We start from the raw sequence: 51,988 nt of genomic DNA, 5'->3' as shown, positions 1-51,988 counted from the left end.
CTCGAAGCTGCGACGCGGAACCTCCGGTCCGCGTAGGCGCCGCGCACGGCGCCGGCCCGCGTTTGCGTCTTTCGAACCGGGGTCGTGCGACCGGGAGGATGCCACTGGACGCCGGTTCGCGAGCAAGCTCGCTCCTACAGGTGTATTCGCGCTGCGGTAGCAGGATTCATGTAGGAGCGAGCTTGCTCGCGATCCGCGGCCTGCCGCCCGTCGATCTCAGTGATTTCCCTGCCAACCACGGAACGCCAGCACGGCCAGAGTGATGGCGGTCAGCGGCAGGACGAACAGGGTCATGGCGGCATTGAACGGAGACAGCGCCGCGTGGCCGGTCGCGGTCAGTACCAGCCAGCCCGTCCACGCGAAGTAAAAGGCGAGGAACAGTCCGCCCTCCCAGCGAGCGATCCTGGCGCCGGTGAAGAATATCGGCAGGCAGGCGACGGCCACCGCGATCATGATCGGCAGATCGAACCACAACGCGTTGGCGGCCACCGCCAGTCCCTCGGCCGAGATTACGCTGCTGAGGCCGAGCACGCCGAGGATATTGAACAGGTTGCTGCCGACCACGTTCCCAACGGCGATATCCCGCTCCCCGCGCAGGCTCGCCATGATCGAGGTGACCACCTCGGGCAGCGAGGTCCCGGCGGCGATGACCGTCAACCCGATCACCAGCTCGGTGACGCCCAGCCAGCGCGCAAACGTCACGGCGCCGTCGACGAACCACCGCGACCCGAACACGAGCAGAACCAGTCCGACCGCAATCAGGGCCAGGTTCAGGCCGTGACGTGCCAGACCGGAGCCTCCCGCCGGCGGGCTCGACGGCTGCGGGCCGGCCGCGTCCCGGGAGGCCGCCGCCTCGTCGCGTCCGAGCCGCGCGAGCAGGACGATCCAGACGACCAGTCCGACCAGCAGGATCAAGCCATCGAACCGGCCGATGGCGCCATCGAGCGCCATCAGTAGCGCGGCGCAGGAGACCCCGATCATCAGCGGCACGTCGAACCGGATCAACTGGCTCGATACGGCCAGCGGCACGATCAGCGCCGACAGACCGAGGATGAACAGCACATTGAAAATGTTGCTGCCGACCACGTTGCCGACGGCGATATCCGCCTGACCGCCCAGGGCCGACTTCACGCTGACCGCGAGTTCCGGCGAGCTGGTACCGAACGCGACCACGGTCAGGCCGATTATGAGCGACGGGATGCCGAACGCCGCCGCCAGGCTCGAAGCGCCGCGTACAAGCAGATCGCCACCGACAATCAGCAGCACAAGCCCGGCGATGAGCATCAGGATCGTCATGCGTGGCAGGCTAGCATCTCAGACGGGCACGCGGATCATGTGCCCTCGGCCGCCAGGGCCTCGAGATCGTCCAGTTCTTCTTCCGTAAAACCGGCGTGCAGCCGGCCCTCGCGATCAAAAGGCCCCTTGATACGGCCGCTCATGTATTCCCGGATCAGGCTGTTGAACGTGGCACGCGGCTCCTGATTGGCCCAGCCGCACGCGGCATGGAACCAGCGGTTGCCGATATGCACATGTTCGATCTCATCGTGATAGATCACGTCGAGCGCGGCGACGGCATCTTCGGCGCCCACGCCCCGCAGGCTCTTCATCAGGCCCGGCGTCACATCGATGCCCCGCGCTTCCAGCACCCGTGGCACCAGTGCCATGCGCACGAGCAGATCGTGATCCGTTTTCACCGCGGTTTCCCAAAGGCCGTTATGGGCGGGGAAATCGCCATAATCGTAACCGCGGTCATTGAGCAGACCACGCAGCATCCCGAAATGACGCGCCTCGTCGGCCCCGACGCGCGCCCAATCGACGTAGAAATCGCGTTCCATGTCCGGAAACCGGTACACGGCATCGACGGCGAGATTGATGGCGTTGAATTCGATGTGCGCCAGCGCGTGCAGCAACGCGGCCCGCCCGGGTTCGCTGCCGAGGCCGCGACGCGGCAATTCACGGGGGGAGACCAGTGCCGGGCGCTCCGGTCTGCCGGGGATCTCGAATCGCCGCGGCGTATCCGGGTGTTGGAGGGGAACGCGATCGTTACGGACATCGTCATACAGCGCCGCCGCCGCGTCGCATTTGGCGGCCGGGTCGCGCTCCAGCACCACCGCCTCGGCACGTGCCTGGACCACGGTATCGCTCATGTGCTCCCTCCCCCGTACATCGAACGGTACAGTTCCCGGCTCTTCAGGGGCCGGCTGCCGAGGTGCGGCGCCAGGCTCGCGCGTAGAATCCGTCGCGCCGAACGCAGTACATCGGCATCGTCGAATTCACGGTGCGCGATCGCAAGCAGGTGCGCACCCGATACCCGCAGCGCCTCCGATCCGGCCGGTCCATAGGCCGGTGCCGGCCCATGCTCGACGAGGAAATCGTAGTCGATATCGGGCTGGACCGGTTCCCCCGTACCCACATCGCAATCCAGCGGCGGCGCGAAGCCGAGCGCATCCAGCAGTTCGATCTCGAAACGCCGCAGGGCCGGTTCCGCCGGCCCGTTATCGGCGAGCGCCGTAATCACCGCGTCATAGGCCTCGAAGACCTCGGGATTGACGTCGTCCCGGCCGAGCAGGCGCATGACCAGTTCGCTGCAGTAGAAACCGGCCAGCAGCGCACGCCCGGCGGGCGGCGCGCGCCAGCGTTCGGCATCCACCGTGGTCAGCGTCCGCAGTTCCCCGCGGCCGGTCCAGGCCATCAGCAGCGGCTGGAATGGTTCCAGCAGCGGCCGGGTGCGGTTACCGCGGCTGCGCACGCCGCGCGCGACCAGGCCGATGCGCCCGGCATCGGCGGTCAGGGCCTCCACGAGCATGCTGGTGTTGCGCCAGGGCCGGGTCTGCAGAACGTAGCCGCGGCCAAGCTCGCCGCGTGCGGGGGTCATTCCGTCTCGTAGCCGAACTGGCGCAGTGCGCGGGCGTCGTCGGACCAGTCGGCGCGGACCTTGACCCACAGCTCGAGGTGGATCCCGGTACCGAACAGCCGCTGCATCGCCTGGCGGGCGCTGGACCCTACCGCCTTGAGGCTCTCGCCACTGCGGCCGATCACGATGGCCTTCTGGCCTTCGCGCTCCACCCAGATGATCGCGTCGATGCCGGTGCGCCCATCCTCCATCGCCTCGAAGCGGTCGATCGATACCGTCAGCGCGTAGGGCACTTCCTGGCCCATGCGGCGCGTCAGCTGCTCGCGGATGAGTTCAGCCGCCAGGAAACGTTCGTCCCGATCGGTCAGGTCGTCCGCTTCGAACTGGTGCTCGCCCTCGGGAATCCGTTCACGCAGTTCGCTCCACAGGCCCTCGACATTGTCGCCGGTCCATGCGGACAACGGCACGACCGCCTCCATGTCGAGCTGTCCGGAAAAGGATTCGAGGAATGGAAGCAGGGTTTTCTTGTCCTTGATCCGGTCGACCTGGTTGACCACCCCGATCACCGGGACACCGGCCTCTCGCAACCGGTCGCGCACCAGCGCGTCGTCATCATCCCAGCGCCCGGCACCGACGACGAACAGCGCGACATCGACCCCCGTGATGGCGGCGGTCGCGGCGCGGTTGAGACTGCGATTGAGTTGCCGGCGCGCATTGCCGTGCAGGCCCGGCGTGTCGACGAAGGCGATCTGCAGATCGCCCTCTGTCACGATGCCGAGGATCCGGTGGCGGGTCGTCTGCGGGCGTGACGCGGTGATACACAGCCGTTCGCCGATCAGGCGATTGACCAGCGTGGATTTGCCCACGTTGGGACGGCCGACGACGGCGACAACACCGAAACGGGTCTGACTCACGTGTTCCTCCCGAACCATTGGATCTCTCAGTGGTGCTGCGCGAGCGCTTCGAGACAAGTCAGTGCCGCCTGCTGCTCGGCCTTGCGGCGGCTGCGGGCCGTCGCCTGCCGTTCACAGTCCAGCGCCTCGATACGACAGCGGACCGTGAACTGCTGCGCATGGTCCGCGCCGGTCACCTCGATGACCTCGTAGGCCGGCGGTGAATAGCGACGACTCTGAAGATACTCCTGCAGGCGCGTCTTGGGGTCTTTCAGTTCGTCGGCGTTCGGGAGATCCGTCAGGCGGCTCGCAAACAGGGCCAGCACGCGTGCGCGCACGGTCTCGAAATCGCTGTCCAGGAACATCGCCCCGACCAGCGCCTCGAAGGCATCGGCCAGGATCGATGCGCGCCGGTGACCACCGCTCTTGCGCTCGCCCTCACCCATCACGAGGGCTTCGCCGAGACCCATCTCGCGGGCGATTCCGGCCAGGGTTTCACCGCGCACCAGCGCCGCCCGCAGGCGACTGAGTTCGCCCTCCGGCGATGCCGGCCGCAAGCGGTAGAGTTCGATCGCGATGATGCTGTTCAGCAACGCATCACCGAGGAATTCGAGCCGCTCATTGTTCGCGGCCCCGGCACTGCGGTGCGTCAACGCCTCACGCAACAGGTCCGGCTCGGAAAAGTCGTGCCCGAGCGCCTGCGCGATTCGTTCCATCGGTTCCATCGCGTCAGCGGGAAATCTTGCGGTCGAAATTCACCACGAGTTCGACATTCGCCAGCAGCGGCCGGCGTTCCTCATAGTTGACATGGATCTCCAGACCGCCGTCCCGCCGGCGGATATCCATGACCTCCCGCGGCTCCAGCGAGCGCAGGTTGTTCAGACCGAAGCGCACGCGCACCTTCTCCCAGATCTCGGCCATGTCATCATCACTGCGGGTATCTTCCTGCACCGACTCTGCGACTGAAATAACGCTCCAGTAGTTCAGATACACCGGGGTCAGGCGAACCGCGACCAGCAATACGAAGCCGACGACGATCAGTACGCCCAGCATGGCCCACATCGTCATCCCGCGTTGGCGTTGCGCGATCATCGCAATCTCCCCAGAGACTATAAAAGTATTCATGCGCCTGCTGCGCAAGCGCCACGGCGGCCGCTTTGACCGATCCTTCTCGTCACATAAGACCCACTATGCTTCTCGAATGATCGGCCAAATCGGCTCGCCGTGCCACTCGCTCGCGACGACGCAGAATACTTTCACAGTCTCTCACTCGATACCATTGCCGATCCGTGACCAGTCTACCCCACCGCCGTTCCAATCCCAGTGCATCCAGATGAATTCGGCCTCACCGACGAGGTTGGCCTCAGGGACATAACCCCACGAGCGGCTGTCGTTGCTGTGATCGCGGTTGTCGCCGAGCACGAAGTACTGTCCTTCGGGAACGATGAACTCACCCTCGGGGCTGCGACCATCCGGATCGAGCAGAACCGAATGCACCGTGCCATCGATCCGCTCGTGGAATTCGAGCAGCTCGGCGCCGCGGTTCTGGCCCGCCGGGAGATATTCACCCACCTTTTCCATGGGCACCGGATCGCCGTTGATGAAGAGGCGCCGATTGTAATACGCGATCTGATCGCCCGGCAGACCGACGATCCGCTTGATGTAATTGATCGACGGCTTGCGCGGATAGCGGAACACGGCCACGTCGCCGCGATCCGGCGAGCCGGTATCGATGATCTCGGTATGCGTGACCGGAAGCCGGACGCCGTACGACAGCTTGTTCACCACGATGAAATCGCCGACCTCGAGGGTCGGCAGCATCGATGGCGAGGGGATACGGAACGGTTCCGCGAGGAACGACCGCAGCACCAGCACGATGAGGAGGACCGGGAAGAACGAGCGCGCGTATTCGACCAGCGCTGGATCCGGAATCGCATCCGCGCGGGCACCATGGGTCTTTTCCATGGATCGCGCGCGCCGGGCACCGGCGAACACCACGGCATCGATGGCCCAGATCAGGCCCGATACGGCGGTCGCCAGTACAAGGATGACTTCGAAATCCAGCCCCATATTGACACTCTCCGGTCAGCGCACTTGCGGCCCGTCGGGACCGCGCCGGCGGCAGCGGGCGTATTATTGGTTTTTCTCGACCTGCAACACGGCGAGGAAGGCGTCCTGGGGTATCTCGACCTTGCCCACCTGCTTCATCCGCTTCTTGCCTTCTTTCTGTTTCTCGAGCAGCTTGCGCTTGCGGCTGACGTCGCCGCCGTAGCACTTCGCCGTGACGTTCTTGCGCATCGCCTTGACCGTGGAACGCGCGATGATGTGGTTGCCGATCGCCGCCTGAATGGCGACCTCGAACATCTGGCGCGGGATGATCTCGCGCATACGATCCACGAGTTCACGGCCGCGCTGCTGGCTCTTGGCCCGATGCACGATCAGCGACAGCGCATCGACGCGGTCCCCATTGATCAGGATGTCCAGGCGTACGAGATCTGAGGTCTCGAATCGCTTGAATTCGTAATCGAACGAGGCATAGCCGCGGCTGACCGACTTCAGGCGATCGAAGAAATCGAGCACGATCTCGGCAAGCGGCAACTCGTAGACCATCGAGACCTGGTTGCCGATATAGGCCATATTCTTCTGGACGCCGCGTTTCTCCACGCAGAGCTTGATGACCTCCCCGATGAACTCCTGCGGCATGAGCAGGTTGGCCTCGACCACGGGTTCACGGATCTCGGCGATCGAGGTGACAGCAGGGAGTTCGGACGGGTTATGGACGTTGAGGATCTCGTTGTCCGTCGTGAGCACCTCGAACACCACGGTCGGTGCGGTGGTGATCAGATCGAGACCGTATTCCCGTTCCAGCCGCTCCTGGACGATCTCCATGTGGAGCATGCCAAGGAAACCGACCCGGAAACCAAAGCCCAGGGCCTGCGATACCTCTGGTTCGTAATGCAGCGACGAATCATTCAGGCGCAGCTTGCCGAGCGCGTCACGGAACGCCTCGTAGTCATCGGAACTGATCGGGAACAGACCGGTGTACACGTTGGGCCGGATTTCGCGGAAACCGGGCAGCATTTCCGGGGCCGGATTCGATGCGGAGGTGATCGTATCGCCGACCTTGGTCGCGTCGATGTCCTTGATGCCGGCGATCAGGAACCCGACTTCGCCGACCTCGAGCGCATCGCGCGACTCGCGCCGCGGCGTGAACACGCCGACCGAATCGACATGGTAAGCCCGCCCGGTCGACATCATCTGGATCTTCTCGCCCGATTTCAGGCGCCCCTGAAAAACCCGCACCAGCGAGACGACGCCGACGTACTGGTCGAACCACGAATCGACGATCAGTGCCTGGGTGGGCGCGTCCGGATCGCCCTGCGGTGGCGGCACCTGCTGAACCAGGCGCTCCAGCAGATCGATCACGCCCACACCGGTCTTGGCCGATACACGGACCGCATCGAGCGCCTCCAGGCCGATCACGTCCTCGATCTCCTGGGCCACGCGGTCGGCGTCCGCGGCCGGCAGATCGACCTTGTTCAGGACGGGGATCACCTCGAGGTCGAGTCCGATTGCCGTGTAGCAATTGGCGACGCTCTGCGCCTCCACGCCCTGCGAAGCGTCCACGACCAGCAACGCGCCTTCACAGGCCTGCAGGGAGCGGGCGACCTCGTAGGAGAAATCGACGTGCCCGGGCGTATCGATGAAGTTGAGCAGGTACTCCTGACCATCGCGCGCTGTGTACTTCAGCGATACGGCCTGGGCCTTGATCGTGATACCGCGCTCGCGCTCGAGGTCCATCGAATCCAGCATCTGCTCCGAGCGTTCGCGCTCGGTGAGCAGGCTGCAGTTCTCGATGAACCGATCGGCCAGCGTCGACTTGCCATGGTCGATATGGGCGATGATGGAGAAGTTGCGGATCTGCTGCATCAGGTATCCGGGGCCGTGGCGAGCGCGCGTTCAAGCGCATCCGCGTCAAGGTGGTAACGGGCGATTTCGGTGCCGTCGAGTTCCAGCACCGGGATTGCGGTGTTATAGCGGCGGGCGAGCTCCGGATCGCGGTCGATATCGACCGTGTCGATATCGAAACCGAACCGCCCGGCGATCGGACGGGCCCCTGCCAGCAGCTCATCGCAGAGACCGCAGCGGGCGCGCGTGTACAGAACCAGACGCCCCGCCATTATTCGGCCTCGGGCACCTCGATGGCTATAAACTGCGGCCCGCTGTCGCGCTCGACCAGCAGCGCCACGCTCCGTCCCCCGGGCAATTCGGCCACTCGCCGGGCGAAGTCCTCGACGCCCTCGATGGGCCGGGAGTTCATCATCACGATCACGTCACCCTGGCGGAGCCCGCTGCCGGCCGCGGGCGTGGACAACAATTCGACCACCTCGACGCCCCCTGGTCCAAGGTCGCGCTGTTCGCGCAACGCGTCGCTCACGGGCGCGACCCGCATGCCAAGCCGCTCGCCGGCATCTTCCCGCGGCGCGCTCTGCGGATCCTCGTCACCATCCGTGTCCGGCGCACCGTACCCGGCCAGTTCGGATTCACCCGGCAGGCGACCTATGGTCACGCGCAGCGTCATGCGCTGCCCATCGCGGACGATGTCGAGTTCGGCCTTCGAGCCGATCGGGGTCTGCCCCACCATCGGCGGCAATGCACTCGACCGGGGTACCTCATCGCCATTGAATCCGACGATCACGTCGCCGACCCGCAGGCCCGCCTTTGCCGCCGGTGAATCCGGCAGCACCCGCGCCACGAGCGCGCCACGCGCGCGCTCCATGCCGAAGGATTGCGCGAGGTCCCGCGTCACCTCCTGGATCACGACGCCGAGCCAGCCGCGCGCGACCTTGCCCGTTTCCCGCAGCTGGTCGGCGACGTCGACCGCGACGTCAATCGGGATCGCGAACGACAGCCCCATGAAACCGCCGGTGCGACTGAATATCTGGGCGTTGACTCCGACCACCTCGCCATCGAGGTTGAACAGCGGGCCACCGGAGTTGCCGGGGTTGATGGCCACATCGGTCTGGATGAACGGGACGTAGTTGTCGTTCGGGAGACTGCGCCCTTTCGCACTGACGATGCCCGCGGTGACCGAGTGATCAAACCCGAACGGCGACCCGATCGCAAGGACCCACTCACCGACCTCCAGATCGTCCGGATCGCCGACCGTCACCGCCGGCAGCCCCTCGGCGTCGATCTTCAACAGGGCCACATCGCTGCGCCGGTCGGTGCCGATCAGCTCGGCCTCGAACTGGCGCCGGTCGTGCAGGCGCACCATGATCTCGTCGGCCTCGGCAACCACATGACCGTTGGTGAGGACGTACCCGTCGCTCGAAATAATGAAACCCGATCCCAGCGAGGCGGTATCCCGGCTGCGCGGTTGCGCGCGTTCGCCGAAGAACTTCCGGAACAGATCGCCAAACGGGGAGTCCTCGAGTTCGGGCATGTCGAACCCGGGCGGCAGGCCACCGCGCTGCGGTTCGATCTCCCGGCTGGTACTGATGTTCACCACCGAGCGATATTGCTCTTCCACCAGGTCCGTGAAGTCCGGCAGTTCGGCCACCGCCGTTGCCGGGACGGCCAGGAGACAAATGGCCAGGGCGAGTGCGCGGGCATAAACGGTCTGCAGCATGACGGTGTGTGGCCTCCCGGCGGGATCAACCCTGGAATCGGCGTATTCGGACGGCAGGATCGGCGTGATGTACTGGTCCCCGGAAACGGATCGTCCCGTCCATTCCCGCCGCACGGAACCGGGCTCCTGCGATTCCCGATCCCTCAGGGGACGTCCCCGGCGCGACTGCAATAGACCGCCGGTCGGCCAGCCAACCGACAGCCTCCGATCATAGCACACGCACCGCTGGCCCCGAAGGCGGCCATACCGGCGCGTCGCCGGTGCTCATCGGCGGCGCACGCCGCGCGCGATCCGCTTGACGGTCGCGGCCGGCACTTCGCCCACGACCGTCACCTGGTGGCCTTCGACCTCGCGTCCGAATGCATGCACCGCCCCCATGCGCGACAGGCCGCGCAGCGGCATGGCATCCGTGCCCGCCGGCTCGACGAAGATCGACACCGACGCAAGACCGTCGGTGTAAACCGAGTGCTGGACGGCCTCGCCGTGCGGCGGCATGGCCTGGTTGTGGTGGGAGACCAGACGGAATCCAGGCGGCAGATCGGTCACTTTCCAGTCCGGATTCTCCAGCCGCGTGGAATCCGCCGCCGGATCGCCGTGACGGCTATACGCCTCGCCCTCCAGCGAGGGCTGGAAGCGCTCGCGCCCGACCGTGTCGAGCGGTTCGATGTGCGTGAACATGATGCGTTCGTACACCATGTCCTCGCGGCCGATCAGGTCCGAGCGCAACAGCAGCGCGGTCTCCGTGTCGATCCACATGCGGTAGCCGTAACGATAGCGGTCCTCGCCCCGGATTCGCAGGATCCGCGACTCGCGCCCGGCGATGCGCGCCGTTTCACCAAGCTCGGCCTGGTAATTCGGAGGCAGCGCGCGCAGATCGCGTGGCGGTTTCGGCGCCAGCAGATCGCCCGGGCGCTGATCCACGAGCATTCGGCGTTCGGCCGGCCAGACACAGGTGACTTTCTCGCCCTCGCGGATGATCTCGAACGGTTCCCCATTGAGCACGCGCAGACGCTCATACTCCCGACCGTCGATATAGCCGTGGACGATCGCCATCGATTCCAGGCGGTCGCCATGCTCGTAGACCAGCGTGCCCTCATAGGCCTGCTCGCGCATGGCTGCCGCCATGCGCATCAGCAAGGCGCCCGCTTCATCCGCCGCCCGGGCGGGTGCGGCCCCGGTGAGCAGCATCGTCAGCAGTACCGCCGCAAGCGGCGACCAGCGCAGGCCGGGATCAGCGCTCCGCATTGAAACCGACCAGGCGGCTGCTGGGCATCACGTTGGGCATATCCCCGGCATCGGCAAACCGGTTATGGCTGTTGAGATAGAGGGCGAGGCGTTGCCGGACGCGGTCCTGTTCGGCCGGTGCCAGGCCATCCCCGAAGGTCCCGCTCACGAGCGGCGCCGCGTCCCCGCTGGCCACACCGATCGCGTCGCGCTCGCCGCCGGCAACGACCGGCGCCGGTTCCTCGAATACGCCATCACGCCATACGAGCAGCCCGCCCGCGGCGATCGTCGCAATGACCGCCGCGGCCGCGACCGCGGCGCCCGCGCGGCCCCACAGCGCGCGGCGGATGCCGCCCAGCTGGCCGGGCGACGCGATCGCAGGCTCGGCACTGACCGCGGCCGATACGCGTTGGCTGAAATCGGCGCCGATCAGCCCCGGGTCCGCCCCCTCGAAGCTCGCACGGCTTGCGTGGTAGCGCGCCCAGCGCGCCTGCAGTTCCGGATCCTCGATCAGGCGTCCGACCATCCGGTTCCGCGGCAGGGCCGCGAGCTCTCCGTCGACCAGCGCCGAAAGCGCTTCCTCACCCGTCATCGATTCGGTTTTACTCGTCATCGCTTTTTCCCGTCTCATCGAGCAGCGGCCGGATTGCGGTATCGATCGCTTCGCGCGCACGGAATATCCGTGACCGCACGGTGCCGATCGGACAATCCATTACGGCGGCGATCTCCTCGTAAGACAGTCCCTCCATTTCACGCAGGGTAACCGCCTCGCGCAGCTCCGGCGGCAGTGATTCGATCGTGCTGTACACCGTGCGTTCGATCTCACCGGTCATCAGTGTCCGCTCGGGGGTATCGGCATCCCGCAACAGCGCCCCGTCGTCGTACTGTTCCGCATCGGCCGCGTCGACCCCCTGATCCGGAACCCGGCGCCCCGCCGACACGAGGTGGTTCTTGGCCGTATTGATCGCAATCCGGTACAGCCAGGTATAAAACGCGCTCTCGCCGCGGAAATTCGCCAGTCCGCGATAGGCTTTGATGAATGCCTCCTGGGCCACGTCTTCCACCTCGGAGGTGTCCTGCACGTAGCGCGCAATCAAGTGGGCGATCCGATGCTGGTATTTCTGCACGAGCAGATCGAACGCGGCGCGCTCGCCCCGCTGGACCCGCCGTACCAGTTCGAGATCGACCGCGCGTTCGCTCATCAGGCGCGAGCCCGGACGACCGACACGCATGGCCCACTGAGGTAGACAGTCATGGCAGGCAAAGGTTTCCGGACGATCGGAGATGACCGGGGACTGCGACACCCGGCACGTGTCGTGCCAAAATACACAGCCCCTATCGGACGGACAAGCGATGGCCGACGCCCTCGAGACCGACGTACTCGTCCTCGGCAGCGGTGCCGCGGGACTCACATTCGCCCTGCATGCCGCGGAGCATGCACGCGTAACGGTGCTGGCGAAGGGTCCACTGCCGGAAGGCAATACCTGGTACGCCCAGGGCGGCATCTCCGCTGTACTGGACGGCAGCGACAGCTTCGACTCCCACATCGACGATACGCTCGATGCGGGGGCGGGCCTCTGTGACGCCGACACCGTCCGATTCACCGTCGAGCACGGCCCGGAGTGCATCGACTGGCTGGAATCGCTCGGTGTCGCCTTCACGCGCGAGCCCGCCGGCGGCGATGCGCCCTACCACCTCACGCGCGAAGGCGGCCATGCGCATCGGCGCGTCATCCATGCCGCTGATGCCACCGGGCGCGCGGTCGAGACGGTGTTGATCGAACGCGCACAGGCGCACCCCAATATCGAACTGCTGCCGAACCGCAACGCCGTTGACCTCATCACCGCGCGCGGCGTTGATGGTCAGCGCCGCTGTGTGGGGGCCTACGTGCTCGAGACCCGCGACGGGCGGGTCGAGACGATCCGCGCCCGCGCGGTCGTCCTCGCGACCGGCGGCGCCAGCAAGGTGTATCTGTACACCAGCAACCCGGATGGCGCGACCGGCGACGGCATCGCCATGGCGTGGCGCGCCGGCTGCCGGATCGGAAACATGGAATTCATGCAGTTCCATCCGACCTGCCTGTACCACCCGCGCGCCAAGTCCGCCCTGATCTCGGAGGCCGTTCGTGGCGAGGGCGGCAAGCTGCTGCTACCCGACGGCTCGCGTTTCATGGACCGCTTCGATGCGCGCGCCGAACTGGCACCGCGCGATATCGTCGCGCGCGCGATCGACCATGAGATGAAACGCCTGGGCGCGGACTGCCTGTACCTGGACATCTCGCATCGCGGTGGCGAATTCATCCACGAACATTTCCCGAACATCCAGGCCAAATGCCTGGAGTTCGGCGTCGACATGACGCGTGATCCGATTCCCGTGGTCCCCGCCGCCCACTACACCTGCGGCGGCGTCATGACCGACCGCGCCGGCCACACCGATCTCGAGGGTCTGTACGCGATCGGCGAGACCGCGTGTACCGGCCTCCATGGCGCCAACCGCATGGCCAGCAACTCACTGCTCGAGTGCCTGGTCTTTGCCCGCGCCGCGGCGCGGGACATCGCCGGACGGCTTGACGAGTTCGGTACCACCGACATCATCCCGCCGTGGGATGAAAGCCGAGTGACCAACTCGGACGAGGAAGTGGTCGTTTCGCACAACTGGGACGAGCTGCGGCGGTTCATGTGGGACTACGTCGGCATCGTCCGCAGCGACAAACGTCTGGAGCGTGCGCGCCACCGCATCGACCTGCTGCTCGGCGAGATCGCCGAGTATTACGGCAATTTCCGGGTCACCAACGACCTGCTGGAACTGCGCAACCTCGCGCTGGTGGCCGACCTGATCATCCGCAGCGCCGCCGCGCGGCGCGAGAGCCGCGGCCTGCATTTCACGATCGATTATCCGGAGCGCTCGCCGGTCGCGGCGCAGACCGTGCTCACGCCGCCCGCCCGGAGCGTCGACCCCGTCTCCAGCGCCGGGAGTGCCTGAACCATGTCCAAGACTGATGATCTGCCCCTTCTTCTGGACCCGGCCACGCTGGTCGAGCGGCTAGACGATCCCACGGTCCGCGTAATCGACCTGAGTCCCGGCGAGGTCTTCGGCGAGCACCACGTCCCGGGAGCCGTCCACCTGCCGTATGGCGAGCTCGTGAGCTCCCGCCCGCCGGTGGGCGGACTGCTGCCCGATGACGCCACCCTGCTGCGCGTGCTCCGCGCGGCCGGGATCGGCCCCGGTGTGCGCGTCGTGGCGATGGACGCCGAGGGCGGCGGCGCCGCCGGGCGCCTGATGTGGACACTCGACGCCCTGGGGCACGAACGCACGGCCATCCTCGATGGCGGTCTTCGCGCCTGGGTTCACGAGGGATACCCGCTGGAAACCGGTCCGGGCGCCAACCCGGAAACCGGTACGCTGGCGGGCACCGGCGACCGCGCCAATGTGCGGGTCGCCGAGGACATCATGCAGCGCCTTGGCGATGACGACTTCGTCTGCCTCGATGCCCGCTCGCCCGGCGAGTACGACGGCAGCACGCTGCGCGCGGCCCGGGGCGGTCACATCCCGGGCGCCGCGCATTACGAGTGGACCCGGGCAATGGATCCGGCCCGCGATCTGCGCCTGCGGCCGCTCGACGACGTGCGTGCAGAGCTGGAGGCGATCGGGGTCACCCCCGATCGCGAGGTGGTGGCGTACTGCCACACCCACCATCGTTCCGCTTTCAGCTACGCCCTCCTCCGGATCCTCGGTTACCCCCGTGCGTGCGGCTATCCCGGCTCGTGGTCCGACTGGGGCAACCGGGACGACACACCCGTGGAATCCTGAACACCAACCACGACACCGGGACTAGAGCGCGCATAAATCTGCATTCACCGGTTCTCTCTTCAGCTTTCCGCTTTCCATTGCGTTAAGACTGCCTCAGCCGCAGAATTCTGCTACTTGCATCTCCTGGCTGCCCTGCCAGGCGCGGTCGATCAGAGGCCCGACCGCGGGCGCTGCGCGCCCGTGGCTGTCGGGGTTCGACGGAGTGGTGTAGTGGGTGAATTCGCGCGCGCATTCGTGGAGGCAGGCAACCTGCTGATCGCGCTTGACCCCGACATCCTCGGGATCGTCGCGCTGTCGCTGCGCGTCAGTGTGACGGCAGTCATTATCGGCACGCTGATCGCGCTCCCGCTGGGTGCCACGCTGGCGCTTGCGCGCTTCCGCGGACGCGGTATCCCGATCACCATCCTCAATGCCTTCATGGGCCTGCCCCCGGTCGTCGTCGGCCTTGCGGTGTACCTGCTCCTCTCCCGCGCGGGTCCGCTCGGCCAGTTCGGGCTGCTGTTCACGCCGGGCGCAATGGTCATCGCCCAGGCGATCCTAGTCCTGCCCCTGATCGCCGCCCTGACCCGTCAGACGATCGAGGACCTCGCAGCCGAATACCGCGAGGATCTCGCCGCACTCGGCGCCAACCGCCTGAGGATGCTCCCGACGCTGTTGTGGGAAGGCCGCTTCAGCCTGACCACCGGCGTGCTCGCCGGGTTTGGCCGCGCCATCGCCGAGGTGGGCGCCGTATTCATCGTCGGCGGCAACATCGACGGCGTCACGCGGGTCATGACCACCGCGATCACGCTTGAGACCAGCAAGGGCAATCTCGGCATGGCCCTGGGGCTCGGCATCATCCTCATCGCCCTGACGATCGGCATCAACGGCATCGCCATGACGGTCTCGCGCTTCGGCCGGATGCGGTACGGCGTATGAAGGCCCGCGACGAAGCACTCTTCCCCGCAGAGCTCGACAACATCGGCTTCTCGGCCGGTGGCCGGCAACTGCTGAGCGGCATCACGACCCGGATCGGCCGCGTCCCGATCACCGTTCTGCTCGGCCCGAACGGCGCGGGCAAGACGCTGCTGCTGAGGATCTGTCGCGGTCTCCTGACACCCACGCGGGGCAGCGTGCGCTGGGGCGCGGCGGATATCGGACAACTCGGCGTCCGCGTCGGCTATGTCCCGCAGCATCCGGTCATGCTGCGGCGCTCCGTCGAGGCCAATGTCGGCTATGCACTCAGGATCGCCGGCGTCCCACGCACACGTCGCGCCGAAGCAATACGGAGCGCCCTGACGGACGTTCGCCTCGAGGGCCTGGCGCACGCGAGCGCCCGCCGCCTATCCGGCGGCGAACGCCAGCGGCTCGCCATCGCCCGCGCCTGGTCCCAGCGCCCGGCCGCCCTCTTGCTGGACGAACCGGCGGCGCACCTCGACCCGGCCTCGACGACCTCGATCGAAGAATCGATCGAGGCCGTGCGGGACGCGGGCACGCGCATCATCCTCTGCACCCACGACCTCCATCAGGCCCGACGGCTCGCGGACGAAGTCGTGTTCATGCATAACGGGCGGATCGTTGAACAGGCATCCGGAGCCGTGTTCTTCGATCAGCCGCAGAGCGATGAGGCGGCTCGGTTCGTGGCGGGGGAACTGTTGGTCTGAGGCACGGGGGTGATTGGCCATTCGGCGTCGGCGACCGGCATAGGCGTGCCGTTCTGCGATTCGGTGTGATGTTTGTCTCATTGGATACGTGGTTCGGGTTTCGCCGGCTTTCGCCGGCGAGTTCCTTTCTTTTGCACGAAAAGAAAGGAACCAAAGAAAGCGTGCCCCGGCGACGCCGCCCCGCCGTCGTTTTTCGGGGCGATCAGTCGCCTCGACGTCCGTGACCGTGTCGCGGTCGGCCGCCGTTGATGGGATCCGAAGGAAAACGCCGGCGGGGTCCCCTGCGCGCGGGCGTGGGCGACGGGGTGCGGGCGACAGGCCATCCATGGCCTGACGCCCGCATGGCCGCATCCATGCGGCCACCCGGCGCTGGGGCGCCGGGCTTTTCCGCCGCCCACGCCCGTGCTCGGCGGCGTCGATGGGGAGGAGACGTCAAAACCCTCGCGGGCCGGACCTTCCTGCACGGGATTCGGCGCTGCGGGTTTCCATCCCGTCTGGCGCGCCGAGCATCGCAGGGGCCGCCGGATCAGGCCCGTCAGGGGACCGGGCAGGAAGCCCGGTCCGCGCAGTCGGCACACGGACGTGCCGTCTGCGCGCCCCGGCGGCCCCGAGAAGCACAGGGGACCCCGCTGGGGTCTGCCCGGATCCCGGAGACGCATCGCCAGGACGCAGGGCACTCCAGACCTGGACCACCGGCCATGATCCCCGGCAGACCGCAGCGGGGCGCGCCAGCCAGGGCGTGCTTTCTTTGGCTTCTTTCTTTTCACGCAAAAGAAAGATGCTCGCCGGCGACAGCCGGCGAAACCCAACCACGTATCCAATCAGAAAAAAACACACTCCGGGAACGAGGAGAGCAAAAGGAACCGCATCCAGCGCTGACACCTCGTCATGTCGGACTAAAAGTCCGACCTACGGCGCGTTGTAATGCACCGCCCCGGTCCCGCTCAGATCGTAACCACCAAGCGTCGCCGCCCGATCGGCGAAACGGCGTGTCCGGGTGATGGCAAGCAGCTTCTGGAATGGCGGCTCGAAGTAATCCCGACGCCCGATCAGCAGATCGAAGCGTTCGTCGGCCAGCGGCAGGAATTCCAGCCCGGCCTCGCGCGCGGCCGCCTCGATCCCGAGCCCGGCGTCGGCATGACCCGCATGGACTTCGCGGGCGACGTCGTTCTCGTTGATCGCCGGTTCGTCGACGATTGCCAGATCGGCACGGGCGATAGCCGCCTCTTCCAGCAGGCGATCGAGCCGCAACCGGCTGCCCGCGCCGGGCTGACGATCGATCAGGCGCGCACCCGTCGATACGAGATCACCGAGGCCCTTGATGCCCAGCGGATTCCCCGGTGCGACCATCAACCCCTGGGTTCGGTGCGCCCATTCGATCAGGACCGGTTCGCGGCCGGTGCCGGCCTCGCGCACGGCGCCGACATTGTCCTCCGCCCCTTCGGGATCCGGTATATGCAAGCCGGCCACGACCGCCTCGTCACGGGCGAAGCGGCTGAGCCCGTCGAGACTGCCGCCGAAGAGCAGCGCGAGACCGCAGCCGGAAGCCTGAACCGCCCACTCGAGCAGCGGGTCGTGGCTGCCGGCGACCACCTGGGCCGGTGTCGGGCGCATCTCGCGGGCACCACCCTCGCCGTGCTCCAACAGCCAGCGATCGATCAAAGCCCGCGGGAACAGCCACTTGCCGGTCACGCGGGTGCAGGGGATCGCGCCGGTCCGTACCAGTTCGTATACCTTGCGTTCCTTGAGCCGCAGGTACTCGGCCACCTCGCGCGTCGTCATCAGCTGCTGCATGGCCGCCTCCGTCGGGCCCCGCATCGGATCGCGATCAGATGCGGAACGCGTGTTCCCGGTAATAACGCAGTTCGGCGATCGAATCGCGGATATCATCCAGCGCCAAGTGGTTCCCCTCCTTGCTGATGCCTTCCAGCAGCGCCGGCGACCAGCGACTGACCAGTTCCTTGACGGAACTGACGTCCAGATTGCGGTAATGGAAGAAGGACTCCAGATCGGGCATCAGGCGGGCGAGAAAACGCCGATCCTGACAGATGCTGTTACCACACATCGGCGATTCACCCGGCGCCACCCACTCGCGGAGGAAATCGAGCGTGCGGCCTTCGGCGGCCGCGTAGCCGATCGTGGATTCCAGTACCCGCCGGGTGAGTCCGGACTGGCCATGCTGGCGCGTGTTCCACTCGTCCATGGATTCCATCACGCGTTCCGGCTGGCTGATCGCGAGCACCGGTCCTTCCACGAGTATTTCCAGTTCACTGTCGGTCACGATGGTCGCGATCTCGATGATGGCGTCTCGACGGGTATCGAGTCCGGTCATTTCGAGATCGATCCAGATCAGACGCTGCGTGGCGTCGGTCATTCTGTTTCCCGGTATTGGAGGGGGTTGCTATTCTAGCAACACGCACCCGCCTGCACGCGAACTCATGCACGCATTGACCGCACTTTTTGTTGTGGCCCTGGTGGCCTCGACCGGCCTCCGGATATGGCTGGCGCGGCGCCAGATCGCTTCGGTGCGTCGCCACCGCGATCAGGTACCCGAGGCATTCGCCGACACCATCAGACCCGAGGCCCACCGGCATGCCGCCGATTATTCGGTCGCGCGCACACGGCTCGGGGTCGTTGATACCGCCACGGAGGCGATCGTTTTGCTGGGCTGGACGCTTGGCGGGGGTCTCGCGGCGGTCGATCAGGCATGGCGGGCGCTTGAACTGCCGCCACTGGTGACCGGCATCGGCGTACTGGCGACCGTCGTGATCGTCGGCGCCGTGATCGACCTCCCACTGCGCGTGTGGCGCACTTTCGGGATCGAGGCCCGCTTCGGCTTCAACCGAACGACCCCCGGACTCTTCATCGCGGACCAGCTCCGCGCCGGCGGCCTCCTGTTGGCCCTGGGCACGCCCCTGGCCGCCGTCATACTGTGGCTGATGCAGGCCGCCGGCAGCGGCTGGTGGATTCATGCGTGGGCCGTATGGCTCGGCTTCAATCTGTTGATGGTGTGGGCGTGGCCCGCTTTCATCGCGCCCCTGTTCAATCGCTTCACGCCGCTCGAAGACACCGGCCTGCGCACGCGCATCGAAGCGCTGCTTACGCGCTGCGGGTTTGCCAGCAACGGCGTCTACGTGATCGATGGCTCCCGCCGCTCGGGCCACGGCAACGCGTACTTCAGTGGCCTGGGTCGCAACAAGCGCATCGTGTTCTTCGACACGCTCCTCGAGCAGCTCGATGCCGATGAGGTCGAGGCCGTGCTGGCGCACGAGCTCGGTCATTTCCGGCATCACCACATCGCGAAGAACATCGCCCTGATGGCCCTCGCCAGTCTCGGCGGTCTGGCACTGCTCGCGTGGCTTATGGAACAGCAGTGGTTCTACACCGCGCTCGGCGTCCCCACGCCTTCGATTCATGCGGCGCTGGCCCTGTTCATGCTGGTGCTGCCGGTATTCACCTTCTTCCTGCAGCCGTTGTTCGCCTGGCTTTCGCGCCGGCACGAATTCGAGGCCGACGCGTTCGCGGCCGCACAATGCCGGGCCGACCACCTGGTCTCGGCACTGATCAACCTGTACCGCGAGAACGCGAACACCCTGACACCCGATCCCCTGTGGTCGGCATTCCACGATTCGCACCCGCCGGCGGCCGAACGGATCGCGCACCTGCGCCGCCAAAGGCCGCGTCCGGTTTGAGGCGACGCGCGCGGGCACCGTACAATCATCCCTGTTCCATGGCGGTGATACCGCCTACACCGGACCACTGCGAGGCATTACCATGAGCGAAGAGCGGCTGACCGAACGCAAATGCCAGGCCTGCGAGGGCGGGGTCGCCCCGCTGGAACGCGACGCGGCGGAGAAGCTCCTGGCCCGGGTCCACGAGGACTGGTCCATTTCCGACGACGGACGCGTGATCACGCGCACGTTCAAATTCCGGAACTACTACCACACGATCGCCTTCGTGAACGCCCTGGCCTGGATCGCCAATCGCGAGGACCACCACCCCGATCTCGAGGTGGGTTATAACCGCTGCGTGGTGAAGTTCTCGACCCATTCCATCGGCGGATTGTCGGACAACGACTTCATCTGCGCGGCCAAGGCCGACGCGCTGCTCGACTGAAGGCGCGGGGTCCCAGAGCCCGAACGAGCGTGTATACTGGCGGCTTTGGGCCGTGCGGGCCGGCCCATCGGGCCGGCCCGAAAAACGAACGGACCCATCATCGGCAAACGGTGGTACGAGTCGCCCCGCGGGCAATCGACGCACCCAGACGCGGAGAATTGGAGCGATGACAAAAAGAAGCGCGAGCGCGCTCGCGGCAACGCTGGCCGGGCTGCTGGTCACCGGTGCCGCCCACGCCGAAGGTGACCCGGAGAAGGGTCGATATGCGGCACAGACCTGCCTCGGTTGCCACGGCATCCCCGATCAGGCCAACGTGTATCCGACCTACAAGGTACCCAAGATCGGCGGGCAGCATGCCGAGTACATCGTCTCCGCCCTCGAAGCGTACCGTTCGGGTGCCCGTCCGCACCCGACGATGCAAGCCCAGGCCCGTGCCCTGAGCGAGCAGGAAATCCAGGATATCGCGGCGTATTTCGCGTCGATCGATCAGCCCCGCTAAATCGATACGCCTTCGAGGACTCCGTCATGCAGCGAATTTCCATACTCGTCGCCACCGCCGCACTGATGATGCTGAGCGCATTGAACGCAGCCCATGCGGCAGGTGATCCCGCGGCCGGCAAGGAGAAGTCGCAGACCTGCGCCGCCTGTCACGGCGAAAAGGGCAACTCGCAGAACGCGATGTACCCGAAGCTGGCCGGCCAGCATCCGAGCTACCTCTATCAGACGCTCAAGGAATACAAGTCGGGCAAACGCGAGAACGCGATCATGAGTGGCCAGGTCTCCGGCCTGTCCGACGAGGACATGCGCGACCTCGCGGCCTACTACGGCAGCCTTGAGGGCGACCTTTATACACTGCCGCTGAACGACGGCGGTCAGTAGTCAGGCGGCGAGGCGCGGCCGATGCCCCCGGTCGGCCGCACACCCGGCGGACCAAACTCTCCCATGGGCACGATCGCCGCGCTGGTCATCGGCGCGGCTGCTCTGTATGGCATCATTTGCCTGCTGCTGTTCACCTTTCAGCAGCGCCTGGTCTTCTTCCCCACGCATGGCGATTATCCGGCCACACCCGGGTTCATCGACCTGTCATGGCGCGATGTCAGTCTCACTACCGATGACGGTGTGCGTATCGCCGGATGGTTTGTCGAGGGGCCCGACGAGGACGCGCCAGTCGTGTTGTTTTTCCATGGCAACGCCGGTGACATGTCCCACCGCCTCGCCACCCTGAGTGCGCTGCATGAACTCGGCGCAGCGACCCTGATGATCGATTACCGCGGTTATGGCCGCAGCGACGGCAGTCCGGACGAGGACGGCTTATACCGCGACGCGCGCGCGGCCTGGCAGTGGCTCACCGGGGAGGCCGGGTACGCGGCCGAACGGATCGTCATCTTCGGCCGTTCTCTCGGCGGACCCGTCGCCGCATGGCTGGCCGCACGGCACGAGCCCGCCGGGCTAGTGCTCGAATCGGCCTTCACGTCCGTGCCCGACCTCGCGGCCCATCACTACCCGTGGCTGCCGGCCCGCTGGCTGGCGCGCTACGATTTCGATACAGAGGCGGCACTCGCCCGAGTGGAATGCCCCGTGCTGATCGCGCACTCGCCCGATGATGAGATCGTCCCGTTTGACCATGCCGATGTGCTGGCGGCCGTGCGCCCAGGGGCGACGCAACGCGTGCGCTTGAGCGGTTCGCATAACGACCCCTCGCTGGAACTGGACGCTGGCTGGCGACAGACCCTCGGCGACTTCATCCACCGCCATACGGTAGCCGCCGCCCACCGATGAGTACCACGACCCGGCAACCGCATCCGCTGCGCGAACTGGCCGGCGCCTGCGGCGACCTCGGCACGTTTCTGCCCCTGACGATCGGCGCGATCATGGTTGGGGGACTGCCTGCCGGCAGCGTGCTGGCGGGTTTCGGGATCGCCTATCTGCTCACCGCCGGTTTTTATCGGGCACCGATTCCGGTGCAACCCATGAAGGTCGCCGGCGCCGTTCTCGTGACAACCGCGCCGGCGGTCGAGGCCGTTATAGGCGGCGGCCTCGTACTCGCGATCGTGTTCCTCCTCCTCGGGTCCGGCGACCTGATCGCGCGTCTCGCCCGGCTTGTTCCGGCACCGGTGATCGCCGCCCTGCAGGCGGGCCTCGGTCTGAGCCTCGGCTGGAAGGCACTGGGTATGCTGGCCGCCACGCCGCTGGTCGGCTTCCTGCTCGCGGCCCTCGCCGCCGTGCTGCTCCTGTGGCGGCCGCAATGGCCGGTCGCATTGATCGTCCTCGGCGCCAGCCTGGCGGCCGTGCCGTGGATCGGCGGGGCGGTCCCGGCGGCGGCGATCCCGGCGGCGGGCCTGATTCCACCGCACCTGCCCGGTATCGACGCTCTCATCACGGGCGTCGTGCTGATCGCGCTGCCCCAGTTCCCGCTCACGCTGACCAACGCCATCATGGTCACCGAGCGGGTCGGCCGGGAATACTATCCCGACGCGCACCGCGTGCGGATGCGCCGGCTGTCCCTCACCACCGGATTGATGAATCTGGTCACCGCCCCGTTCGGCGCCCTGCCGATGTGTCACGGGGCTGGCGGCGTGGCCGCGCACTACCGCTTCGGCGCCCGCACCTGGCGTGCCCCTGCCGGCCTCGGCGTCGCTCTGCTCGGCCTCGGCCTGTTCGCCGCGGCCGATACCACCCGCCTGCTGGCGCAGATCCCCGATGCCGCGCTGGGTACCCTGCTGCTGATCCCCGCGATCGATCTCGTGCGGATCGTGCGGCCTGCGCAGTACGCCCCGACCGATCAGGCGTTCATCGTCGTCCTTGGCGCCATCGCCATCGTATCGCCCGCCCTCGCCTTCGTGATCGGCATGATCGCGATCCCGCTGTGGTATCGCTTCCGTGGTACGGGGTCGGCCCGAGGGGCTTAGCCCATGGCGTCACGCGATCCCGTTGCAGGCACCGCTTCAAGCTTCGTTGGCCTGTTGCTCGGGGGCGACGCCGGTGGTCTCGCATACGGCGCGTTCCAGCGACAGGTGAACGCGCTCGGCGAACAGTGACGCCAGCGCGTCGACCCGGATCAACCGATCCGCTACCGGTCCTTTCACTTCCGCCAGATGCAGCGCGACACCGCGGGTGGCGAGGTCCTCCTCCAGACGTTCCAGCAGCGCCAGCCCGGAACTGTCGACATAGCTTACCGAGGTCATCGCCAGCACCAGGCTGTGGGGCGTCCCCGCCCGATCGATCGCATCAAACACGAACCGCCGTATGGCCTCGGTGTTCGCGAAGTAGATGTTTTCGTCCACCCGCACGATGACGATGCCCGGGTGCTGCTCGACCGGGTGGCGCAGGACGTTGCGGAAATGTTCCGTGCCCGGTACGCGCCCCACGATCGCCATATGCGGACGACTGGTGCGCCAGACATACAGCAATAATGACGTCACGATACCCGCAACCAGACCCGGCTCGATGCCGAACACCAGGACCCCGGCGAAAGTGATGCCGAGCGTCGCGCCGTCGCCGCGGTCGTAGCGCGCGATGGCGACCGCCTCGCGCAGATCGATCAGCTGGATCACCGCGACCACGATGATCGCGGCGAGTACCGCGCGTGGCAGCGTCGCGAACCACTGCGTAAACCACAGCGCCACGACGGCCACGAGTGCGGCCGTCACCAGCGCCGCGATCTGCGTCCGCGCGCCGGCGTCATGGTTCACCATCGAGCGCGAGAAGCCCCCCGCCGCGGGCATCGTGCCGGCCACCGCGGACCCCAGGTTGGCCATACCCAAAGCGACCAGTTCGCGTTTCGGGTCAATCCGCTCGCGGCTGCGGGCGGCCAGCACCTGCGCGACCGTGACACTCTCCACGTACGCGATCAGGGCGATCAGCGTCGCCGAGGGCAGCAGCTCGAGCCAGGCGGTGCTGCCGAGGAAATCCAGACTCGGCGTCGGCAGTCCGGGCGGGATGGCACCCACGGTCGCGACCGGGGGCGCACCGTTGGCCAGCAGGGCCACACCCGCGGTGGCTGCGATCACGATCACCAGCGGTGCGACGCGCGTGAGCAGCATGGCGGTCGCCGCCGGGACGCCAAGCAACTCGAGACCACGCCGCAGAGGTTTGCGGGCGAGTAGCAACGCGGCGATGGCCGCGAGGGCCGTGAAGGCCGTCGCGGGGTCGATTCGACCGATGCGCGCGATCACCGCATCCACGATGGTGGGGGCCGTGCCGCGGGGCAGATCGATCCCCAGCAGATCCCCGAACTGCGTCAGCAGTATGAGCAGCGCCGCCGCACTGGTAAAACCACTGAGTACCGGATGACTGACGAAGGCCACCAGGCGACCGAGCCCGAGCATTCCCGCGACGAGCAGCAGCAGCCCGACTTCGGCCGCCAGCACGATCGCGCCCTCGATCCAGGCGGCCTGGTCGCCCGCATACCCGCCCAGTGCATCCGCGACCATCAACGCCGCGACCGCGACCGGCCCGACCGCCAACGTCCGACTGGTCCCGAATACGGCATACATCGCCGGCGGCACAATCGCCGCGTAGAGCCCGTACTGGGCGGGCAACCCCGCGAGCAGCGCATAGGCCATACCCTGCGGGACCAGCAGGATCGCGGTAATCGTGCCCGCGGTAAGATCGGCCAGCGCACTCCGCCGGTCGTAACCGACCAGTGCGTCGAGCAGGCCCGGCCGGAACATCGCGAAACGATTCATGTACTCCCCGAATCATGCGGGTTGCAGTGAGCGAGGTGCCCCTCCGCGATGGCGGCATCGCGAATGGAGATCTCCCTCTGGTGCAGCGGCGTGGAACGTGGGTCCGCCGCGCCCGAATCGGGCAGCGGCATCGCGGGGCCACTTATGCCTATTTATTATAGTCATATAACCCGAAGTGACAACACGATCGCAGCGGGTCGATCAACGGGAAAATCGGCGCCCTGGGCAGGCAGTGGCTCGACGAGGCGGGTTATGGAATCTGGAGACTGCAGACACGAAAAAGGCCGGTGCGGGCAACCCGCACCGGCCTTCCATCGGCGGTCTGGATCCGGGCTTACGGGCCCGGCCGAACTCAGCGGTTCGGCTGCGGCGTCACACGCAGGTACGGGCGCAGTTCCTTGTAGCCCTTCGGGAACTTCTCCTTGATGACGTCCGGATCGGTGATGGACGGCAGGATGATGACGTCCTCACCATCGTTCCAGTTGGCCGGCGTCGCGACGCTGTGATTGTCGGTCAGCTGCAGCGAATCGATCACGCGAACGACTTCGTTGAAGTTGCGCCCAGTGCTCTTCGGGTACGTGATCATCGTCCGGATCTTTTTGTTCGGATCGATGATGAATACCGAGCGCACCGTCGAGGCATCGTCCTCGTTCGGATGGATCATGTCGTAGAGTTCGGCCACGGTCCGGTCCTCGTCGGCGAGGAGCGGGAAGTTCACCGTGGTGTTCTGCGTCTCGTTGATATCGCCGATCCAGCCCTTGTGGGCATCGACGGGATCGACGCTGACGGCGATCGCCTTGGCGTTGCGCTTCTCGAATTCCGCCTTGAGGTTCGCCGTGACGCCCAGTTCGGTGGTGCAGACCGGCGTGAAGTCGGCCGGGTGCGAGAACAGGACGACCCAGTTGTCACCCGCCCACTCGTAAAAGTTGATCTTGCCTTCGCTCGACTCCTGCGTGAAGTCGGGCGCCTTGTCACCAATTCTCAGGCCCATCTTGTCGGTCTCCAATGCCTTTGATGCAGCGAACGCCGGTCGCCCGGTCGGGCGACCTCTCTGACCGCGTGACTATACCAATAGAGAACACTGAAGGGGTAAGATCGGTTTCTTATAGCATAAGAACCGGTTGTTACCAATGCGACGCGGCGGACCTTTACCTCGCGGGCCCTTGCCTGGCGGGACCATGCCCCGGCTGCGCCAGGACGCCGCGCAGATCGCCGGCCAGTTCGTCACGCTCATCGTCGGTCAAAAAGCGCCCGAGTTCGACCGCGCGGCCATGCGAGCGCAGGATCAGCCGCGATGGGTGGGCGCGCCGACGGGCGGGCTGCACGAGCACCTGGGCCCAGTCGCGCGCGAGCTCGAACCGGCGTTCGACATCCCGTTTTCCAGCCTCGACCGTGATCTGATCCTCGTCGATCGTAATCACTTCCTGCGCGAGCAGCGAGTGGTTCACGATATACAGGCCGAGCGTCAGGAAGGCCAATTCGAGCCCGCACAGTGGCAGGATCAGCCAGAACCCGGCGACGGCCCATGCCATCGCGATGGGCACCGCCATGAGGGCCACCGCGGCGACCAGCCAGAGATTGTCACTCCAGGTCGCCGAGCGGTGCGGCCGCAGCACATAGCGGCCGAAGCGCCCGTCCGTGCTCAGTTCCCGTTCGATCATTGCTTCTACACCCCGGATCCGCCGCGCACGACCGGCCCGGATGCCCCACCGGCGTTCAGCCGGGAGGCCACTCCATGGTACGCCCGCCGATCACGTGCAGGTGGATATGGAACACCGTCTGACCACCGTCCGCATTGGTATTCATCACCAAGCGGTAACCGGATTCGGCGATGCCGTCTTCGCGCGCGATCCGCTGCGCGACCAGAAACATCCGACCGATCAGGCCCGCCTGTGTTTCATCGAGATCGTTGACGGTCGGGATGACCGCCTTCGGCACGACCAGCACATGGGTCGGCGCCTGCGGATTGATATCCCGGAAGGCGAAGATCTCGTCGTCTTCATAGACGATGTCGGACGGAATCTCCCGATCCCGGATTTTCGTAAACAGCGTTTCTTCGGTCATGCCATCTCCAGTCTTGCTCGGTGGCGAATGGTCCGGCACCTGAATTCAAAATCGCCTCTCGCCAAGCACGCGGAGCCCGCCAAGAAAACCGGGGCTGAATAGACTGTGGCTTGCCGGTGCATCTGGACAACGCCACACTCTCCAGCGATCAGGGAACCTCTGATTACCGGGAGTCCTGTAGGTCGGGCTTACAGCCCGACACTCGCAAGCCCCTGATCTGTCGGGCTATAAGCCCGACCTACATTGTTCCGCAATACTCTGTCCGGTCTTGATCAAAGCTTCCTTGGTCCCCCTGTTTTTGTTCGCTTTTCTTGGCGCGCTTGGCGTGCTTGGCGAGAGGCGGTTTTCCTCGTTGTGCCTCCTCCCGTCAGACTTCCAGACGGCCCGTAAAGGCGTGCGACAGGGTGCCGCCGTCGACGTATTCGAGTTCGCCGCCGAGCGGGACGCCGTGGGCGATGCGGGTGACGCGCAGGCCGTGGGCCTTGGCGCGTTCGCTGACGTACTGGGCCGTGGCCTCGCCCTCGACCGTCGGATTCGTGGCCAGGATGATCTCTTTCACCTCGCCCGCACCGAACCGCTCCTCGAGGCGATCCAGACCGAGTTCCTCCGGACCGATGCCGTCGAGCGGTGACAGGTGCCCCATCAACACGAAGTACAGGCCGTTGTACGCGGTCGAGTTCTCCACCGCCGCGATGTCGGCCGGCGTTTCCACGACGCACAGCAGCGAGCGGTCGCGCGATGTACCCGCGCAGAGTTCGCAGCGCTCGGCCTCGCTGAACGTGCGGCAGTCCGCGCAGCGGCCGATCCCTTCCATGGCTGCGTGCAGACGGTCGGCCAGGTGCAGCGCGCCGGGGCGGTCGCGTTCGAGCAGATGGAATGCGATCCGCTGGGCGGAACGCGGCCCGACACCAGGCATGCAGCGCAGCGCCTCGATGAGTTCACGCAGCAGCGGGGAGCCGATCATCGGGCAGCCCCCATAGTGAGCCGGGGACCCATTCAGAACGGCATCTTGAAGCCTTCGGGCAACCCGAGGCCGGAGGTCATGCCGGAGAACCGCTCCTGCTGTTCGGCCTCCACCTTCTGCACGGCATCGTTCATGGCCGCCGTGATCAGGTCTTCCAGCATCTCGCGGTCGTCCCCCATCAGGCTGTCATCGATGGCCACGCGTCGGACTTCGTGCTTGCCGGTCATGGTGACCTTAACCATACCGCCACCGGCCGCGCCCTCGACCTCCATGTTGGCCATCTCCTGCTGGGCCTCCTGCATCTGCTCCTGCATCTTCTGGGCCTGCTGCATGAGCTTGCCTAGTTCGCCTTTCATCGTTCGATCCTCTGTCAGTGATTGCCATCCGCCGATCCGGGATCGGCGGCCGGGCGGACGCTGCCCTGTTCGACCTCGGCGCCGAAATGCTCCTGGAAGGCCTGTACCACGGGGTCGCCCTGGATGGCCTCCTCCGCCTCGGCATGCCGGGTATCCACCCGGCGCCGTTCAGCCTCCGCCGGCGTTTCGCCGCGCTCGGCCGTGTCGTCCACGAGTTCGATGCGGACACGTTCGCCGAGACTTTCTCCCAGCGCTTCCTCGAGACGTTGACGATAACGCTCACTGCCGAGATGCGCATGCTCGGCGGACAGGGCCAGCCGTAACCGGCCGTCCGACCACTCGAGCGGAGCAGAGTTCGCGGCCAGTTCCCCGGCCAGGCCGCGGAGTTCCAGTCCACGCACGGTGCCTTCCCAGTCCCGCACCGGATCCTCGGACGCGTCCGCAACCGCGGCCGAGCTGGCGACCGACGGGGCTGTCCGCGTCTGCTCTGCCGGGGCCGGTTCGGCGGCGCTGGCATGGGATTCGTTCGCATTGCCTTCGGTACCGGGGGCCGGCGTCGGATCCGGTATCGGCTCAGGTTCCATTCCCGACGCCGGGGCCGATTCCGGCGCCGCTTCCGGCTTCGCCGCGGCGGCCGCCGGTTCCGCCGCGGTCTGCTCGCGCGCGCGAGCCATGGCCTCACGGGCCGAGCGCGGCGGCGTGGCGCTCCCCGATTGACCCGCCGGCGACGTGGACGGCGCGGCGTCGCTGCCCGTCGGCCGCGCCGTCGTGCCAGACGGGCCGCCGGGTGCACGACCGCCTCCGGCCGCTGCCCCGCCAGCCGCCGCATTGCCCGGGGAGTCACTGCCCCCGGAATCGCCGCTACCGGCTGGCCGGAACGCCAGCATGCGCAGCAGGGTCATCTCCAGACCGCTACGCGGATCCGGCGCCCAGGGCAGTTCGCGTCGCCCGAGGGTCCCGATCTGGTAATACAGCTGAACGTCTTCCGGGCTGACTCTCGCCGCCAGCTCGCGCACGCGCTCGACATCCGCGACGGACTCGTCGACGGCGTCCGGCACCGTCTGAGCGATCGCCAGTTGATGGAGCAACGCCAGCAGATCGGCGAGCACGGGCTCAAGATCGCTGGCCGCCCGTGCCAGCTCGTCGATCTCCGTCATGAGCCGCGCGGAGTCGGCGTCGGCGAGCGCCTCGACCAGAGAGAACAGCCGCTCGCGTGACAGCGTGCCCAGCATGCCCTCGACGTCGGCAGTGCGTACGGTCCCCTCACCGAAGGCGATCGCCTGGTCGAGCAGCGACAGCGCGTCACGCATGCTGCCGCTCGCCGAGCGCGCGATCTGCCCCAGCGCGGCCGTCTCGAACTCGACCCCCTCGGCCGCGAGGATGCGTTCCAGGTGATCGGTGATCGCGGCCACCGGCATGAGGCGCAGATTGAACTGCAGACAGCGCGACAGGACCGTGACCGGCACCTTCTGCGGGTCGGTCGTCGCCAGCAGGAAGCGCACGTGCGGCGGCGGTTCCTCCAGCGTCTTCAGCAGGGCGTTGAAACTGTGGTTGGAGAACATGTGCACCTCGTCGATGAGGTACACCTTGTAGCGCCCGCGCGAGGGCGCGTACGGGACGTTGTCCAGCAGCTCGCGGGTCTCGTCGACCTTCGTGCGCGAGGCGGCGTCGACCTCGATCAGATCGACGAACCGGCCCTCATCGATCTCGGTGCAGGCGGAACAGGTACCGCAGGGTTCGCTGGAGACGCCGTTCGTTTCGCAGTTCAGGCTCTTGGCGAGGATGCGCGCGATCGTGGTCTTGCCGACACCGCGGGTGCCGGTAAACAGATACGCGTGATGCATGCGGTCGTTGTCGAGCGCATTGACCAGGGCGCGGCGCACATGATCCTGGCCGACCAGTTCCGGAAAACTGCGGGGGCGCCACTTGCGGGCAAGGACTTCATAGCTCATGCGGGCAGGAACCCCGGCGGCGGGTACGTGGCCCGTGATTATACTGAGCGTGCGGGTCGCTGAGTAACCGCCACGGGTACGTCAGGGTAAGGGCGGTGGCCCGCATCCGCCACACCCCGGCACCCGAAGATCGCCGCTGCCGCTGCTCCCTTCCGGGCCTGACGGGGTTCACGACGTTTCGTTGCGGGGGGACGGATACGGCCCACCATCGAAGCCCGGTCGGCCGTCGACCGGGCGCGAGAGTGTATACCCGCGCCACCCCCGGTTGAAAGACCCCCATCGCCACACCCCGCCCTTCGCCCTTCGCCCTTCGCCCTTCGCCCTTCGCCCTTCGCCCTTCGCCCTTCGCCCTTCGCCCTTCGCCCTTCGCCCTTCGCCCTTGGCCCTTGGCCCTTGGCCTGCCGCCTGCCGCCTCAAACTACAACCGGTTTCAACTATACCGTCCAGACGGTATACTCCCACCATGGCAAGCGAAGACACCCGTACACGCATTCTGGAAGCCGCCGGTCAGGTCGTGCTCGAGCGCGGAGCCGCCGGGCTCACGCTTGAGGCGGTGGCGCAAGCGGCCGGGCTCAGCAAGGGCGGGCTGCTGTATCACTTCGGCACCAAGGAAGCACTCTTGATGGCGATGGTAGACCGCCTGATCGAAGTCACGGAGACCCGCATCCAGGCGCACCGGACGACCGATACGGAACCCGGGAGCTGGGCGCGCGGCTATATCCGCGCCTGCGCCGTCGACGATGTGCCCGCGAACGATCCGACGGGCCGCCTCGGTGTCGCGCTACTGGCCGCGGGCGCGACCCGCCCGGATCTCACCGCCAGTCTGCGCGACCGCCAGGCGACCTGGCGCGAACGGCTGCATGACGACGGTATCGATCCGGCCAACGCCCAGATTGCCCGACTCGCCGCGGACGGGCTCTGGCTCAGCGATATCTTCGGCCTGCCGGTGCTGTCCGACGACGAACGCCCCGGCGTGATCGAACGACTGGAAAAACTGACGCGCCCATGACCGCTGCACTTACCTGGTTCCTGCTGGGACTCGCGATCCTCAGCGAGGTCGTGGCGACATCCGCCCTCAAGGCCTCGGACGGCATGACGCGACTGGCCCCCGGTCTGGTGGTGGTCGGCGGCTACGCGATCGCGTTCTGGCTGCTCGCGCTGACGCTGCGCACGCTGCCGGTGGGTTTCGTCTACGGCGTCTGGGCGGGCCTGGGCGTGATCGGCGTCGCGATTGTCGGCGCCCTGTTCTTCGGTGAAACACTCGGCGCCATCAAGATCATCGGGTTCGTACTGATCGTCACGGGCGTCATTCTCATCAAGGCCGGCTCCGCCTGACCCCGGCGACGGTAAGGAGGACATCAGCGATGCGCCGTATCGTAATCCCGCGGCCGCCGACGCCCCCGCTTCCGCGGATCCAGGATCACGCCGTGTTCAGCGCCGCCGGCAGCGTATGGGCGCTGCTCGTGGGGATGGGCCTCCTGCTGCTCGGCAACGGCCTGCAGGGCAGCCTGCTCGGCGTGCGCGCGGCCGAGGAATCCTTCGGCTCGACGGTGACCGGCGTCGTCATGTCGGGTTACTTCGTCGGCTTCCTGATCGGCTCGCAGATCGCCCCGCGGACGATCCGACGGGTCGGCCATCTGCGGGTGTTCGCGGCCGTCGCGGCACTCGCCTCGATCGCGATCCTTCTGCAGAGCCTGTTCGTCACGCCCACCGTCTGGGCCCTGATGCGGGTCCTGACCGGCTACTGCCTCGCCAGCGCGTATATCGTGACCGAGAGCTGGCTGAACGATCGCGTCACCAACGAGCACCGGGGCGGGCTGCTGTCCGTGTACATGATCGTGAGCTACTTCGGCATGGGCGGCGGCCAGTTGCTGCTGAATACCGGCGACCCGGTCGCGCATGAACTGTTCATCCTGGTCTCGGTGCTGATCTCGTTCGCGGCGATCCCGATCCTGTTCTCGATCACGCCGCAGCCGGTCCAGGAAGCCCCGGAACGCCTCGGCGCGCCGGCCCTCTACCGGATATCCCCGCTGGGGGTCTTCGGCTCGTTCAGCACCGGGATCCTCCAGGGCGCGGTGTTCGGCATGGGCGCGGTCTACGGCCGCACCGCCGGCCTGTCGGTCGGCCAGATTTCCGTGTTCATGTTCATCCTGATCGCGGCGCCCGCCCTCGCCCAGTGGCCGATCGGCAAGCTCTCCGACCGCATGGACAGGCGCAAGGTGATCACCGGACTCGCCGCGTTTGGCGCCATTGCCTCGCTCGTCGCGATCCTGGTCACCGGCACCTGGCCGCGGCTGCTCGTCTATCTGGCCGCCGCCATCGGCGTCGGTCCCATGCTGCTGTATTCGCTGTTCATCGCGTATACCAACGACCATCTGCGCGCCGAGCAGATGGTGGCCGCGAGCAGCACCCTGATTCTGGTATTCGGCATCGGCGCCACGCTCGGCCCCTCCACGGCCGGCATCCTCATGGACGCGTTCGGTCCGACCGGATTCCTCGTGCTGCTCGCGGGCGCCCAGACGGGCATCGTGGCCTTCGCCCTGCATCGCATGCGCATTACCCGGACCGGCCCGGTGGAGGCCCAATCGCCCTGGTCGACGAATCCCGCCCGTACGGCGGCCCTGTCGCCGGCACTCGCGGAAGTCGCTGCGGAAACGGCTGACGAATCAGCCACGACAGCCGCTGGCGCGGAAGCGGCGGACACCGCCCCGGGCGGCCACGGCACCGCCGCAGACGAAGACGATACGGGCTCCCCGGGTCAGCCGGAGGAACCAGGCCGGTAAATCATCAATGCCCCGGCGGGCCCTGCCCCTGGGGCCAAGCTTTCTGACGGGAGTGTGACCGGGGTCTCATCGAATATTCATCGCACCGCCACATCGGCACTGGATCGCTGTGCTAGGCTCGTACACCGGTAAAGGGACACACTGATTCTGACCGGTGGGCATATGGAACTCCGCTACGACGTTTTCGAACTGGACGCCCGTGGTCGACGCCGACGCCGGCTGATCGCGGACGAGCCGCTCGCCGCGCTGGATCCGCCCGTTGGCGCCAATCGCCTGGAAGCGCAGAACACCAATCGCGATGGCCATTACTGCCACTGGGACGGCGAGGAGTGGCAACCCTGCCCGCATCCGATCCACATGGCGCGAAGTTCCCTGCCCGCGGGCGCCCTGATCTCGAACCCGGGGCAGCACCGCCATTACGCCCGCGCGGTGGAGGCATCGCGGATACTCGCGCGCTCCGGTGTCACCGTAGGCGAGGTCGATTCCGAGGGCGTGACCCTGGTCGTGCACGCGCGCCGCGGCGACGGCGATGACGTCGAATGGGAACAATGGTGCCGCGATCGCCTGGACGAGGCCCGCGAGCAGCGGCTCGGCGGTGCCCAGGAGATCAGTATCCGCTGGCGTGATCTCGAGGCGGCGATGGATGGCCCCGACAGCGAGCAGGCCATGTTTTACGCCGTGGTCTATGACATCGCCACCGGCTTCCGTGCGGCCCATGACGACACCGATACCCCGGCCGTGGTACGCCCGCACACCGTCGTGCCCGATCTGTTCCACGCCGTCGGCTGAGCGCCGGGCGCGCGACGATTCACCTAGCGTCGAGCAGACGCGCGACCCGCTCCACCAGGTCGTCGAAATGCGGGTTCCAGGTGAGCCGCGATGTCAGATACCGGCCCGTGCGTTCCGCCTCGCCCCGGTAAGCGGCGTACCGGATGCTCTGCGGATCACGCGCAAGGCATTCCTCGCGCGAGACCCCGTTTGGTTCCAGACAGTGACGGATCAGGCCGTCCATCCCATAGAGCGGATTGCCCGCCCCGACGGGCAGCGACTGGTGCGACATCTCCACGATCCGGTGTTCCGGCAACCAGGCCATACGCTCGCTCATGCGTCGAGACTGCCACCACGACGGCAGCGGTTCGCGGGTATCCCGATAAACCAGCATATGGCTGTCAGGATGCGTGAACCGCTCGCGGAAATTCCGCTGGAGGTAATCGAGATCGATGACCGAGTCGGCCTCGGTCGCCACCAGCAGCAGCGGCAGATCGTCGATGGACGGGCGCGCCTCCAGTTCCGACTGCACGCGCCCCAGCATCTCCCCCATCTCGTCGCCCGTATTCACGGCGAGACTCTCGTATTTCACGGGATTCGGTTCGGGTTCGCGCTCGATGAAATCGATGAACGGTTCGGCCAGGGTCCCCAGCCACAGCACGTCGCGCAGCCCGGCCAGTTCCCACGCGGGCGCAAAGGCGACCAGCCCCTGCACGGACGGATCCTCGAGCGCCAGCACGGTCGCGATCGCGCCACCCAGCGAATGGCCGCCGACGTAGAGGCGATCGACCTGCTCGGACAGCCCGCGCGCATGCACGCGGGCGGCTTCGAGCCAGTGCGCCGATTCCGCGGTCACCAGATCGCCCGGCCGGGTGCCATGCCCCGGCAGCAGGATCGCGCGCACGCGCACGCAGCGTGCGGCGAGACGATCGGCCAGATCCCGAAAAATGAACGGCGTATCGGCCAGCCCATGGATCAGCAGCAGTCCGGTCGTTTCGGAGGGGTCGCAATGGGCCGCGGGCGCCCGTTCGAAGGGCATGCGCCACTCGATCTGCCGCTCGCGGTCGAAACCGTCGACGGCAACCGTGTATTCCTGGAGATGCCGGCGCGCACCGCTCAGGTAGGCCGCGTAATCCGGCTCCGGCTCGGCCGTGTAAAGGCGCTCGGCCGGGCGGTAGAGCGGATCGGTCGCGGTGCAGCCGGCGAGCAGCATCGCAACCAGCACGAGCCCGGGGACGGGCCACCCGTGCCACCAACCCGCTCCACCTGCATTCGCCATCGAACGACTCCCGCGCACAGACTGTCGCCTCCTTTTCGGGGGTCATCGCTCACCGGATGCCGGGACAATCGACGACCGTTGCGTGTAACGTAACGACCCCGCCGCGCGCCCCGGCAATCCGCAACCGGAGAGAGACCGTCATGAATCAACGCGACGACCGCCCCGTGGGCCTGATCTACACCGGCGGTACCTTCGGCATGCAGCAATCGGACCGCGGTTACGAACCTTCCGAAGATCTGCCGCAGCGGGTCGAACGCGATGTACCCGAGCTGCATGCGTCCGGGATGCCGCCGATCGAATGGATCGAGCACGACGCGGGACCGCCGCTGAACAGTTCCGACGTCACCCCGCCGTTATGGTACGCGCTGGCGAATACCATCCGGGCGCATGCCGACCGCTGCCGCGGCTTCGTGGTGATCCACGGCACCGACACACTCGCCTACACGGGGTCCGCGCTCTCGTTTCTCCAGCCCGCCGGTAACCAGCCCGTGATCGTGACCGGTGCCAGCCGCCCACTGGGCGAGCCCGGCAGCGATGCCCCTGCGAATCTGCTGAATTCACTCCGCGTCATCGCGGCCGCGGTGACCTCGGAGACCGGGATCGTCTTCGGCGATCGACTGCTGCGCGCGAATCGGGCCACCAAACGCCACGGTAGTTACACGCAGCCGTTCGTGAGCCCCGTCTGCGACCCGCTGGCGCAGATCGGCGAGCGAATCGAGTATCGCGCGAGTGCCGGCGGCGAACGCCCCGCGGATACCGCTGGTATTCGCGCGACCGATGCGGCAGATGTCCGTATCGCGATGCTCCCCGCCTACCCCGGGCTCGACGCCCGTACCTTCAATGCCGTGGTCGGCAGCGGCGTGCAGGGTATCGTACTGGAAGCGTATCCCGCCGGCATCGGGCCCGGTGGCGACCGGGCATTCGTCGATGCGGTGGCCGCCGCGCATGCGCGCGGTGTCGTGGTCGGCGCGGTATCGCAGGCGCGCGATGGCCGCATCCGCATGGGTCGCTACGCCTCCAGTACACCGCTGGCCACGGCCGGCGTCGTCAGCGGTGGGGACATGACGCGCGAGGCCGCGCTCGCGAAGCTGCACGTCCTGTTCGCCGGAGGCGCCACACCAGAGTCCGCGCGCGAGCAGTTCGCGCGCAATCTGCAGGGTGAATTGACCGATGAGTGAACGCTGAACGGATGCGACGCAGGAACCGACGGCTGTTGATCCGGCTCGCCGGCGCGGCGCTTGGCGTGGCGGCGGTCGTTCTGATCGGGATCCAGACCTGGTACCTCGGCTGGATCGTGCACTATGCCGATCACGATCCCCAGACGACCGCTTTCATGGAAATCCGGCGCGCCGATGGCAAAGCGCTCGATCACCGCTGGGTCGAGTACGACGGGATCTCGCACTGGCTCAAACGCGCCGTCATCGCCGCCGAGGATGCGCGCTTCATGGAGCATGGCGGCATCGACTGGACCGCCCTGCACAAAGCCATGGAAGAGAACCGCGAGGCCGGCGAAGTCGTGCGGGGCGGTTCCACGATCACGCAGCAGCTGGCCAAGAATCTGTTCCTTTCGCCGCGCCAGACGTATCTGCGCAAAGCGCAGGAGGCGGTTATCGCCGTGATGCTGGAGGCGGTGCTCGACAAGCGCCGCATCCTCGAGCTGTACCTCAACATCATCGAATGGGGCGATGGCGTTTTCGGTGCCGCGGCGGCGGCGCGTCACTATTACGATACGCCCGTCGGTTCCATCAGCCGCTGGCAGGCCGCCGTCCTCGCCGCGCGCATACCGAACCCGCGTTTCTACGATCGCCGCGGCACCACGCCCTGGCTGCTGGAACGCGCTGGCGATATCCACGGCTGGAGCAATCAGGTGCGCATCCCGGATCGCTGATCCCCTTCCGCCCCGTTGACCAACACTCCCTTGAGGAACCCCTGATTATCGGGAATCCTGTAGGTCGGGCTTATAGCCCGACGGATCAGTGGCTTACGAGTGTCGGGCTGTAAGCCCGACCTACACCGTCTCCCAACGCGCTGCCCGGCTTTAATCAGAGCTCCCTTAACGGGCGGCGGCGCCCAGGCGACGCATGCGTTCAAGCCAGCGCCCGCGGCGAGCGGAGTCTCCCTCCACCATGCCCACCAGGCTGGAACGCACGGGACGGATGCCGCAGAAACGCAGAATATTGCGTTCGAGATTCTTGAGCCCATGAGCCATGAAGTACGCCCTGTAAATCCAACCGGGCATGCCCATGGTCACCACGACGCGCGCCGAGCGCCCGCGCAGCTTGCGCTCCGGCCGCATCGGGTCCGCGCCGAACGCGAAGGACTGCCGGAACACCTGCTCGAGAAAACCTTTGAGGAGCGCGGGCATGGTCCCGAGCCACAGCGGATAGATGATGACGATGTGTCCAGCGCGGAGCAGTTCCGCCTGGACATCGGCGATCGCCGGTGGCGCTTCGCCGTGCTTCCAGTCTTCGGCCTGCCGTATCAGTGGAAACTCCAGTCGCGCGATTTCCACGCGCCGCACCGAATGACCGGCCTGTTCGGCTGCCTCCGCATACGCGTCGGCCAGGGCATGACAGAAGTGCTTCTGATCCGGGTCCGGGTGACCCTGGATGATCAGGATGCTGGCAGGCATGAACCTCGAGCCCTCCGGAACCGATAAGTGGAGTTGACCAGGGTCGCTGAAATGGAGTGTACCGCCTGGCGGCCATGCATGAGTTGTCGCTGGAATGCACGCGAGTGAGAATAAGCGCTCTGTTCCGGGAAGCACCGCACCCCGGACGCTTCATGCACGCAGCACTGCATTGGCCACTCCGTGATACGGCATTCCTCGCATGATACCGGCGGCAGTCCCGATCTGCCGCACAGCCCCGCGGCGGAACGCAATGCGGCGCCCATTATCGAGCAGCTGCGGCGACTGCTGCCGTCCCGCGGCCGGGTGCTGGAGATCGCCAGCGGCACGGGGCAGCACGCGGTCCAGTTCGCGCAGGCGCTCGGCGGTGTGGAATGGCAACCCTCGGATACCGATCCCCGCGCCCTGCAGGCCGTTCGCATCCGGGCCGAGCGGGCCGCCCTGCCCAATCTGCTGCCTCCGGTGGAACTCGATGTCGAGGCATCGGCGTGGCCGCTGGCACACGCGGAGGCGATCGTCTGCGTGAATCTGCTGCATGTCTCGCCCTGGTCGGCGACGGAGGGATTGCTCGCCGGGGCGCGTCGATGCCTGCCCGCCGGCGGCATCCTGGTCGTCTACGGTCCATTCCGGTTTTCGGGCGAGCACATCGCGGAGAGCAATGCGCGTTTCGATGCGGACCTGCGTGCGCGGGAACCGTCGTGGGGCATCCGGGATGTCGACGAGGTCGCGGCGACCGCCTCCGGCCATGGCCTCGACCATGATGAAACGATCGCCCTGCCGGCGAACAACCACCTGCTCGTTTTCCGGCGTCGCGAGTCTTCGCCTGCATCCCCGTAGCCGTAGGCCGGCTTTTGCCGCAAGGCAACAGCCGGCGTGCCGTTGCACAAGGCAAGGCTGCAACCTCGTCCGCCGGCTGGCTCCCTTCGGTCGCAAGCCGGCCTACGGCCCGGTGCCGCGCATCGGCGGGGGCCGGTGACGCGACTTCCATCGACTCCTCTTTGCCGACCGCCGCGAGCCGTCAGCCCGCGGCGCGGGCGTCGAGTTCCGACCAGCGTTCGAACGCCTGCTCCAGTTCGGCCTCGGCGGCCGCCAGGTCCTCGTTGAGGGACTGCGGATTCGCCTCCTCGTCCTGCCAGATCTGCGGGTCCGCGAGGCGATTGTTCAGTTGTTCTATGCGCGACTCCAGCTTTTCGATCCGCTCGGGCAGTCGCTCAAGCTCGTTGCGCTCGCTGCTGCTCAGGCCGGTCGCCGACTTCGCCGGTTTCGGCTTCGCGCGCCGCTCCTCGGCCGGCTTCTTCGCCGGCGTGGCCCGGGTCTCGCGCGCCGCACGGTATGCCAGCCAGTCGCTGTAACCGCCGACCGACTCCGTGACCTGCCCGCCACCTTCCATCACCAGCAGGCTGGTGACGACGTTGTCGAGGAACTCGCGGTCGTGCGAGACCAGCAGCAGCGTGCCCTTGTAATCGCCGACCAGTTCCTCGAGCAGTTCCAGCGTCTCGATGTCGAGATCGTTGGTCGGCTCGTCCATGACCAGCACATTCGACGGCTGACTGAACAGGCGAGCCAGCAGCAGGCGGTTGCGCTCACCGCCGGAGAGCCTGGTGATCGGCGCACGTGCCCGATCGGGGCTGAACAGGAAGTCCTGCAGATAACTCATCGCGTGGCGTTCGCGGCCATTGATCTCGATGAACTCGCGGCCGCCGGCGACGTTGTCGAGTGCCGTGGCGCTCTCGTCCAGCTGGGCGCGCTGCTGATCGAAATAGGCGACGCGCATGCTCGTGCCGGTCTCGATGGAACCGCTATCCGCCTGCAGCTTGCCGAGCAGCAGCCGGATCAGCGTGGTCTTGCCGGAGCCGTTCGGACCGACGATGCCGATCCGGTCGCCGCGCAGGATCGTGGTCGAGAAATCGCGCACGATCGGCTCGCCATCGAAGGAGAAATTCACGTCCTCCGCGACGATCAGGCGCTTGCCCGAGCGACCCGCGGAGGCCGCCTCCATCTTCACGGAGCCCTCCTGCTCACGACGCTCGGCGCGCTGCCGGCGCATCTCCTGGAGCTCGCGCACGCGGCCCATGTTGCGCTTGCGCCGGGCCTTTACGCCCTGGCGGATCCAAGCTTCCTCCTGGGCGAGCTTCTTGTCGAAGCGGGCCTGTTCCTGCGCCTCGGCGTCGAGGCGCTCCTCGCGCCGGCGCAGATACTCGTCGTAGTCGCCCGGCCAGCTCGTCACGCCGGCGCGGTCGATCTCCAGGATGCGCGTCGCCAGCGAACGCAGGAAACGGCGATCGTGGGTCACGAAGACCAGACTGCCGGTAAACTCCTGCTTGAGGAAGGTCTCCAGCCAGGTGATGTTTTCCATGTCGAGATGGTTGGTGGGCTCGTCGAGCAGCAGCACGTCGGGCGCCGCCGCCAGTGCCTGGGCCAGCAGCACTCGGCGTTTCATCCCGCCCGAGAGCTCGGCGAAACCGGCGTCCGGATCGAGACCCAGGCGGGTGACCACTTCGCTCACGCGGCGCTCGAGATCCCAGCCGCCCTCGGCGTCGATCTTCGCCTGCACCCGCCCCATCGCCTCGATCTCTTCCATGGTCGAGGCCGACTGACTGATGCGGTGGAACTCCGCCAGCAGATCGCCCAGCCGCCCGAGGCCCTGGGCGACGACATCGAAGACCGTACCGGCGGTCCCGGGCGGGACCTCCTGCGTGAGCTTCGCGATCCGCAGACCGCGTTGACTGCGCATGCTGCCATCGTCCGGCTCGATCTCGCCGGCGAGCAGACGCAGGAGCGTGGATTTACCGGTCCCGTTACGGCCGACGATGCAGATGCGCTCGTTGGCCTCGATACCGAATTCGACGTTTTCCAGCAGGGGGCGCGGGCCGCCGATCGATACGTCGACGCCCTGGAGATTGATCAATGCCATGGAGACTCTTCCGGGTTCAGCCCCCCATGGTGCCACAGTGACGACCAAATAGTGCGCCCGGACCGTCGCTCGTCCACACCCGGACGCCCGGCGCCCACCCTGATCACACCACACGAGAGGTCAGTGAGCGCCGCCAGCTCACGCGAGCAGCAACGGGACCAGCAGCCACGCCGCCAGCGTGACCACAGCCAGCGAGCCCACCACGAGCCACGCGCCGCCCTGGATCATGTCGACCACGCGCAGACGCTCGCTGGCGAAGACGATGGCATTGGGCGGCGTCGCGACCGGCAGCATGAAGGCGCAGGACGCGCTCAGCGCGACCGCCGCGGCCAGCGTGACCACGGGCTGCCCGGCCGCCGCCGCCAGGCTGACGGCGATCGGCAGCAACGTGGCCGTGGTCGCCGTATTGCTGGTGACGTGGCTGAGCCCGATCGTTACGAGGGCGATCATCAAGACCACGGCCGGGATCGGCCAGGCATGCGTCACCTGCAGCTGCCCGGCGATGAATTCGGCAAGCCCGCTCGCCTGGATCGCGGCCCCCAGGCTCAGGCCACCCCCGACCAGGATCAGCACGCCCCAGGACAGGCCGCGCGTACCGCGCCAGTCGAGCAGCGCCGGCCCGCGCAGGGCGCCGGCGGGGACCACGAACAGCAGCAGCGCGCAGGCGACCCCGATACCGGCGTCCGTCAGGGCAAGCCCCGGCATCCAGGCGCTCAGCAGCGGTCGCATCAGCCATCCCAGGGCCGCCAGGCCCACCACGCACGCGACCCGACGCTGGGCCGCTGACAGGCGCCCGAGGGCCGCGCGTTCCGCCGTGACATAGTCGCCCACCCCCGGCAACGGTGTGGCACCCACATGGAATACCCGCCGGGCCAGCAGCCACCAGGCCAGCGCGAGCAGGATCCCCGCGACCGGGACGCCGACCAGCATCCACTCGCCGAACCCGATCTCGATGCCGTGCGTATCCGCAAGAAAACCCGCGAGCAGCGCGTTGGGTGGCGTCCCGACCAGGGTCGCGATCCCGCCGATATTGGCGCCGAACGCGATCGCCAGCAGGATGGCCACGGTAAACCGCCGTGCGTGGTCCTGGTCGGATTCATCCGCGGCCAGGCCCGCCAATGCGAGTGCGATCGGCAGCATCATGGCCGCCGTGGCGGTGTTGCTGACCCACATGCTGAGCACGGCGGTCGCACCGAGCACCCCGGCCACCAGTCGATCCGGTTGTGGCCCCGCGAGCGAGACCACGGCGAGTGCGACGCGCCGGTGCAGATCCCACTGCTGGACACCGGCCGCGAGCAGGAAACCCCCGAGGAACAGGAACACCAACGGGTTGGCATAGGGTGCCGCGGCCGCATCGATGTCCACGATGCCCAGGGCCGGCAGCAGCGGCACGGGCAGCAACGCCGTGACCGGCAACGGCAACGCCTCGGTAACCCACCATGTCGCCATCAGTACGGTGACGCCCGCGGTCGCCCAGGCCGCGGGGCTGCACCCGACGGGCGGTTCCATGAGGAGCAGTCCGCCCGCGAGCAGCGGTCCCAGAACCAGCCCGATCAGCTGGCCCGGGGAACGGTTCATCTCGCGCCTGCGTTCCGGTGCCGGCTCGGTCGCTCGATTGTTCTCTTCTTCTGCGCTCATGGCCCGCTACCCACGGTGTCCTTTAACCCTGGCGTTCCGGGCGCAGGTAGATGAACCAGTACATCAGCGCGACCAGAATGCCGCCGCCGAAAATGTTGCCGGCCGTCACCGGGAGCAGCACGCGCAGCGTACCGAGCACGGTAACCTCCAGGGGCGCGACCGCGATGCCGGTCCAGAAACCGGCGTCGGCAAGCCCACCGATGATCGCCGCACAGGGCAGATAGAACATCACCGCGATGGCGTGTTCGAGTCCGAGCGCATAGAAGGCCGCGACCGGTGGGGTGAGCGCGAGGATGCGATCGGTCGTGGTGCGCGCGCTGTAGGTCAGCCAGACGCCGAGGCACAGCAGGGTATTGCCCAGCACGCCGAGCAGAAAGGCTTCCGCCACGCCGAGTTCGTTGATCCGGGCCGCCGCGCGCAGCAGCGCGGCACCGACCGCTCCGCCGGCCTGGGCGTGCTGGCCCGAAAGGATCAACAGGCCACCGGTGATGACGGCCCCAAGGAAATTGCCGACGAAGACGATCCCCCAGGCGCGCAGCAGCCTGCCGGTGGACAGGCGCCGATGCGCCCAGGCCATGACCATGAGCACATTGGTCGTGAACAGTTCGGCGCCGCCGACGATCGCCAGTACGTAGGCCAGCGAGAACGCGAATCCGCCGGCGAGCTTGGCGACGCCGATCGGGAGCGCACCGCCGAAGCCGGCCGTGGCGGCCGCGGCGAACGTCGCACCGAAAGCGATGTACGCGCCGGCGAGCCCGGCCAGCGCGAGCAGGCTGAAGCCATCCTGGCTTGCTTTCTCGGCGCCAGCGCGCTCGGCATACTTCGCCATATCCTTCGGCAATATGGCATCAACGGGACCGAAGCTCCTTCGGTCCTTATCCGGTTCCTGCACCATCGCGGCCTCCCCCTGCCAGCACCAGCGCGACCCTACCAGAGGCCCGGTGGCAATTCTGCCCGCCGTAATCCGACCGGCGCACGGCGCCGCCGCGCCGATCGACTTCCCGCGGTTACATCGATTCGATCAGCTTTGCCATGCGCTCGCGCTGATCGGGATCCGGCAATGGTCCACGGGCCGCCTGGATATTGTCCGCCGAGTGCTCGGGGTCGCTGGTGGCCGGGATGGCGCAGGTCACCGCCGGATGGCTGACGATGAACTTGAGGAAGAACTGCGCCCAGCTGGCGATCGCGAGCTCGCCCGCCCATTCGGGCAGCGCCTGTCCCCTGACCCGGCCAAACAGCGTGCCTTTCTCGAACGGCTCGTTGATCAGGGTAGCGACGCCGTTATCGGCCGCCGCCGGCAGCAGGCGCTCCTCCGCATTGCGGGTGGCGATGTTGTAATTGAACTGAACGAAGTCGATCGGCTCGCGTTCGACAATCCGCGTCAATTCCTCGTGACTCGAGACCGTGTAGTGAGTGACGCCGATGTAGCGGACCCGCCCCTCGTCGCGCCACGCCTTGAGGGTATCGAGCTGGGTCTGCAGGTCCACCAGGTTGTGCACCTGGATCAGGTCCAGGCGGCCACCGCCCATACGCTCGCGCGAGGTCTCCATGTCCTCGATGCCGGCCTCCTTGCCGCGTGTCCATACCTTGGTCGCCATGAACAGGTCATCGGCGATCCCGAGCCGCTGCGCGAGCCGGCCGACCACCGACTCGGCATGGCCGTACATCGGCGAACTGTCGACGAGCCGGCCACCCCCGTCGTAGAAATTCTTCAGAACCCCTTCCAGGGGACGCATCGCACCGGCATTGTCCGGGTCGACGTCGAAGGTCCGCGCCGTGCCGAGGCCGATGACCGGAATCCGCTGCCCCGATGCCGGGATTGCGCGGAGGTTCAACGTATCCGGGGCGGCACGCAGTGCCGTCGGACCAAGCGCGGCCAGCATCCCGGCCCCCGCGGACAACTGGAGAAACGCGCGGCGCGACAGCCCGCGCGGCGATCCGCCCCACTGGTGATCATCCGTCATGGCATCCTCCCGGCCCGCAGTCGGTGCGGGCACTGAAACTGCAGGGCACTGGACGGCCGCTGGCCGTCACGCTACCCGATGAGTATATAGAGATCGCTCTCCGCCGGTTCCGTGAAACCATGGGCCTGCAACATCGTCCCGGGACCGGCGCCCGTCAGCCATCCGCAGGTGCCGCCGCCGGCGCATCGCCCTCGGCCGCGGTCGCCTGGGCCTCACGCGACCGTCCCAGCCGATAACCGATGCCGGCCCAAAGCACCGCCAGCGGAACAGCCACCACCGAGATGCCGCTGATGCCGAGGCCCAGCGTCGACAGGCCCGTGTAGAGCCAGCCGGCGATCGCATCGCCGCCGCGGTAGACGACGGTATCGATAAAGTTCTTCGACTTGTACTTCTCGAACCGCGGTATGACGGTAAACAGCATCTCGCGGCCGGGTTTCGCCACCGCGTAGTTGCCGGCCCGGCGAATGACCTGGACCGCGGCGATACTCAACAGCACCGGCGCGGCGACCAGGACCATGAACCCGACCGCGACCAGCAGCGGCACGAACGCGAGCGAACGCCCAAGCCCGAAGTGCTGGACGATCCGCGCCGTCAGGAAAAGCTGGATTCCGACCGTCAGGGTGTTCGTCAGCAGGTCGATGGTCGCGAACATCGAGGTCCGGTCACCGCTGTCCTCGAAGGCGCCGCTGACGATATCGGCCTGGATGAAATAGAGGAATGTCGCGAGCGTGGTATACATCCATATGAACAGACAGATCCCGATCAGGTACCGCGATTGCAGTACCGCTCGCACGCCCTCGAACAGCGTCCCGCCGAGCGGCAGATCCGAGCCTCCGTCCCCACCACGGCGCCCGGACCAGCGCTCGAGTACCCACATGCAGGGGAGCGTGCAGGCCAGGATCACGGCGGCTATGGGCAACAGGGCGGCCGGCTCGAGCTGCTGGGCAAGCACACCACTGATCGCCGGCCCGCCAATCGCGCCCGCGCTGCCACCGGCGGCGATCGCGCCGAACAGGCGCGTCGCCTGGCGGTCCGTGAATACGTCGGCGAGGAAGCTCCAGAACACGGATACGACGAACAGATTGAATACGGACAGCCACACGAAGAAGGTCCGTGCCGCCCAGACCATCTGTACATCCGAACGCAGCCACAGCCAGAACAGCGCGATGCAGGCAATAAAAATGCCGTAGACGGCGGGGACCAGCCGGGTCCGGCGGAAGCGAGTGGCCAGCGCGGCGAACACCGGCACGGCCAGCAGCATCGCGAAGAAGGTCGCGGTGAACAGCCACTGCATGTTGTCGACGCCACCGCGCACGCCCATCTCGTCGCGGACCGGTCGCAGGATGTAATAGCTGCACAGCAGGAAGAAGAAGTAGGCCGCGGCGCTCAACAGCCCCGGCAATTCGCTGCGGCTGACGTTGACGGCACGCGAGAGAAACGGCACCTGGTCATCGCCGTGCACCGGATTCGAAGCCATGGAACACCCCGGGATCGCAACGGTCCAAGACACAACGCGACCGGCCACCGGACCGTTTGGAGAAAGGGCCAACGGGACCTACACTGCACTGACCGAGTGGTCAGTGCAACCACGGACCCGCGATGGCCGAAACGGTTGAACCGGGATACACGCACAACCGGTACCCTGACACCCGCAATTACCCGAAGAGGATCGAGTATGCCCACGCCGGAGAGGCGCGGTTCGCGCCGCCGCCCGCTGCCGATCATTGCCCTGTTCGCGCTGCTGGCGACTGAAGCCGCCAGCGCGCAGCAGGTGGCGCCGGTCGCGGTAACCCGCGCCGCAAGCGATCCGATCGTTCGCGAGGTGACCCTCACCGGCAGCCTGATGAGTCCGCGCCGCGCCGAGCTGACACCGGAGGTCAGCGGCCGGGCGACCGAGGTGATCGCCGAGGCCGGCGATCGCGTCGAGACCGGAGACGCACTACTGCAACTCGACGCGGAACTCAGCCGCATCGAACTGCGTCAGGCGAATGCCGCACGCGACGAGGCCGAGGCGGACCTCCAGGATGCCCGGCGCCGGCTGCGCGAGGCCGAAGACCTCGCCGCCCGGAACTCGATCGGGCAAAGTGAACTCGAAACACGGCGCTCCGAGGTGCGGCAACTCGAGGCCGTGCTGGCCCGTCGCGAGGCCGAGCGCGCGTTCCGGGCCGAAATGCTGGACCGTCACCGCCTCGTTGCGCCATTCGACGGCGTCATCAACCGCCGCATGATCGACATCGGCGAGCGCGCGTACACGGACCAGCCCGTCTACGAACTGGTCGCGACCGAGCGCCTGCGACTGGACCTGGAGGTCCCGCAGCGGTTTTTCGGTTCCGTTACCACGGATACCGGAGCGACCATCCACGTGGACGCGCGCCCCGGGGAAACGATCGATGCGCGGATCAGCACCGTGATCCCCGTCAGCGACAGCACCAGCCGCACGTTTCACGCCCGTATGGATATCGACAACCGCGAGGGGCGACTGACACCCGGCATGTCGGCCCGCGCGATTCTGCGCATGGACACGGGCAGAACCGGCGTGGTCATTCCCCAGGACGCACTGATCCGCTACCCCGACGGCCGCACGGTGGTCTGGATCGTGGAGGGCGACGGCGACACGCGCACCGTAAACGAACAGCGCGTGGAGACCGGGCTGCGCTTCGACGGTCGCATCGCTCTGCGCAATGGCCTTGAACCCGGTACGGTCATCGTGACCGAAGGCAACGAGGCCCTGCAGGACGGTCAGCGGGTCCGCGTGACGGATACCGAATGACCAGAGATACGGCCCACCCAGGCAGGATTCCGAAACCTCACGCTGTAGGAGCGAGCTTGCTCGCGAACGTACCCGCGCCCGAATCAAAGCCGCACGACCGCTCAGACGGAGCCAGCCAACTCCAGACAGCGTCTGCATCGCCGACACGCGATACCACTGCCATCGCGAGCAAGCTCGCTCCTACAGCCGCGGCGGAGTAAACCGAAAAGATGTTCGAATCCCTCATCCGCCGCGGCACACTCATGACGGTCATCGCCGGCATTGTCGGCGTCATCGGTCTGGTCGCCGCGCTGACGATCCCCATCCAGATGATCCCGGATCTGCAGGTGCGCACGATCAGCGTCGAGACCTCCTGGCCCGGAGCGACCCCTCAGGACATCGAGAAAGAGATCCTGATCGAGCAGGAGGAGTACCTGCGCTCGATTCCCAGCCTGCAGGAGATGACCGCAACCGCCTCGACGGGGACGGCGGAGATCGAGCTGGAGTTCCCGTTCGATGCCGATATCACGGAGACGCTGATCCGCGTCACGAACGCGCTGCAGCAGGTCCCCGATTACCCGGCCAACGTGGACCAGCCACGCGTGCTCGCCGAATCGTTCTCCGCGAACTCGTTCATGTACTTCCGTGTTGCACCGCTCGACGGCAATCCGCGCGACCTCGATATGGACATGATGCGCGACTTCGTCGACGACAACGTGCGCACGCGCATGGAAAACGTACAGGGCGTATCGAGCGTCGAGCTCGGCGGCGGCGCCGATCGCCAGATCCGCGTGCTGGCCGACCCCGGCGCCCTGGCCAGCCACGGCCTGACAGTCGCCGATCTGCGCGCGGCCATCGCCGAGCGCAACCGGGACGTCTCAGCCGGTGAGATCGAGTCCGGCAAACGGCGCTATCTGCTGCGGACCGTGGGCCGCCTCGACGACATCCAGTCCCTCGAGGAGCTGATCGTCGCACGCAACGGGGGCAGTATCCTGCGGCTGCGGGACGTGGCCACGGTGGAGCTCGACCACTCGGAGGTACGCAGTGAGCAGTTCGTCAACGGCAAGCCGATTCTCAACCTGTCCGTCAATCGCGAACTCGGCTCGAACGTCATCGACATCAAGAACCGCATGCTCACGGAAGTGCAGGCGATCAACGAAGATTTCCTCAATCGCGCGGGCATGGAACTGAAGCTCAACGCGACCGACACGATCTACGTCGAACAGTCGATCGCGACCGTGTGGCGCAATCTCGCCATCGGCGCCGTGCTCGCCACCATGGTGATGTTCCTGTTCCTGCGTTCATCGCGGGCAACGCTCATCGGCATCATGGGCCTGCCCCTGTGCACCATCGCCGCGTTCATCGGCCTGCTCGTGACCGGACGGACCATCAACGTCATCTCGCTGGCCGGTGTCGCCTTCGCGATCGGCATGACGCTGGACAACACCATCGTGGTACTGGAGAGCATCGAGCACGAACGGCGCAAGGGCGCCGAGCGGCTGCGCGCCGCCGTGCTCGGCGTGCAGAAGGTATGGCCGGCGGTGCTCGCCTCCACGTTGACCACGGTGCTCGTCTTTACACCGATCGTGTTCATCACCCTGGAAGCGGGTCAGCTCTACTCCGACATCGCCGTGGCGGTGACGGCCTCCATCCTCGTATCCATGCTGGTCGCCATCACGCTGGTGCCGCCGGCGGCGGCCCATCTCGAACTTGCGCCGCGTCGCCGCCCGTCGAGCCCCGCGAACAGCGAAAAATCCCGCGCCCGAACCGATAACAACAGGCGGATGGTCGCGGCGATCGGCTGGCTGATCGGCGGACGCCTGCGCAGGCTCACGACGATTGCGGTCACGATCGTCACCAGTGTCGGGATTTTCACCTTCCTGACGCCCCCGGCCGAATATCTCCCGCCCGGTGAAGAGCCGAAGTTCTTCGCGCGCATGAGTGCGCCACCCGGTTACAACCTCGAACGACTGACCGAAGTGGGCCATGAGGTTCAGGACAACCTTTTGCCCTACCTGGAAGATGAACCCGAGGCCTACCAGCGTGGGGATACGGAGGTGCCCGCGATCGATTACATGATCATGTGGATCAATACGGGCGGCATGACCATTATCGCCGAGCCGAAGGACAAATCCCCGGGGACGGTCAATGCACTCATGGATGCGGTCGTGACCGAGTACGAAAGGCATCCGGGCATGCGCGCATTCGCGACCCGTGGCTCGATCATCACCAGTAACGACGGCGGTACGCGCAGCGTCAATCTCGACATCTCCGGCTCGGACCTGGTCGGCGTCTACGACGCCGCCAACATCGCCTACGATCGGGCCGATGAAGTATTCGACGATCCGAGCATCCAGGCGAACCCGTCCAGTCTGCAGTTGTCACAGCCGCTGATCGAGGTCCGCCCGGACCAGGATCGCGCCACGGAGCTCGGCATGAACACCGCCGACATCGGTTACAGCGTCGCTGCACTGACCGATGGCGCCTTCGCCGACGAGTTCTACCTCGCCAACGACAAGATCGATATCTACATCTACGGCCAGGGTGGCCCCAACGTGTCGCCGGATGTGCTGACCGATCTTCCGATCCATACGCCCGATGGCGGGATCGTCCCCCTGTCGAGCATCGCCGAGATCCACGAGACCGTGGACACGAGCACGATCCGCCGCGTGGATGGACGCAGAACCGTCACCCTGAACGTGATCCCGCCGGACGATGTCCCGCTGGAAGTCGGCGTCGAGCGCGTACGCGAAGAGGTGCTCGGTTATCTGCGTGAAACGGGTGCGATCCCGGCCGATGTCAGCATCGACATCTCCGGCGCCAGCGACCAGCTCGAGGCGACCCAGGACGTGCTGATGGGCAACTACGCCGTCGCCCTGGTGCTGGTGTATCTCGTCATGGTCGCCATCTTCACCCACTGGGGTTATCCGCTGCTGATCATGACGGCCATCCCGCTCGGTGTCGCGGGCGGCATCGCCGGCCTGTGGCTGCTCAACCTGGTCGGCGCACAACTGCCCCTGATCGGTCTCACGGCGATCCAGCAGCCCTTCGATATGATCTCGATGCTCGGCTTCCTGATCCTGATGGGTACCGTCGTCAACAACCCGATCCTGATCGTCCACCGCTCCGCCTCGAACATCCGCGAGGCCGGCATGCACGCGATCGAGGCGGTTCAGGAGGCCGTCTCCTCGCGCCTGCGCCCGATCGCCATGTCCGCGCTGACGACCATCTTCGGCCTCGCACCGCTGGTCTTCATGCCCGGCGCCGGCACCGAGCTCTACCGCGGTGTCGGCGCCATCGTCCTGTTCGGCCTCGCCGGCACGGCGGTCGTCACCCTGACCTTCCTGCCAGCCCTCACGGTGAGTGTGCTGGGCTGGAGTGAGCGCCGGCGCACCGCCCGCGCGGAGACCGAGGCCACTGCGGCACAGGCTTGACGCGATCGCCGTTCCAATCGTTCTGCAAAAAGGTTCACGCAGAGGCGCGGAGCGCGCGAAGTGCGCCGAGGAAACCAGCAAGATGATGAAACCGCGCCCCGGTGGAGGGCGGGAGACCGTTGGAACCCTCTGAACCCGTGAAAACGGCGTAGGTCGGACTTCAGTCCGACACTCCGAGGGTATCGGGGTTTCCGGGGCTCCGATCCATCGCACTGCGTGTCGGGCTGAAGCCCGAACTGCGCCGTCGCCCGACGGGCCGTACCTTCACCTGCCCAAACCCTGCACCACCCGGTACACTCCGCACCGCCATGATGTACATCATCGTCCTTGTCACGCTGGCGCTGCTGGTGGTCTACCTCATATCGCGCTGGCTGTCCGCGGAAGCCCGGGAGGCATTCGCTGGCGGGCTGCAGGCCCTGCGTGTCCGCCGCGGTGGACGCACGCCCGCCATGCTGATCGAGGAGACGCGCGCCGCCTTCCGGGCCGAAGGCCTCGAGCCCGACCTGATCATCGTCAGCCATGACGCCCTGGACCTCTACGACCACCTCCGCCGCGAGGTGATCGGCCGAGCCGACCGGCCAGATCTGCCCGCGGCGACGATACTCGCCCTCGCCACCGACACGCGCGCCGGCCACCTGTACCTCCGCGCGGTCGACACGCCCCCCGGCGCCCCCGGTCGCGAGACCGCCACCTTCCACGAATGCGCCGCCGTCGAGCGGATCGAGCCGGTCGCCAACGACGCCCCCGCCCACCTCACCGGCCCCGGCACCGAAGCCATCGCCCTCACCATCCAGGCAGGCGTCCTGGCCGATTACCGTCTTGCCGTCGAGCCCGCCTGGCACCTCGATCCCAACGACCTCACCCGCCGCCTCCGCCAGATCATCCAGCAAGGCCAACGCCCCGACAGCGCGCCCGTCATCGTCCGCTGAACACCCCGCCTCCGGTTTACAGTTTCCCGCCTTTCGGCTAGAGTCCGCGCCCTGCATGAGAGTGGACGGGATGCGCGCGCCGAGGGCATGGCGCGACACAAACCGGTTACGCTGCGCCGGTTGAAAATCGCCTCGTGCGGCAAGAGTCAGAATTACGGAGAGGTGGCTGAGCGGTCGACCAGTCCGCCGGGAGCGGACTGGCGCGAGCGAAGCGAGTCCGAAGGACGCGGCCCATGGATGGGCCGCGCAACGCGCACGCCGGGCGCTGGCCGGTCGTCGACCGGCCGGCCAGCGCCTGGTCCGAAAGCCCGGGATGGCAACAACCAGTTATACGGAGAGGTGGCCGAGCGGTCGAAGGCGCACGCCTGGAAAGTGTGTGTACGTCACAAGCGTACCGAGGGTTCGAATCCCTCCCTCTCCGCCATATAAACAAAAAGCCCCGCCCCCGGCGGGGCTTTTTGTTTATGCGGTGCAGGGCGCGTGGACGAACCCTCGCGGTTCGGCCGATCGGCGACGCCGACCGAAGGGAGGCGCCCCGAAGGGATGCGGGCCATGGATGGCCCGCATCTATCCCTCCCTCGCGATCCAATACCCCTTCCCGAAAAAAGCGGCGGTTTCCTGTTCAGCCGATTGAGCGCCTCGAACAAAACTCCAGGTGAAACCGACCAGCCAGCCACACGGTCCGCGCACGACCATGCCATAATG

49 protein-coding genes, 1 tRNA gene and 1 other RNA gene are annotated in these 51,988 nt (G+C 66.8%); 21 read left to right on the top strand and 30 right to left on the bottom strand.

Going from position 1 to position 51,988, the window contains the following annotated elements:
* Positions 1–216 precede the first annotated feature (216 nt).
* From A0W70_RS03315 to rpoE, 13 genes are all read right to left on the bottom strand, one after another.
* Complete coding sequence (locus tag A0W70_RS03315; RefSeq protein ID WP_070988205.1) at positions 217–1,296, bottom strand: calcium/sodium antiporter; 1,080 nt, start codon at positions 1,294–1,296, stop codon at positions 217–219.
* 35 nt (positions 1,297–1,331) lie between these two features.
* Entirely contained in the window at positions 1,332–2,147 is an 816-nt protein-coding gene (locus A0W70_RS03310; RefSeq protein WP_070988204.1) for a ferritin-like domain-containing protein, read from the bottom strand.
* Positions 2,144–2,875, bottom strand: coding sequence for a DNA repair protein RecO (gene recO / locus A0W70_RS03305; protein WP_070988203.1), 732 nt, complete (start codon positions 2,873–2,875; stop codon positions 2,144–2,146). Before recO ends, A0W70_RS03310 begins: the two co-directional genes overlap by 4 nt.
* Positions 2,872–3,768: a GTPase Era gene (era, locus tag A0W70_RS03300; RefSeq protein ID WP_245675795.1), complete on the bottom strand. Its 897-nt coding sequence runs from the start codon at positions 3,766–3,768 to the stop codon at positions 2,872–2,874. Before era ends, recO begins: the two co-directional genes overlap by 4 nt.
* Positions 3,769–3,794: 26 nt before the next feature.
* Entirely contained in the window at positions 3,795–4,472 is a 678-nt protein-coding gene (rnc, locus tag A0W70_RS03295) for a ribonuclease III (protein WP_070988201.1), read from the bottom strand.
* Positions 4,473–4,476: 4 nt separating this feature from the next.
* Positions 4,477–4,839 carry a DUF4845 domain-containing protein gene (locus A0W70_RS03290; protein ID WP_070988200.1) on the bottom strand — a complete coding sequence of 121 codons (363 nt, stop codon included), beginning with the start codon at positions 4,837–4,839 and terminating at the stop codon, positions 4,477–4,479.
* Positions 4,840–5,013: 174 nt separating this feature from the next.
* Positions 5,014–5,817 carry a signal peptidase I gene (gene lepB, locus A0W70_RS03285; RefSeq protein ID WP_070988199.1) on the bottom strand — a complete coding sequence of 268 codons (804 nt, stop codon included), beginning with the start codon at positions 5,815–5,817 and terminating at the stop codon, positions 5,014–5,016.
* A gap of 63 nt (positions 5,818–5,880) precedes the next feature.
* Positions 5,881–7,677, bottom strand: coding sequence for a translation elongation factor 4 (lepA, locus tag A0W70_RS03280; RefSeq protein ID WP_070988198.1), 1,797 nt, complete (start codon positions 7,675–7,677; stop codon positions 5,881–5,883).
* A complete protein-coding gene (locus A0W70_RS03275) occupies positions 7,677–7,928 on the bottom strand; it encodes a glutaredoxin family protein (RefSeq protein ID WP_070988197.1) in 252 nt (83 codons plus the stop codon). Before A0W70_RS03275 ends, lepA begins: the two co-directional genes overlap by 1 nt.
* A complete protein-coding gene (locus A0W70_RS03270) occupies positions 7,928–9,379 on the bottom strand; it encodes a DegQ family serine endoprotease (RefSeq protein ID WP_070988196.1) in 1,452 nt (483 codons plus the stop codon). The genes A0W70_RS03275 and A0W70_RS03270 overlap by 1 nt, the downstream gene beginning before the upstream one ends.
* Before the next feature lie 264 nt (positions 9,380–9,643).
* Positions 9,644–10,624: a MucB/RseB C-terminal domain-containing protein gene (locus A0W70_RS03265; RefSeq protein WP_070988195.1), complete on the bottom strand. Its 981-nt coding sequence runs from the start codon at positions 10,622–10,624 to the stop codon at positions 9,644–9,646.
* Positions 10,611–11,216 (bottom strand): sigma-E factor negative regulatory protein, encoded by a 606-nt coding sequence (locus A0W70_RS03260; protein ID WP_070988194.1) that lies wholly within the window; start codon positions 11,214–11,216, stop codon positions 10,611–10,613. The genes A0W70_RS03265 and A0W70_RS03260 overlap by 14 nt, the downstream gene beginning before the upstream one ends.
* Positions 11,206–11,805 carry an RNA polymerase sigma factor RpoE gene (gene rpoE / locus A0W70_RS03255; RefSeq protein WP_070988297.1) on the bottom strand — a complete coding sequence of 200 codons (600 nt, stop codon included), beginning with the start codon at positions 11,803–11,805 and terminating at the stop codon, positions 11,206–11,208. Before rpoE ends, A0W70_RS03260 begins: the two co-directional genes overlap by 11 nt.
* Positions 11,806–11,956: 151 nt before the next feature.
* Between rpoE and nadB the strand changes: the two genes are divergently transcribed.
* From nadB to A0W70_RS03235, 4 genes are all read left to right on the top strand, one after another.
* Complete coding sequence (gene nadB / locus A0W70_RS03250) at positions 11,957–13,585, top strand: L-aspartate oxidase (RefSeq protein WP_070988193.1); 1,629 nt, start codon at positions 11,957–11,959, stop codon at positions 13,583–13,585.
* Between the two features lie 3 nt (positions 13,586–13,588).
* A complete protein-coding gene (locus tag A0W70_RS03245) occupies positions 13,589–14,413 on the top strand; it encodes a sulfurtransferase (RefSeq protein WP_070988192.1) in 825 nt (274 codons plus the stop codon).
* Between the two features lie 210 nt (positions 14,414–14,623).
* A complete protein-coding gene (locus tag A0W70_RS03240) occupies positions 14,624–15,331 on the top strand; it encodes an ABC transporter permease (RefSeq protein ID WP_070988191.1) in 708 nt (235 codons plus the stop codon).
* Positions 15,328–16,056 carry an ATP-binding cassette domain-containing protein gene (locus tag A0W70_RS03235; RefSeq protein WP_070988190.1) on the top strand — a complete coding sequence of 243 codons (729 nt, stop codon included), beginning with the start codon at positions 15,328–15,330 and terminating at the stop codon, positions 16,054–16,056. Before A0W70_RS03240 ends, A0W70_RS03235 begins: the two co-directional genes overlap by 4 nt.
* Positions 16,057–16,965: 909 nt before the next feature.
* Here the strand turns inward: A0W70_RS03235 and A0W70_RS03230 are convergent.
* Entirely contained in the window at positions 16,966–17,850 is an 885-nt protein-coding gene (locus A0W70_RS03230) for a helix-turn-helix transcriptional regulator (protein WP_070988296.1), read from the bottom strand.
* Between the two features lie 34 nt (positions 17,851–17,884).
* Positions 17,885–18,430 (bottom strand): oligoribonuclease, encoded by a 546-nt coding sequence (gene orn / locus A0W70_RS03225; protein WP_070988189.1) that lies wholly within the window; start codon positions 18,428–18,430, stop codon positions 17,885–17,887.
* A 64-nt stretch (positions 18,431–18,494) separates the two neighbouring features.
* Between orn and A0W70_RS03220 the strand changes: the two genes are divergently transcribed.
* The 6 genes from A0W70_RS03220 (at position 18,495) to A0W70_RS03195 (ending at position 23,081) form a co-directional block, all read left to right on the top strand.
* Complete coding sequence (locus tag A0W70_RS03220; RefSeq protein ID WP_070988188.1) at positions 18,495–19,748, top strand: M48 family metallopeptidase; 1,254 nt, start codon at positions 18,495–18,497, stop codon at positions 19,746–19,748.
* An 82-nt stretch (positions 19,749–19,830) separates the two neighbouring features.
* Positions 19,831–20,172, top strand: coding sequence for a 4a-hydroxytetrahydrobiopterin dehydratase (locus A0W70_RS03215; RefSeq protein ID WP_070988187.1), 342 nt, complete (start codon positions 19,831–19,833; stop codon positions 20,170–20,172).
* A gap of 166 nt (positions 20,173–20,338) precedes the next feature.
* Positions 20,339–20,671 (top strand): c-type cytochrome, encoded by a 333-nt coding sequence (locus tag A0W70_RS03210; RefSeq protein ID WP_070988186.1) that lies wholly within the window; start codon positions 20,339–20,341, stop codon positions 20,669–20,671.
* A 26-nt stretch (positions 20,672–20,697) separates the two neighbouring features.
* On the top strand, positions 20,698–21,051 hold the full coding sequence (locus tag A0W70_RS03205) for a c-type cytochrome (RefSeq protein WP_070988185.1): 354 nt from the start codon (positions 20,698–20,700) through the stop codon (positions 21,049–21,051).
* 63 nt (positions 21,052–21,114) lie between these two features.
* Positions 21,115–21,951: an alpha/beta hydrolase gene (locus A0W70_RS03200; RefSeq protein WP_070988184.1), complete on the top strand. Its 837-nt coding sequence runs from the start codon at positions 21,115–21,117 to the stop codon at positions 21,949–21,951.
* Entirely contained in the window at positions 21,948–23,081 is a 1,134-nt protein-coding gene (locus A0W70_RS03195) for a putative sulfate/molybdate transporter (RefSeq protein WP_070988183.1), read from the top strand. The genes A0W70_RS03200 and A0W70_RS03195 overlap by 4 nt, the downstream gene beginning before the upstream one ends.
* A 36-nt stretch (positions 23,082–23,117) precedes the next feature.
* Here the strand turns inward: A0W70_RS03195 and A0W70_RS03190 are convergent, their stop codons facing one another.
* The 8 genes from A0W70_RS03190 to ffs all read right to left on the bottom strand — a co-directional run bounded on the left by A0W70_RS03190 (position 23,118) and on the right by ffs (position 30,394).
* On the bottom strand, positions 23,118–24,860 hold the full coding sequence (locus A0W70_RS03190; protein ID WP_245675794.1) for a SulP family inorganic anion transporter: 1,743 nt from the start codon (positions 24,858–24,860) through the stop codon (positions 23,118–23,120).
* 352 nt (positions 24,861–25,212) lie between these two features.
* Complete coding sequence (locus tag A0W70_RS03185) at positions 25,213–25,851, bottom strand: peroxiredoxin (RefSeq protein ID WP_070988294.1); 639 nt, start codon at positions 25,849–25,851, stop codon at positions 25,213–25,215.
* Between the two features lie 157 nt (positions 25,852–26,008).
* The gene (locus A0W70_RS03180) at positions 26,009–26,521 is read right to left on the bottom strand and encodes a DUF2244 domain-containing protein (RefSeq protein WP_070988182.1); all 513 of its coding nucleotides are present in this window, start codon (positions 26,519–26,521) and stop codon (positions 26,009–26,011) included.
* A 55-nt stretch (positions 26,522–26,576) separates the two neighbouring features.
* A complete protein-coding gene (locus A0W70_RS03175; RefSeq protein WP_070988181.1) occupies positions 26,577–26,924 on the bottom strand; it encodes a histidine triad nucleotide-binding protein in 348 nt (115 codons plus the stop codon).
* Positions 26,925–27,291: 367 nt separating this feature from the next.
* Positions 27,292–27,888, bottom strand: coding sequence for a recombination mediator RecR (gene recR, locus A0W70_RS03170; protein WP_070988180.1), 597 nt, complete (start codon positions 27,886–27,888; stop codon positions 27,292–27,294).
* Between the two features lie 32 nt (positions 27,889–27,920).
* Positions 27,921–28,244, bottom strand: coding sequence for a YbaB/EbfC family nucleoid-associated protein (locus A0W70_RS03165; RefSeq protein WP_070988179.1), 324 nt, complete (start codon positions 28,242–28,244; stop codon positions 27,921–27,923).
* 14 nt (positions 28,245–28,258) lie between these two features.
* Positions 28,259–30,196: a DNA polymerase III subunit gamma/tau gene (gene dnaX, locus A0W70_RS03160; RefSeq protein WP_070988178.1), complete on the bottom strand. Its 1,938-nt coding sequence runs from the start codon at positions 30,194–30,196 to the stop codon at positions 28,259–28,261.
* 100 nt (positions 30,197–30,296) lie between these two features.
* Positions 30,297–30,394, bottom strand: an RNA gene (gene ffs / locus A0W70_RS03155) — signal recognition particle sRNA small type.
* A gap of 265 nt (positions 30,395–30,659) precedes the next feature.
* Here ffs and A0W70_RS03150 point away from each other — a divergent pair.
* The 4 genes from A0W70_RS03150 to A0W70_RS03135 all read left to right on the top strand — a co-directional run bounded on the left by A0W70_RS03150 (position 30,660) and on the right by A0W70_RS03135 (position 33,768).
* Entirely contained in the window at positions 30,660–31,205 is a 546-nt protein-coding gene (locus A0W70_RS03150) for a TetR/AcrR family transcriptional regulator (RefSeq protein ID WP_070988177.1), read from the top strand.
* Positions 31,202–31,531, top strand: a complete 330-nt coding sequence (locus A0W70_RS03145) for a DMT family transporter (RefSeq protein ID WP_070988176.1) — start codon at positions 31,202–31,204, stop codon at positions 31,529–31,531. Before A0W70_RS03150 ends, A0W70_RS03145 begins: the two co-directional genes overlap by 4 nt.
* A gap of 29 nt (positions 31,532–31,560) precedes the next feature.
* Complete coding sequence (locus A0W70_RS03140) at positions 31,561–32,979, top strand: MFS transporter (protein ID WP_070988175.1); 1,419 nt, start codon at positions 31,561–31,563, stop codon at positions 32,977–32,979.
* A gap of 162 nt (positions 32,980–33,141) precedes the next feature.
* Positions 33,142–33,768, top strand: a complete 627-nt coding sequence (locus tag A0W70_RS03135; protein WP_070988174.1) for a hypothetical protein — start codon at positions 33,142–33,144, stop codon at positions 33,766–33,768.
* A gap of 19 nt (positions 33,769–33,787) precedes the next feature.
* Here A0W70_RS03135 and A0W70_RS03130 read toward each other — a convergent pair whose 3' ends face one another.
* Positions 33,788–35,026, bottom strand: a complete 1,239-nt coding sequence (locus A0W70_RS03130) for an alpha/beta hydrolase (protein ID WP_070988173.1) — start codon at positions 35,024–35,026, stop codon at positions 33,788–33,790.
* Positions 35,027–35,166: 140 nt separating this feature from the next.
* Between A0W70_RS03130 and A0W70_RS03125 the strand changes: the two genes are divergently transcribed.
* Together A0W70_RS03125 and mtgA are read left to right on the top strand one after the other, a co-directional pair.
* On the top strand, positions 35,167–36,204 hold the full coding sequence (locus A0W70_RS03125; RefSeq protein ID WP_070988172.1) for an asparaginase: 1,038 nt from the start codon (positions 35,167–35,169) through the stop codon (positions 36,202–36,204).
* Positions 36,205–36,215: 11 nt separating this feature from the next.
* Positions 36,216–36,914: a monofunctional biosynthetic peptidoglycan transglycosylase gene (gene mtgA, locus A0W70_RS03120; RefSeq protein ID WP_070988171.1), complete on the top strand. Its 699-nt coding sequence runs from the start codon at positions 36,216–36,218 to the stop codon at positions 36,912–36,914.
* A gap of 165 nt (positions 36,915–37,079) precedes the next feature.
* On the opposite strand, the gene A0W70_RS03115 is transcribed toward mtgA, so the two are convergent.
* Complete coding sequence (locus A0W70_RS03115; RefSeq protein ID WP_070988170.1) at positions 37,080–37,658, bottom strand: NAD(P)H-dependent oxidoreductase; 579 nt, start codon at positions 37,656–37,658, stop codon at positions 37,080–37,082.
* A gap of 180 nt (positions 37,659–37,838) precedes the next feature.
* Here A0W70_RS03115 and A0W70_RS03110 point away from each other — a divergent pair, with 180 nt between their 5' ends.
* On the top strand, positions 37,839–38,492 hold the full coding sequence (locus A0W70_RS03110) for a DUF938 domain-containing protein (protein ID WP_245675793.1): 654 nt from the start codon (positions 37,839–37,841) through the stop codon (positions 38,490–38,492).
* A gap of 181 nt (positions 38,493–38,673) precedes the next feature.
* Here the strand turns inward: A0W70_RS03110 and A0W70_RS03105 are convergent, their stop codons facing one another.
* From A0W70_RS03105 to A0W70_RS03085, 5 genes are all read right to left on the bottom strand, one after another.
* Positions 38,674–40,569 (bottom strand): ATP-binding cassette domain-containing protein, encoded by a 1,896-nt coding sequence (locus A0W70_RS03105; RefSeq protein ID WP_070988169.1) that lies wholly within the window; start codon positions 40,567–40,569, stop codon positions 38,674–38,676.
* A 138-nt stretch (positions 40,570–40,707) separates the two neighbouring features.
* A complete protein-coding gene (locus tag A0W70_RS03100) occupies positions 40,708–42,207 on the bottom strand; it encodes an SLC13 family permease (RefSeq protein WP_070988168.1) in 1,500 nt (499 codons plus the stop codon).
* A 22-nt stretch (positions 42,208–42,229) separates the two neighbouring features.
* The gene (locus tag A0W70_RS03095) at positions 42,230–43,036 is read right to left on the bottom strand and encodes a formate/nitrite transporter family protein (RefSeq protein ID WP_083330721.1); all 807 of its coding nucleotides are present in this window, start codon (positions 43,034–43,036) and stop codon (positions 42,230–42,232) included.
* Between the two features lie 178 nt (positions 43,037–43,214).
* Positions 43,215–44,171, bottom strand: a complete 957-nt coding sequence (locus tag A0W70_RS03090; protein ID WP_070988166.1) for an aldo/keto reductase — start codon at positions 44,169–44,171, stop codon at positions 43,215–43,217.
* Positions 44,172–44,325: 154 nt separating this feature from the next.
* Positions 44,326–45,648, bottom strand: a complete 1,323-nt coding sequence (locus tag A0W70_RS03085; RefSeq protein ID WP_070988165.1) for an NTP/NDP exchange transporter — start codon at positions 45,646–45,648, stop codon at positions 44,326–44,328.
* A 198-nt stretch (positions 45,649–45,846) separates the two neighbouring features.
* Here A0W70_RS03085 and A0W70_RS03080 point away from each other — a divergent pair, with 198 nt between their 5' ends.
* The 4 genes from A0W70_RS03080 (at position 45,847) to A0W70_RS03065 (ending at position 51,707) form a co-directional block, all read left to right on the top strand.
* Positions 45,847–46,941 carry an efflux RND transporter periplasmic adaptor subunit gene (locus A0W70_RS03080; RefSeq protein WP_083330720.1) on the top strand — a complete coding sequence of 365 codons (1,095 nt, stop codon included), beginning with the start codon at positions 45,847–45,849 and terminating at the stop codon, positions 46,939–46,941.
* Between the two features lie 209 nt (positions 46,942–47,150).
* Positions 47,151–50,354: an efflux RND transporter permease subunit gene (locus A0W70_RS03075; RefSeq protein ID WP_070988164.1), complete on the top strand. Its 3,204-nt coding sequence runs from the start codon at positions 47,151–47,153 to the stop codon at positions 50,352–50,354.
* Positions 50,355–50,662: 308 nt separating this feature from the next.
* Entirely contained in the window at positions 50,663–51,283 is a 621-nt protein-coding gene (locus A0W70_RS03070; protein WP_070988163.1) for a hypothetical protein, read from the top strand.
* 333 nt (positions 51,284–51,616) lie between these two features.
* Positions 51,617–51,707: transfer RNA gene (locus A0W70_RS03065), tRNA-Ser, on the top strand.
* Positions 51,708–51,988: the final 281 nt, after the last annotated feature.

The organism is Halofilum ochraceum, from assembly GCF_001614315.2.
In the GTDB taxonomy this organism is placed as follows: domain Bacteria; phylum Pseudomonadota; class Gammaproteobacteria; order XJ16; family Halofilaceae; genus Halofilum; species Halofilum ochraceum.
Note: the sequence above shows the minus strand (reverse complement) of the source record. Positions and strands in the feature narration are given on the sequence as shown.

Excerpts from the sequence above, each read along its gene's own strand:
- dnaX (WP_070988178.1), bottom strand. The coding sequence starts at position 30,196 with ATGAGCTATGAAGTCCTTGCCCGCAAGTGGCGCCCCCGCAGTTTTCCG.
- A0W70_RS03090 (WP_070988166.1), bottom strand. The coding sequence starts at position 44,171 with ATGACGGATGATCACCAGTGGGGCGGATCGCCGCGCGGGCTGTCGCGC.
- A0W70_RS03310 (WP_070988204.1), bottom strand. The coding sequence starts at position 2,147 with ATGAGCGATACCGTGGTCCAGGCACGTGCCGAGGCGGTGGTGCTGGAG.
- A0W70_RS03175 (WP_070988181.1), bottom strand. The coding sequence starts at position 26,924 with ATGACCGAAGAAACGCTGTTTACGAAAATCCGGGATCGGGAGATTCCG.
- A0W70_RS03220 (WP_070988188.1), top strand. The coding sequence starts at position 18,495 with ATGCACGCATTGACCGCACTTTTTGTTGTGGCCCTGGTGGCCTCGACC.
- A0W70_RS03200 (WP_070988184.1), top strand. The coding sequence starts at position 21,115 with ATGGGCACGATCGCCGCGCTGGTCATCGGCGCGGCTGCTCTGTATGGC.
- A0W70_RS03140 (WP_070988175.1), top strand. The coding sequence starts at position 31,561 with ATGCGCCGTATCGTAATCCCGCGGCCGCCGACGCCCCCGCTTCCGCGG.
- A0W70_RS03150 (WP_070988177.1), top strand. The coding sequence starts at position 30,660 with ATGGCAAGCGAAGACACCCGTACACGCATTCTGGAAGCCGCCGGTCAG.
- lepA (WP_070988198.1), bottom strand. The coding sequence starts at position 7,677 with ATGCAGCAGATCCGCAACTTCTCCATCATCGCCCATATCGACCATGGC.
- A0W70_RS03315 (WP_070988205.1), bottom strand. The coding sequence starts at position 1,296 with ATGACGATCCTGATGCTCATCGCCGGGCTTGTGCTGCTGATTGTCGGT.
- A0W70_RS03180 (WP_070988182.1), bottom strand. The coding sequence starts at position 26,521 with ATGATCGAACGGGAACTGAGCACGGACGGGCGCTTCGGCCGCTATGTG.
- A0W70_RS03265 (WP_070988195.1), bottom strand. The coding sequence starts at position 10,624 with ATGCGGAGCGCTGATCCCGGCCTGCGCTGGTCGCCGCTTGCGGCGGTA.
- A0W70_RS03245 (WP_070988192.1), top strand. The coding sequence starts at position 13,589 with ATGTCCAAGACTGATGATCTGCCCCTTCTTCTGGACCCGGCCACGCTG.
- A0W70_RS03195 (WP_070988183.1), top strand. The coding sequence starts at position 21,948 with ATGAGTACCACGACCCGGCAACCGCATCCGCTGCGCGAACTGGCCGGC.
- A0W70_RS03130 (WP_070988173.1), bottom strand. The coding sequence starts at position 35,026 with ATGGCGAATGCAGGTGGAGCGGGTTGGTGGCACGGGTGGCCCGTCCCC.
- A0W70_RS03125 (WP_070988172.1), top strand. The coding sequence starts at position 35,167 with ATGAATCAACGCGACGACCGCCCCGTGGGCCTGATCTACACCGGCGGT.
- A0W70_RS03210 (WP_070988186.1), top strand. The coding sequence starts at position 20,339 with ATGACAAAAAGAAGCGCGAGCGCGCTCGCGGCAACGCTGGCCGGGCTG.
- A0W70_RS03070 (WP_070988163.1), top strand. The coding sequence starts at position 50,663 with ATGATGTACATCATCGTCCTTGTCACGCTGGCGCTGCTGGTGGTCTAC.
- A0W70_RS03080 (WP_083330720.1), top strand. The coding sequence starts at position 45,847 with ATGCCCACGCCGGAGAGGCGCGGTTCGCGCCGCCGCCCGCTGCCGATC.
- A0W70_RS03270 (WP_070988196.1), bottom strand. The coding sequence starts at position 9,379 with ATGCTGCAGACCGTTTATGCCCGCGCACTCGCCCTGGCCATTTGTCTC.
- A0W70_RS03115 (WP_070988170.1), bottom strand. The coding sequence starts at position 37,658 with ATGCCTGCCAGCATCCTGATCATCCAGGGTCACCCGGACCCGGATCAG.
- A0W70_RS03095 (WP_083330721.1), bottom strand. The coding sequence starts at position 43,036 with ATGGCGAAGTATGCCGAGCGCGCTGGCGCCGAGAAAGCAAGCCAGGAT.
- orn (WP_070988189.1), bottom strand. The coding sequence starts at position 18,430 with ATGACCGACGCCACGCAGCGTCTGATCTGGATCGATCTCGAAATGACC.
- A0W70_RS03100 (WP_070988168.1), bottom strand. The coding sequence starts at position 42,207 with ATGAGCGCAGAAGAAGAGAACAATCGAGCGACCGAGCCGGCACCGGAA.
- recO (WP_070988203.1), bottom strand. The coding sequence starts at position 2,875 with ATGACCCCCGCACGCGGCGAGCTTGGCCGCGGCTACGTTCTGCAGACC.
- rpoE (WP_070988297.1), bottom strand. The coding sequence starts at position 11,805 with ATGAGCGAACGCGCGGTCGATCTCGAACTGGTACGGCGGGTCCAGCGG.
- A0W70_RS03190 (WP_245675794.1), bottom strand. The coding sequence starts at position 24,860 with ATGAATCGTTTCGCGATGTTCCGGCCGGGCCTGCTCGACGCACTGGTC.
- A0W70_RS03185 (WP_070988294.1), bottom strand. The coding sequence starts at position 25,851 with ATGGGCCTGAGAATTGGTGACAAGGCGCCCGACTTCACGCAGGAGTCG.
- A0W70_RS03205 (WP_070988185.1), top strand. The coding sequence starts at position 20,698 with ATGCAGCGAATTTCCATACTCGTCGCCACCGCCGCACTGATGATGCTG.
- A0W70_RS03165 (WP_070988179.1), bottom strand. The coding sequence starts at position 28,244 with ATGAAAGGCGAACTAGGCAAGCTCATGCAGCAGGCCCAGAAGATGCAG.
- A0W70_RS03145 (WP_070988176.1), top strand. The coding sequence starts at position 31,202 with ATGACCGCTGCACTTACCTGGTTCCTGCTGGGACTCGCGATCCTCAGC.
- A0W70_RS03105 (WP_070988169.1), bottom strand. The coding sequence starts at position 40,569 with ATGGCATTGATCAATCTCCAGGGCGTCGACGTATCGATCGGCGGCCCG.
- rnc (WP_070988201.1), bottom strand. The coding sequence starts at position 4,472 with ATGGAACCGATGGAACGAATCGCGCAGGCGCTCGGGCACGACTTTTCC.
- lepB (WP_070988199.1), bottom strand. The coding sequence starts at position 5,817 with ATGGGGCTGGATTTCGAAGTCATCCTTGTACTGGCGACCGCCGTATCG.
- A0W70_RS03215 (WP_070988187.1), top strand. The coding sequence starts at position 19,831 with ATGAGCGAAGAGCGGCTGACCGAACGCAAATGCCAGGCCTGCGAGGGC.
- recR (WP_070988180.1), bottom strand. The coding sequence starts at position 27,888 with ATGATCGGCTCCCCGCTGCTGCGTGAACTCATCGAGGCGCTGCGCTGC.
- mtgA (WP_070988171.1), top strand. The coding sequence starts at position 36,216 with ATGCGACGCAGGAACCGACGGCTGTTGATCCGGCTCGCCGGCGCGGCG.
- A0W70_RS03135 (WP_070988174.1), top strand. The coding sequence starts at position 33,142 with ATGGAACTCCGCTACGACGTTTTCGAACTGGACGCCCGTGGTCGACGC.
- A0W70_RS03235 (WP_070988190.1), top strand. The coding sequence starts at position 15,328 with ATGAAGGCCCGCGACGAAGCACTCTTCCCCGCAGAGCTCGACAACATC.
- A0W70_RS03260 (WP_070988194.1), bottom strand. The coding sequence starts at position 11,216 with ATGACGAGTAAAACCGAATCGATGACGGGTGAGGAAGCGCTTTCGGCG.
- A0W70_RS03085 (WP_070988165.1), bottom strand. The coding sequence starts at position 45,648 with ATGGCTTCGAATCCGGTGCACGGCGATGACCAGGTGCCGTTTCTCTCG.
- A0W70_RS03230 (WP_070988296.1), bottom strand. The coding sequence starts at position 17,850 with ATGCAGCAGCTGATGACGACGCGCGAGGTGGCCGAGTACCTGCGGCTC.
- A0W70_RS03275 (WP_070988197.1), bottom strand. The coding sequence starts at position 7,928 with ATGGCGGGGCGTCTGGTTCTGTACACGCGCGCCCGCTGCGGTCTCTGC.
- A0W70_RS03290 (WP_070988200.1), bottom strand. The coding sequence starts at position 4,839 with ATGATCGCGCAACGCCAACGCGGGATGACGATGTGGGCCATGCTGGGC.
- A0W70_RS03075 (WP_070988164.1), top strand. The coding sequence starts at position 47,151 with ATGTTCGAATCCCTCATCCGCCGCGGCACACTCATGACGGTCATCGCC.
- nadB (WP_070988193.1), top strand. The coding sequence starts at position 11,957 with ATGGCCGACGCCCTCGAGACCGACGTACTCGTCCTCGGCAGCGGTGCC.